This is a genomic window from Aestuariivita sp. (assembly GCF_049276915.1).
Taxonomy (GTDB): Bacteria; Pseudomonadota; Alphaproteobacteria; order Rhodobacterales; family Rhodobacteraceae; genus Aestuariivita.
Genome location: NZ_JBASXK010000158.1, coordinates 56,244 through 102,620, shown reverse-complemented (window position 1 = coordinate 102,620; position 46,377 = coordinate 56,244). Strand labels below are relative to the sequence as shown.

Annotated in this window: 44 protein-coding genes (1 of these 44 cut by a window edge); 22 read left to right on the top strand and 22 right to left on the bottom strand. The window is 60.3% G+C overall.

Annotated elements, in window-relative coordinates:
• A partial coding sequence (locus tag WAO69_RS16980) for a DM9 repeat-containing protein (protein ID WP_422181319.1) occupies window positions 1-1,047 on the bottom strand: 1,047 nt, incomplete at its 3' end.
• Between the two features lie 161 nt (window positions 1,048-1,208).
• Between WAO69_RS16980 and WAO69_RS16975 the strand changes: the two genes are divergently transcribed.
• The 6 genes from WAO69_RS16975 to WAO69_RS16950 all read left to right on the top strand — a co-directional run bounded on the left by WAO69_RS16975 (window position 1,209) and on the right by WAO69_RS16950 (window position 9,771).
• A complete protein-coding gene (locus tag WAO69_RS16975) occupies window positions 1,209-1,781 on the top strand; it encodes a helix-turn-helix domain-containing protein (protein ID WP_422181316.1) in 573 nt (190 codons plus the stop codon).
• Between the two features lie 174 nt (window positions 1,782-1,955).
• Entirely contained in the window at window positions 1,956-4,406 is a 2,451-nt protein-coding gene (locus tag WAO69_RS16970; RefSeq protein ID WP_422181314.1) for a GcvT family protein, read from the top strand.
• 126 nt (window positions 4,407-4,532) lie between these two features.
• Window positions 4,533-5,444 (top strand): homocysteine S-methyltransferase family protein, encoded by a 912-nt coding sequence (locus WAO69_RS16965; protein WP_422181312.1) that lies wholly within the window; start codon window positions 4,533-4,535, stop codon window positions 5,442-5,444.
• Between the two features lie 111 nt (window positions 5,445-5,555).
• Window positions 5,556-7,997 (top strand): GcvT family protein, encoded by a 2,442-nt coding sequence (locus WAO69_RS16960; protein WP_422181310.1) that lies wholly within the window; start codon window positions 5,556-5,558, stop codon window positions 7,995-7,997.
• A gap of 237 nt (window positions 7,998-8,234) precedes the next feature.
• Window positions 8,235-9,140: an EamA family transporter RarD gene (gene rarD, locus WAO69_RS16955; RefSeq protein WP_422181308.1), complete on the top strand. Its 906-nt coding sequence runs from the start codon at window positions 8,235-8,237 to the stop codon at window positions 9,138-9,140.
• Window positions 9,130-9,771 carry an RluA family pseudouridine synthase gene (locus WAO69_RS16950; protein ID WP_422181306.1) on the top strand — a complete coding sequence of 214 codons (642 nt, stop codon included), beginning with the start codon at window positions 9,130-9,132 and terminating at the stop codon, window positions 9,769-9,771. The genes rarD and WAO69_RS16950 overlap by 11 nt, the downstream gene beginning before the upstream one ends.
• Here WAO69_RS16950 and WAO69_RS16945 read toward each other — a convergent pair whose 3' ends face one another.
• Window positions 9,772-10,617 (bottom strand): alpha-1,2-fucosyltransferase, encoded by an 846-nt coding sequence (locus WAO69_RS16945; RefSeq protein WP_422181304.1) that lies wholly within the window; start codon window positions 10,615-10,617, stop codon window positions 9,772-9,774.
• A 114-nt stretch (window positions 10,618-10,731) separates the two neighbouring features.
• On the bottom strand, window positions 10,732-12,171 hold the full coding sequence (locus WAO69_RS16940) for an aldehyde dehydrogenase family protein (RefSeq protein WP_422181302.1): 1,440 nt from the start codon (window positions 12,169-12,171) through the stop codon (window positions 10,732-10,734).
• Window positions 12,172-12,328: 157 nt separating this feature from the next.
• On the opposite strand from WAO69_RS16940, the gene WAO69_RS16935 reads away from it, so the two are divergent.
• Complete coding sequence (locus WAO69_RS16935; RefSeq protein WP_422181300.1) at window positions 12,329-12,982, top strand: peroxiredoxin; 654 nt, start codon at window positions 12,329-12,331, stop codon at window positions 12,980-12,982.
• On the opposite strand, the gene WAO69_RS16930 is transcribed toward WAO69_RS16935, so the two are convergent.
• On the bottom strand, window positions 12,979-13,695 hold the full coding sequence (locus WAO69_RS16930) for a glycosyltransferase family 25 protein (protein ID WP_422181298.1): 717 nt from the start codon (window positions 13,693-13,695) through the stop codon (window positions 12,979-12,981). The two genes, WAO69_RS16935 and WAO69_RS16930, sit on opposite strands and share 4 nt — an antisense overlap.
• A 139-nt stretch (window positions 13,696-13,834) precedes the next feature.
• Window positions 13,835-15,979: a polyribonucleotide nucleotidyltransferase gene (pnp, locus tag WAO69_RS16925; RefSeq protein WP_422181296.1), complete on the bottom strand. Its 2,145-nt coding sequence runs from the start codon at window positions 15,977-15,979 to the stop codon at window positions 13,835-13,837.
• 445 nt (window positions 15,980-16,424) lie between these two features.
• Between pnp and WAO69_RS16920 the strand changes: the two genes are divergently transcribed.
• Window positions 16,425-17,111 carry an SGNH/GDSL hydrolase family protein gene (locus tag WAO69_RS16920; protein WP_422181294.1) on the top strand — a complete coding sequence of 229 codons (687 nt, stop codon included), beginning with the start codon at window positions 16,425-16,427 and terminating at the stop codon, window positions 17,109-17,111.
• A 78-nt stretch (window positions 17,112-17,189) separates the two neighbouring features.
• Here the strand turns inward: WAO69_RS16920 and rpsO are convergent, their stop codons facing one another.
• The 6 genes from rpsO to rbfA all read right to left on the bottom strand — a co-directional run bounded on the left by rpsO (window position 17,190) and on the right by rbfA (window position 21,350).
• Entirely contained in the window at window positions 17,190-17,459 is a 270-nt protein-coding gene (rpsO, locus tag WAO69_RS16915) for a 30S ribosomal protein S15 (protein ID WP_422181292.1), read from the bottom strand.
• Between the two features lie 175 nt (window positions 17,460-17,634).
• Window positions 17,635-18,630: a calcium-binding protein gene (locus tag WAO69_RS16910; RefSeq protein WP_422181290.1), complete on the bottom strand. Its 996-nt coding sequence runs from the start codon at window positions 18,628-18,630 to the stop codon at window positions 17,635-17,637.
• A gap of 108 nt (window positions 18,631-18,738) precedes the next feature.
• Entirely contained in the window at window positions 18,739-19,245 is a 507-nt protein-coding gene (locus tag WAO69_RS16905) for a DUF1643 domain-containing protein (protein ID WP_422181288.1), read from the bottom strand.
• Window positions 19,246-20,148 (bottom strand): tRNA pseudouridine(55) synthase TruB, encoded by a 903-nt coding sequence (gene truB / locus WAO69_RS16900; protein WP_422181286.1) that lies wholly within the window; start codon window positions 20,146-20,148, stop codon window positions 19,246-19,248.
• A gap of 63 nt (window positions 20,149-20,211) precedes the next feature.
• Entirely contained in the window at window positions 20,212-20,877 is a 666-nt protein-coding gene (locus tag WAO69_RS16895; protein ID WP_422181323.1) for a phosphodiester glycosidase family protein, read from the bottom strand.
• A gap of 77 nt (window positions 20,878-20,954) precedes the next feature.
• A complete protein-coding gene (gene rbfA, locus WAO69_RS16890) occupies window positions 20,955-21,350 on the bottom strand; it encodes a 30S ribosome-binding factor RbfA (RefSeq protein WP_422181284.1) in 396 nt (131 codons plus the stop codon).
• An 89-nt stretch (window positions 21,351-21,439) separates the two neighbouring features.
• On the opposite strand from rbfA, the gene dapB reads away from it, so the two are divergent.
• Both dapB and WAO69_RS16880 read left to right on the top strand, forming a co-directional pair.
• Window positions 21,440-22,249 (top strand): 4-hydroxy-tetrahydrodipicolinate reductase, encoded by an 810-nt coding sequence (dapB, locus tag WAO69_RS16885; RefSeq protein WP_422181282.1) that lies wholly within the window; start codon window positions 21,440-21,442, stop codon window positions 22,247-22,249.
• A 160-nt stretch (window positions 22,250-22,409) separates the two neighbouring features.
• Window positions 22,410-22,724 (top strand): dihydrodipicolinate reductase, encoded by a 315-nt coding sequence (locus tag WAO69_RS16880; RefSeq protein WP_422181280.1) that lies wholly within the window; start codon window positions 22,410-22,412, stop codon window positions 22,722-22,724.
• Window positions 22,725-22,844: 120 nt separating this feature from the next.
• Here WAO69_RS16880 and WAO69_RS16875 read toward each other — a convergent pair whose 3' ends face one another.
• Window positions 22,845-23,027, bottom strand: a complete 183-nt coding sequence (locus tag WAO69_RS16875; RefSeq protein WP_422181278.1) for a DUF1674 domain-containing protein — start codon at window positions 23,025-23,027, stop codon at window positions 22,845-22,847.
• 76 nt (window positions 23,028-23,103) lie between these two features.
• On the opposite strand from WAO69_RS16875, the gene WAO69_RS16870 reads away from it, so the two are divergent.
• The 8 genes from WAO69_RS16870 (at window position 23,104) to WAO69_RS16835 (ending at window position 33,407) form a co-directional block, all read left to right on the top strand.
• Window positions 23,104-24,372 carry an RsmB/NOP family class I SAM-dependent RNA methyltransferase gene (locus tag WAO69_RS16870; RefSeq protein ID WP_422181276.1) on the top strand — a complete coding sequence of 423 codons (1,269 nt, stop codon included), beginning with the start codon at window positions 23,104-23,106 and terminating at the stop codon, window positions 24,370-24,372.
• An 82-nt stretch (window positions 24,373-24,454) separates the two neighbouring features.
• Window positions 24,455-26,197, top strand: a complete 1,743-nt coding sequence (locus tag WAO69_RS16865; RefSeq protein WP_422181274.1) for a heparinase II/III family protein — start codon at window positions 24,455-24,457, stop codon at window positions 26,195-26,197.
• 20 nt (window positions 26,198-26,217) lie between these two features.
• On the top strand, window positions 26,218-27,807 hold the full coding sequence (purH, locus tag WAO69_RS16860) for a bifunctional phosphoribosylaminoimidazolecarboxamide formyltransferase/IMP cyclohydrolase (protein WP_422181272.1): 1,590 nt from the start codon (window positions 26,218-26,220) through the stop codon (window positions 27,805-27,807).
• A 10-nt stretch (window positions 27,808-27,817) separates the two neighbouring features.
• The gene (lspA, locus tag WAO69_RS16855) at window positions 27,818-28,297 is read left to right on the top strand and encodes a signal peptidase II (protein ID WP_422181270.1); all 480 of its coding nucleotides are present in this window, start codon (window positions 27,818-27,820) and stop codon (window positions 28,295-28,297) included.
• Window positions 28,298-28,348: 51 nt separating this feature from the next.
• On the top strand, window positions 28,349-28,861 hold the full coding sequence (locus WAO69_RS16850) for a DUF3035 domain-containing protein (protein ID WP_422181268.1): 513 nt from the start codon (window positions 28,349-28,351) through the stop codon (window positions 28,859-28,861).
• A gap of 82 nt (window positions 28,862-28,943) precedes the next feature.
• Window positions 28,944-30,287, top strand: a complete 1,344-nt coding sequence (locus WAO69_RS16845; protein WP_422181266.1) for a M16 family metallopeptidase — start codon at window positions 28,944-28,946, stop codon at window positions 30,285-30,287.
• Entirely contained in the window at window positions 30,284-31,597 is a 1,314-nt protein-coding gene (locus WAO69_RS16840) for a M16 family metallopeptidase (protein WP_422181264.1), read from the top strand. Before WAO69_RS16845 ends, WAO69_RS16840 begins: the two co-directional genes overlap by 4 nt.
• A 151-nt stretch (window positions 31,598-31,748) precedes the next feature.
• Window positions 31,749-33,407 carry a Y-family DNA polymerase gene (locus tag WAO69_RS16835; protein WP_422181262.1) on the top strand — a complete coding sequence of 553 codons (1,659 nt, stop codon included), beginning with the start codon at window positions 31,749-31,751 and terminating at the stop codon, window positions 33,405-33,407.
• Between the two features lie 49 nt (window positions 33,408-33,456).
• On the opposite strand, the gene WAO69_RS16830 is transcribed toward WAO69_RS16835, so the two are convergent.
• The 4 genes from WAO69_RS16830 to paaI are packed head-to-tail and all read right to left on the bottom strand — an operon-like array spanning window position 33,457 to window position 36,960.
• Complete coding sequence (locus tag WAO69_RS16830) at window positions 33,457-34,026, bottom strand: TetR/AcrR family transcriptional regulator (RefSeq protein ID WP_422181260.1); 570 nt, start codon at window positions 34,024-34,026, stop codon at window positions 33,457-33,459.
• A complete protein-coding gene (gene paaK / locus WAO69_RS16825) occupies window positions 34,026-35,336 on the bottom strand; it encodes a phenylacetate--CoA ligase PaaK (protein ID WP_422181259.1) in 1,311 nt (436 codons plus the stop codon). Before paaK ends, WAO69_RS16830 begins: the two co-directional genes overlap by 1 nt.
• Window positions 35,336-36,529, bottom strand: a complete 1,194-nt coding sequence (gene pcaF, locus WAO69_RS16820; protein ID WP_422181257.1) for a 3-oxoadipyl-CoA thiolase — start codon at window positions 36,527-36,529, stop codon at window positions 35,336-35,338. Before pcaF ends, paaK begins: the two co-directional genes overlap by 1 nt.
• A complete protein-coding gene (paaI, locus tag WAO69_RS16815) occupies window positions 36,526-36,960 on the bottom strand; it encodes a hydroxyphenylacetyl-CoA thioesterase PaaI (protein ID WP_422181255.1) in 435 nt (144 codons plus the stop codon). The genes pcaF and paaI overlap by 4 nt, the downstream gene beginning before the upstream one ends.
• A gap of 113 nt (window positions 36,961-37,073) precedes the next feature.
• On the opposite strand from paaI, the gene paaZ reads away from it, so the two are divergent.
• The 3 genes from paaZ (at window position 37,074) to WAO69_RS16800 (ending at window position 40,391) form a co-directional block, all read left to right on the top strand.
• Window positions 37,074-39,107: a phenylacetic acid degradation bifunctional protein PaaZ gene (gene paaZ / locus WAO69_RS16810; RefSeq protein ID WP_422181253.1), complete on the top strand. Its 2,034-nt coding sequence runs from the start codon at window positions 37,074-37,076 to the stop codon at window positions 39,105-39,107.
• A gap of 122 nt (window positions 39,108-39,229) precedes the next feature.
• Window positions 39,230-40,027, top strand: coding sequence for a PaaX family transcriptional regulator C-terminal domain-containing protein (locus WAO69_RS16805; RefSeq protein ID WP_422181251.1), 798 nt, complete (start codon window positions 39,230-39,232; stop codon window positions 40,025-40,027).
• A gap of 31 nt (window positions 40,028-40,058) precedes the next feature.
• A complete protein-coding gene (locus tag WAO69_RS16800; protein ID WP_422181249.1) occupies window positions 40,059-40,391 on the top strand; it encodes a DUF2794 domain-containing protein in 333 nt (110 codons plus the stop codon).
• Window positions 40,392-40,478: 87 nt separating this feature from the next.
• On the opposite strand, the gene WAO69_RS16795 is transcribed toward WAO69_RS16800, so the two are convergent.
• From WAO69_RS16795 to WAO69_RS16785, 3 genes are all read right to left on the bottom strand, one after another.
• Window positions 40,479-41,207 (bottom strand): C40 family peptidase, encoded by a 729-nt coding sequence (locus WAO69_RS16795; protein ID WP_422181247.1) that lies wholly within the window; start codon window positions 41,205-41,207, stop codon window positions 40,479-40,481.
• Window positions 41,208-41,215: 8 nt separating this feature from the next.
• The gene (locus WAO69_RS16790) at window positions 41,216-42,601 is read right to left on the bottom strand and encodes a leucyl aminopeptidase family protein (RefSeq protein ID WP_422181245.1); all 1,386 of its coding nucleotides are present in this window, start codon (window positions 42,599-42,601) and stop codon (window positions 41,216-41,218) included.
• 69 nt (window positions 42,602-42,670) lie between these two features.
• Window positions 42,671-43,051 (bottom strand): hypothetical protein, encoded by a 381-nt coding sequence (locus tag WAO69_RS16785; protein WP_422181243.1) that lies wholly within the window; start codon window positions 43,049-43,051, stop codon window positions 42,671-42,673.
• 175 nt (window positions 43,052-43,226) lie between these two features.
• Here WAO69_RS16785 and WAO69_RS16780 point away from each other — a divergent pair, with 175 nt between their 5' ends.
• Window positions 43,227-43,877 carry a carbonic anhydrase gene (locus tag WAO69_RS16780; protein ID WP_422181241.1) on the top strand — a complete coding sequence of 217 codons (651 nt, stop codon included), beginning with the start codon at window positions 43,227-43,229 and terminating at the stop codon, window positions 43,875-43,877.
• 5 nt (window positions 43,878-43,882) lie between these two features.
• On the opposite strand, the gene WAO69_RS16775 is transcribed toward WAO69_RS16780, so the two are convergent.
• The 3 genes from WAO69_RS16775 to WAO69_RS16765 form a co-directional block, all read right to left on the bottom strand.
• Window positions 43,883-44,212: a hypothetical protein gene (locus WAO69_RS16775; RefSeq protein WP_422181239.1), complete on the bottom strand. Its 330-nt coding sequence runs from the start codon at window positions 44,210-44,212 to the stop codon at window positions 43,883-43,885.
• A 245-nt stretch (window positions 44,213-44,457) separates the two neighbouring features.
• Window positions 44,458-45,480, bottom strand: coding sequence for an aspartate-semialdehyde dehydrogenase (locus WAO69_RS16770; RefSeq protein WP_422181237.1), 1,023 nt, complete (start codon window positions 45,478-45,480; stop codon window positions 44,458-44,460).
• A gap of 84 nt (window positions 45,481-45,564) precedes the next feature.
• A protein-coding gene (locus WAO69_RS16765; protein ID WP_422181235.1) for an MFS transporter crosses the window boundary here: on the bottom strand, window positions 45,565-46,377 show its 3' portion. 360 nt of this gene lie beyond the right edge of the window; 813 of the gene's 1,173 nt are visible here — the last part of the coding sequence; its start codon lies off the right edge, out of view — the gene reads right to left on this strand; its stop codon occupies window positions 45,565-45,567.

Sequence of the window (46,377 nt, the reverse complement as noted above, 5' to 3'; positions counted from 1 at the left end):
GATTTCCTTGCCGGCATAGCCGAACATGCAATGGTTGATCACGATCTTGCCGGGATGCATGCCGTCCTCGTGCTCGGCGCGGCACACCACCAACTGGCCATCATAGCGATCCGATCTGGATTCCTTGCCCGCGATGATCGCGGGGGACCGCGCCTTGGCGACATCGGCCTCGGTGTTGTCGTTTTCAAAGCGGTCCCGTGACACCCACTCATAGCTGCCCGAAGGCATCGACAGCACCTGAAAGCCACTGCCACGGATTTCGTCTCCGCCATATGAGAAATTGCACCGCTGCCCGATGATCTTGCCCGGATGCCATATGCCCTGATGCCGGGCACGGCACAGCTGCAGGTCTCGTCTCGCGTTGCTCGAGCCAATCGGCTCGGACCCCGACAGAACCCTCAGCGATGCAGGCACCTGCGACGGGTTCAGCCAGGCAACGCGCGGTGCCAGGTCGATGCGCGCATCGCCCGTGATCTCCAGATCGACCGAAAAGGGTTGGCCTTCGATCTTTTGCTCCAGCACCTGCATCTGCGTATCGGCATATTTCAAGGGTCCGATGACGGCGGTGTATCCATGACCGAATTCGATCTGTTCGGACGAGCCGTCCGTATGTCCCACGCTTGTCGACAAGGTGGCCGTCGCCGATGCCGAGGCCGATCCGAACGGCAAGTCAGCCGATACCTCGAATGTCGCGGCAACAGATTCTCCCCGTGTCACCGAAAAGCTCTGGCTCTCGGTGAATGTCAGGTTCATCGTGCCATCATAGCTGCGCACCCGGGACGGATCGCAATTGGTGTGCCGCTCGGTTTTCAGACCTTTCACCACCACGGCGATCTCGTTGGGGTTCTCGCCCCAGATCAATGGCCCCGGCACAACACCCCCGGTGCGGGTCAGTTTGACAGGGTCAAATCCCCGAGGGACGCGCGCGGTGAAAGCCGGGTTCTGCTTGAGCTTGTCCAGCAGGGTATCATCGAATGACCGGCCATCGGCCCGGGCGGACAGGGTCGTGGTAAATCCCACGATCAGGGAAACGGGCAACAGGCGCATGTGTTCTCCTTCAAGCCAGGTGACAAAAGCAATGGCCTGACCCTAGCATGACCCTGCGTCAACCGATCATTCGGGTATTCCATACCTTTTTCCTTGATTTTGCCGCTCAGACTCTCGCAAATGAAAAAACGGTGAAAAATTTCACGAAAGATTCTCGGCGCATGACAAATCAGCAACCAGTCCTGACAGGCTCCCTTGGGGCTGATCTGCGCGCGCTCCGCAAGGCGCGTGGGCTGACGCTGAGCGAGCTCTCCGAAACCCTTGGCCGCTCTGTCGGGTGGCTCAGCCAGGTTGAGCGTGATCTTTCCGATCTGTCGGTCAGCGATCTGCGGGAGATTGCCGTGGCGCTCGACGTGCCGGTGTCGATGTTCTTCAGCCATGCACCCGCACCCGCGGGCGAAGCCGGATACATCGTGCGCGCCCGCGCCCGCCGCCCCATCGGCACGTCCCAGGCCGGTCTGGTCGAGGAACTTCTCTCCCCGGATCTGACCGATGATTTCGAGATGGTGCATTCCACCTTCAAACCCGGTTGCGCCATCACCCGCCCCGTCAGCCGCCCGACTCAGGAGGTGGGCTATGTCGTCTCCGGCCAGCTTGACCTGACCATTGGCGGGCAGGGCTTCACCGTGGGCGAAGGGGACAGTTTCCGCATCCGGGGAGAGCCGTTCTGTTATGCCAATCCCTATGCGCAACCTGCCGTGGTGATCTGGGTGATCGCCCCGCCGGTCTATTGAAGGACGACACGATGAACACCGGCTCCGATCCCCGTCAAGAGCGACGATCACACCATCGCAAATGGCCCCAACTGCACCGGAACTGAGCCGCCGGGGGGTTACAAAACGGTCACCCCGCCCCCCGAAAGCGGTACAAAACGAACAAAACTCCGATCCAACAGAGAGACTGCACACATGAGCGAATTTCCAACAACAGCCCGCGTCGTGATCATCGGCGGCGGAGTCGTAGGTACCTCCAGCCTCTATCATCTGGCCAAGGCCGGGTGGACCGATTGCGTCCTGCTCGAGAAAAACGAACTCACCGCGGGTTCGACCTGGCACGCGGCCGGAAACTGCCCCAGTTTCTCGACCTCATGGGCCGTGATGAACATGCAGCGCTATTCTCTGGGCCTCTATGCCGGTCTCGCCCAAGAGGTTGATTATCCTATGAATTATCACGTCACCGGCTCTATCCGGCTGGGTCATTCCAAGGAGCGGATGATGGAGTTCGAACGCGCCCGCTCCATGGGGCGCTATCAGGGTCTTGATCTGGAAATGATGGAAATCAGCGACATCAAGGAGCGCTATCCCTTCATCGAAACCCATGATCTTGCCGGCGCACTCTGGGATCCCGACGACGGCGACATCGACCCCGCCCAGCTGACACAGGCCCTTGCCAAAGGTGCCCGCGACATGGGCGCACGCATCGAACGTTTCTGCCCCGCAACCGGCGTCAGCCGCGAGAATGGCGAATGGATCGTGCATACTCCCAAAGGCGACGTACGCTGCGAAAAGGTAGTAAATGCAGCAGGTTACTATGCGCAGCGCGTGGGCGAGTGGTTCAAGCCCTATGGCGGGCGCACGGTGCCGATGGCCACGATGAGCCACCAGTATTTCCTCACCGAAGAGATCCCCGAACTGGCTGCCTGGACCAAAGAGAACGGCCGCAAGGTTCCCCTCCTGCGCGACGTCGACAGCAGCTATTACCTGCGCCAGGACAAGCACGGCCTCAACCTCGGACCCTATGAGCGCAACTGCAAGGGCCACTGGATGACGCCGGATGATCCGATGCCCGAAGATTTCAGCTTTCAGCTTTATCCCGATGATCTGGAACGTCTCGAATGGTATATCGAAGACGCCATGGCGCGCGTCCCGATCCTTGGTACCGCAGGCGTCGGCCGGGTCATCAACGGTCCCATCCCCTATGCGCCCGATGGATTGCCACTGATCGGTCCCATGCCCGGCGTGCCCAATGCCTATGAGGCCTGCGTGTTTACCTTTGGCATCACCCAGGGCGGCGGGGCAGGCAAGGTGCTGGCCGAATGGGTCACCGAAGGGCAGACCGAATGGGACATGTGGTCTGTGGATCCGCGCCGCTATACCGATTACACCGATCAGGATTACTGCGATCAGAAAGCCATCGAAGTCTACGGCCACGAATACGCCATGCACTTCCCCTGGCATGAATGGCCTGCGGCGCGCGACAAGAAACTTTCTCCAAACCACAGTAAAATCAAGGATTTGGGCGGTCAGACCGGGGCCTATAACGGCTGGGAGAGGGCCAATTGGTTCGCCCAGCCGGGCGATGATACATCGCTGGAAGCCACCCACACATGGAACCGCGCAGGCCCTTGGGAGCCGCGCATCCGCGAGGAATGCGAAGCCGTGCGCGACGGCGTCGGCGTTCTCGATCTGCCCGGGTTTTCCCGTTTCAAGGTCTTCGGGGCGGGGGCGGATGAATGGCTGCGCGGCCAGATCACCGGTGCGCTTCCCAAGATCGGGCGCGTCGGTCTTGTCTATTTTGCCGACAGCCGGGGCCGCATCCTGACGGAAATGTCGGTGACGCGTGAGGCCGAGGATCATTTCATCCTCGTCACAGCGGCCACCGCGCAATGGCATGACCGCGACGTGATCCTGAACAATCTGCCCGCAGACGGCAGCCTGACCGTCGAGGACTGGACCACGCGCATGTCCACGCTCATCGTCACCGGCCCGAAATCGCGCGACCTGCTTTCGGGACTGACCAATGCCGATCTCACGCTGCCCTGGCTCAGTTTCCAGGAGACCGATGTGGCGGGCGAATGGGCCGCCCTGCTGCGCGTGTCCTTTGCCGGGGAACTCGGCTGGGAAATCCACGCCGAGAACCACAGCATCCCCGCGATCTACGACGCGGTGCTTGCAGCAGGCGCGAAACCCTTCGGCATGTGGGCGCTGAATTCCCTGCGCATCGAAAAGGGATATCGCGCCTGGAAAGGCGATCTGTCCACCGATTACACCCTGCTCGAAGGCGGGCTCGACCGGTTTGTCAAACTCGACAAACCACAGGATTTTCCAGGAAAGTCGGCGCTTTTGAACGAAAAACAGCAAGGTGTGAAAAAGCGGTTCGTCACCCTCACCGTCGACGCAGGCGAGGCCGACGCACCCTATATGTCCACCCTTTGGTACAAGGGCGATGTCGTGGGCGAGACCACCTCGGGGGCCTGGGGGTATCGCGTGGGATCCTCCATCGCGCTTGGCATGCTGCGTCCGGACCTTGCGGTGCCGGGAACCGAGCTCGAGGTCGAGATTTTCGGCCAGCGCTGTCGCGCGATCGTGCAACCGGATCAACCGCTCTGGGATCCCGAAAACGAACGTCTGCGCGCATGAGCCTCCGGATCGGCCTGATGTCTTCGGCTGCTCTGACGGCGATGTTTGCCACGGCATCTACAACTCCGCGCGATGCAGATCGCGCGGCCCAACCTCATCGCATCCTTCTGCAATAAAGGCGCAGCAATGACTGATATCACTCTTCTTGACGGCTCCATCGGACAAGAACTGGTCAAACGCACTCAGGATCGCCGCACGCCGCTGTGGTCCACCCAGGTGATGATCGACCATCCCGAACTGGTCGGCGCGGTGCATGCGGATTATTTCAAGGTCGGCGCAACGGTGGCGACGACCAACACCTATGCGGTCATGGCAGACCGGCTGGACCGCGTGAATCTCGTCGATATGATTCCCCAACTGCTGGATACGGCTCTTGGCGCGGTTACCACGGCGCGCGATGCTCATGGCTCGGGGCGTATCGCCGGGTCTCTGGGGCCGATCGGCGCGTCATACCGCCCCGATATCGTGGTCAGCACGGCACAATCTGGGGCCATGTATCATCCCACGATCAAACGGCTCGATGCCGGTGTCGACCTGTGGCTGATCGAAACCGCCTCATCGCTCAACCATGCGCAAACGGCGCTTGCCGCTGTCAAGGAGGTCACCGACAAGCCGGTCTGGCTTGCGGTATCCGTCGATGATTTTGACGGCACCAAGCTGCGCTCGGGCGAGCCTGTCCAGACCATCGTCGACCTCATCCTGGCGCTGCCCGAAACGGCGCGACCTGCGGCGGTGCTCATCAATTGTTCGCGCCCCGAAGTCGTTCAGGCAGGCCTTGATATCCTGGCAAATGCCGGCTTGCCGTTCGGGGCCTATGCCAACGGTTTCACTCATATCTCCGAAGGCTTTCTTACCGAGGCCCCGACCGTTGACGCGCTTCAACATCGTGTGGACCTGACGCCCGAAATCTATGCCGATATGGCCATGGGCTGGGTTGACCAGGGTGCCACGATCGTTGGCGGCTGCTGCGAAGTCGGCCCCGACCACATTCTGGAACTCGCCCATCGTCTCAAGGCACAAGGCCACACTCTTGTCTGACATGATCCCTTCTTCTTGCTGAAAATCCGGCGGGGGTTTGGGGGCAGCGCCCCCAACGGATCGGACGCGTCAGCGTCCGATCAGACCGCGCCCAAACCAAAAGGACGACCCATGACTGATCTTCCCTCCTCTGCCCGCGTCGTCATCATTGGCGGCGGAATCATCGGTTGCTCGGTGGCTTATCACCTGAGCAAACTCGGCTGGACCGATGTTGTCCTGCTCGAGCGCAAACAACTCACCTCCGGCACCACCTGGCATGCCGCTGGCCTGATTGCGCAGCTGCGTGCGACGGCCAACATGACCCGGCTCGCCAAATACAGCCAGGAACTCTATGGCAATCTCGAAGCCGAAACAGGCACGGCGACGGGCTTCAAACGGGTGGGTTCGATCACTGCGGCTCTCACCGACGAGCGCCTCGAAGAACTGCACCGCTCGGCCGCAATGGCGCGTGCCTTCGGAGTCGAGATCGAAGAGATCAGCCCGGCCGAGATCAAGGCCCGATACGAGCATCTCAACATCGACGGCGTGACCGGCGGTGTCTATCTGCCCAAGGACGGGCAGGGCGATCCTGCCAATATCGCGCTTGCGCTGGCCAAGGGGGCCCGTCAGGGCGGTGCCATCGTGCAAGAGCGCGTCAAGGCCACCGGTGCAACCCGGCAAGGGCGGCGGATCACCGGCATCGACTGGGCCGACGAAGCGGGCAACACCGGCCATATCGCCTGCGAGCACGTGGTAAACTGTGCCGGCATGTGGGGCCGTGACGTGGGCAAGATGCTTGGCACAAGCATCCCCCTGCAGGCCTGCGAGCATTTCTACATTGTCTCTGAACCCATCGCAGGTCTGACACAAATGCCAGTGCTGCGCGTGCCGGATGAATGCGCCTATTACAAGGAAGACGCTGGCAAGATGTTGCTTGGCGCATTCGAACCGCTGTCCAAACCCTGGGGTCCGATTCCCGACAGCTTCGAGTTTGATCAACTGCCTGAGGATTTTGATCACTTCGAGCCGATCCTGGAACATGCGGTCAATCGCATGCCCATGCTGGCCGAGGCGGGCATTCATACCTTCTTCAATGGCCCCGAGAGCTTTACGCCGGATGATGCCTACCACCTCGGGATTGCCCCCGAGATGGACAATGTCTGGGTCGCCGCCGGGTTCAACTCGGTCGGCATTCAATCGGCAGGCGGCGCGGGCATGGCGTTGGCGCAATGGATGCAGGATGGTGCCAAGCCTTTTGATCTGGGCGATGTGGACATCGCGCGGATGCAGCCGTTCCAGTCCAACAAGCACTATCTGATGGACCGCTCGACGGAAACGCTGGGCCTGCTTTATGCCGACCATTATCCCTATCGCCAGAAGGCGACGGCGCGCGGTGTGCGTCGCACGCCCTTCCACCATCATCTTTGCCAGCACGGAGCCGTCATGGGCGAACTGGCAGGCTGGGAGCGCGCCAACTGGTACGCGCGCGACGGTCAGACAGCCGAATATGAATACAGCTGGAAGCGCCAGAATTTCTTCGGCAACGTCGCCGATGAACTCAGATCCGTGCGCGAAAACGTTGGCATGTATGACATGTCTTCCTTCGGTAAACTTCGCGTCGAGGGGCCGGATGCCGAAAGCTTCCTCAACCGACTGTGCGGAGCGAACATGTCGGTGCCCACAGGCAAGATCGTCTATACGCAGTTCCTGAATGCCGGGGCAGGGATAGAAGCAGACGTGACTGTCACCCGGCTGTCCGAAACGGCCTATCTGGTTGTCACCCCGGCAGCGACGCGGCTGGCGGATGAAACCTGGATGCGCCGCCACCTGGGCGATGCACATGTCGTCATCACGGATGTCACCGCAGGCGAAGCGGTGCTGGCGGTAATGGGTCCCAATGCCCGCACTCTCATGCAGAAGATTTCGCCCAATGATTTCTCCAACGCCGTCAACCCATTCGGAACTGCACAGGAGATCGAGTTGGGCATGGGCCTCGCCCGTGTCCACCGGGTTTCATATGTTGGTGAGCTGGGTTGGGAGATCTACATCAGCGCTGACATGGCAGGCCACGGGTTCGAAACGATCTGGGACGCCGGGCGCGACATGGGTCTCAAACTCTGTGGCATGCATATGATGGATTGCGCGCGCATCGAAAAAGCCTTCAGACATTTTGGCCATGACATCACCTGCGAAGATCACGTGCTGGAAGCCGGTCTTGGCTTTGCCGTCGCCAAGGACAAAACCGATTTCATTGGCCGGGATGCGGTCGAGCGCAAGCGCGACGAGGGTCTCAAGACCCGCCTTGTCCAGTTCCGCCTGACCGATCCCGAACCTCTGCTCTATCACAACGAGCCAATTCTGCGGGACGGACAGATTGTCGGTTACCTGAGTTCTGGTGCCTATGGTCACCATCTTGGGGGGGCCATCGGCATGGGATATGTGCCATGCGCCGACGAAACATCAGATCAGGTTCTTGCATCGCGCTATGAGATCGACGTGGCCGGCACACGTGTCGTCGCCGAGGCATCACTGCGGCCCATGTATGATCCCAAATCCGAACGCGTGCGCGCCTGAACAGGGCGCGCCAGCAATCGCGCCCTGAGGAGCGGGCAGGTTCTGACGGTTGAGCCGGGCGTGCGCAGGGATGCGCCGCCGGCGCAAAACGGGTGTTTCGTTTCGGGCTTCGATCTTTTTGAGAACCTCGGTTCGGCGGAAACCTATCCTGTGACGTGGTCTCTTGATGCAGGCCCTTGCTAGCGGCACTTTCCAATCGGCAACCAGCAGGGTACCAGAGGCTGCGAAAGGCCCGACATGAGCGTCACCACACCCCCCCTTCAGGATCGCGACACAGCACAAGGCTTTGGCTTTGCGATCTTCGTTTATGTGCTCTGGGGGTTCCTGCCGCTCTATCTCAAGCTGATGGATCATATCTCCCCGGTCGAGATTGTGGCCCATCGTGTGATCTGGTCCATCCCCATCGCCGGCTTCGTGCTTATGGCACTTGGGCGAACAAAAGAGCTGCGCACGGCACTCTCTACCCCCTCCATGCTGGGTATGGCCTGCCTGACCGCGACACTCGTGTCGATCAACTGGGGCGTCTATGTCTGGGCGATCACCAGCGGCAATGCGGTCGAGGCAGCGCTTGGCTATTACATCAACCCGTTGTTCTCGGTCTTCCTCGGAGCGGTCCTGCTTGGCGAACGCCTCAGCCGCGCCCAGCTTGCCGCCATTGCACTTGCGGCCTGCGCGGTGTGCTTGCTGACATGGGAGGCCGGTACATTGCCCTGGGCCGCGCTGTGTCTGACATTCAGCTGGGGTTTTTATGCCTTCTTCAAGAAGCGCCTGCCCATCGGACCCAACCAGGGGTTCATGCTTGAAGTGATGATCCTGTCTCCCGTGGCGCTGGGTCTGATCGGGTACTTCGTGATGACAGGCCAGAGCCATTTCCTCAGCAATTCCAAGGATACCTGGCTCCTGATCGGAAGCGGTTTCGCGACAGCCGTGCCACTGATGCTTTATGCCAACGGGGCCAAGCGTCTGCGCCTGTCGACCATCGGCATCCTGCAATACATCACCCCCACGATGATCTTCCTCGTGGCGCTTTTCGTGTTCGGGGAAGAGTTCGCAGGAGCCCGGCTGATCGCGTTCCCGATGATCTGGCTGGCGCTGGTCATCTATACCACATCCATGATCCGTCAGATGCGCCATGACATATGAGCCGCCGCAAACCCCGTTGGATATCCTCTATGAAGATGCCCATATCATCGCGGTGAACAAACCGTCCGGACTGCTCTCGGTCCCGGGCAAGGGCGACGATCTGAGGGATTGCCTGCTCAGCCGGCTGCAAGCGGCTTTCCCGGATACGTTGCTTGTGCATCGCCTGGATCGCGACACCTCGGGCGTGATGGTCTTTGGACTGACCCCATATGCGCAGCGCACCCTCTCCAAAGCGTTCGAGCTGCGCAAAGCCAGGAAAAGCTACATCGCCCGTGTCTGGGGCCGCCTTCAGCCGAAAACCGGCCGGGTCGATCTGCCCCTGGGGGTGGATTGGCCCAACCGTCCCCGTCAGATGGTGGACCCCGAGAACGGTCGCCCCTCGGTCACCGACTGGCGGGTTGTCAAAGATGATGCCCACGAGACCCGGGTGCGCCTTTCTCCGCGCACCGGGCGCAGTCACCAGCTTCGCGTCCATATGCTGGCTCTGGGCCATCCAATCCTTGGAGATCCGCTCTATGCTGAAGGGGCAGCGGCTGACTATCCCCGCCTGATGCTTCACTCGGAAGAATTGCGCATCAATCACCCCGAATCCGGCAAAGGGCTGAAGTTCCGCGCCATGCCCGAGTTCTGATCAGGCGCTGATCTGTATCCAGTCTGCCGGCAGAATGTCGGGATTTGACAGCTTTGGATCACCAAACCAACGTGCAGGGCCGATCACGCGTTTGCCAGCATTGGCGTTCAGCCATGCGGCCCACCAGGAAAACGACGAATTCCCGATGATGTTGTGATCACAAAGCGACATCAGCCGCATATCCTCGAAATCCGTCTCCGGCCCGTTGAAATCCACAACCACTTTTTCGCAGGGCAGGTCCAGATTGTCGCGCGCCCAGACGGGATCATCGGAAAAAACAAAGACTGTCGGTGTGGCCTCCAGCCCATCCAGAACCCGCATCAAAGCAGCCTCGTAATAGGCTTGATCGCACAGAACATGCGCCTTGAGCGCCACATAATCTCCGCGACGTACATGCAGGGAAATGGCCAGGCTCTCGCCAATCCGCGCGGCCATCTCTGCGTTTTGCGCGTTCGAGACCTCCGGAAAGACATAATCCCGCCGGATCCGATCTTCTGCACCGTGAAAGTATCTCGCGCTTTGCCAATACCCGTGCAGGTAAACGTCATCCGGCAAAGCATCAAAGCTTGGGTTGAACGCCAACCCCTTCTCGCGCACGAAGCGCGGAGCGCCACCAAGATAGCGCCACAGCCCATAGCGCAAGATGCTTTCATCCCTGGCCGGCGGCAATGTCTCGGGCTTGGCCAGATCCAGATCAAACACGCGGGTCAGAACACCTTCACCGCGCCGCTTTGCCCCGCGCGCATCCAATGCGACAGCCACGCCATGGCGTTCAGCCAGCGCGCGCGCTGCCGCATATTGAAACATCTGGTTGCCCAGCCGGCCATGTAAACGCGCATAGATCATGGCGCGATCCTTACGCGAGGTAGCCAACTCCCGCTACCCCTGCTTCTTTCTGGTCAAAAATACCCAAAAAAGAGCCGCCCTTCAGGACGGCTCTTCATGCGCATTGAGGCGAGCTTACTCAGGTGTCCAGCCCGACACAGCCTTTACCTCAAGAAAATCCTCAATCCCGTAGACACCGCCTTCGCGGCCGTTTCCGGATTGCTTCATCCCTCCAAACGGTGAACCTGCGGCGCGGCTCTGGCCGTTCATCTCGACCATCCCCGAGCGCAACTGGCGTGCCAGACGATTGGCGCGCACGGGATCGGAGGTCTGAACATAGTTTGTCAGGCCATAAACCGTGTCATTTGCCATGGCGACCGCGTCCTCTTCGGTTTTGAACTTCATGATGGACAGAACCGGGCCAAAGATTTCCTCGCGCGCGATGGTCATGTCATTGGTCACATCGGCAAAAACCGTGGGGCGGACGTAATAGCCCTTGTTGAACCCCTCGGGTCGGCCGGGACCACCGGCAACCAGGGTCGCGCCTTCCGCGATTCCGGTCTCGATCAAGCCCTGGATCTTGTTCCACTGCAGTTCGTTCACGACGGGACCGATGTGACGACCTTCCTCATGCGCGTTGCCCACTGTGACCTTTTCAGCGGTTTCTTTCGCAATCTCGACCGCCTGATCATAGGCGCTGGCTTCGACCATCATCCGGCTGGGTGCGTTACAGCTCTGGCCGGTGTTGTTCATCATGTGCAGCACGCCGCGCTTGACGGCCTTTTCGTCGGCATCGGCAAAGATCAGGTTGGCACCTTTGCCACCCAGTTCCAGATGCACTTTCTTGAGCGTATCGGCAGCACTCTTGGAAATCGCGATGCCCGCGCGGGTCGATCCGGTAAAGCTGACCATATCCACATCCGGATGTGCGCTCAGCTGCGAGCCGACGCCAACGCCATCACCATTCACAAGGTTGAACACGCCAGCGGGAAAGCCGGCCTCGTGCATGCATTCGGCAAAGATCATGGCGTTCAGGGGGCTCTGCTCGGAGGGTTTGAGAACCATTGTGCAACCCGCGATCGCCGCTGCACCGACTTTCAACGTGATCTGGTTCTGTGGCCAGTTCCATGGGGTGATCAAAGCGGCGACACCCACCGCCTCATAGATGATCCGGTCATTGGGCGCATGATCGCCCAGGGGTTTGTCGAACTGGAACGCCTTGGCCGCGCGAATAAAGTTCTTCAGGTGCCAGGTGCCGGATGTCACCTGCTGCTGGCGTGCCATGTCAATCGGCGCACCCATCTCCATTGAAGTGGCCTGCGCCATGTCTTCTGCCCGTGCGGCAAATGTCTCAAGCAGCTTTTCAACCAATGCGATACGCTCTTCAGGCGGGGTCGCCATCCAGCCGGGCAGGGCAGCTTTTGCAGCGGCCACAGCCGCATCCGTATCGGCCTGACCACCCAGTGAGATGACAGCGCAGGGGTCTTCCGTTGACGGATCAATCACATGGAAATCATTGGCTTGAGCCGGGTCGACCCAGGCCCCGTTGATGTAAAACTGGCGCTTCTCGATCATTCTGACACTCCCAATCACGTGTTTCATGCCTGACCGCCCGGTCAGGGAATCGCCGGCACTCTGTCACTCTGTCCGGTCAGGGGCAAGACAAGGGGTTGTATCCCGGACCCTTAATCACAAGGTAGGAAGCAAGCGCGACTCGCAAAAGGAGACTACCATGGGACTTCGCATCAACGACACTATCCCCGATCTGACGGTCGAGACCGATCACGGGGCAATAAGCCTGCATGACTGGATCGGCGACAGTTGGGCGATCCTGTTCTCGCATCCCAAAGATTTCACCCCGGTCTGCACGACCGAATTCGGTGCGGTGGCGCAACTCGCCGATGAATGGGCCAAGCGCGGCACCAAGGTCATGGGCATCAGCGTCGACGGAGTCGAGGATCACAAGAAATGGAAGGGCGACATCGAAACGGCAGGGGGCGCAAAGCCCGGGTTTCCGATCATTGCCGACACCGATCTGGCGGTTTCCAAAGCTTTCGACATGCTGCCTTCCGAAGCCTATCTGCCCGACGGCCGCACGCCAAATGATACCGCCACCGTGCGGTCGGTCTTCATCATCGGGCCTGACAAGAAACTGAAGCTCAGCATGACCTATCCGATGAATGTGGGGCGCAACTTTGCCGAAGTGCTCCGCGCGCTGGACGGGTTGCAGACGGCCGCCAAGAACGGTGTCGCGACCCCTGCCAACTGGGAAGTGGGTCAGGACGTGGTCATCCCCACGGCTGTGTCGGATGCCGATGCCAAGGAAAAATTCGGTGAATTCAGAACGGTCCTGCCCTATCTGCGCATGACCAAACTTCCGGGTTAAGCCCTTTGTGGCTTGAACGCGATCTGCGCGCGATATGCCGCGCGCTTGACTTCCCGCGCCAGTTTCCCGCTGGCGCGGGTTTTTGTCTGGATGGTCGAGCCGCCGATCTCGCCTGCGATCTCGCGGTTGCCATTGGACAGCAACGCATGGATGGGCTGCCCGGTTGCCCAATGCATCTGCAACCATGTATCCACAGGCCGGTCGATCTCCTCACTGGCTCTCAGCAGGCGCTCAGCCGCCCGTGCGCCCACCGCCATGCAGATGCATTGCAGGCCAATCACTTTCGGCAGGATCAGCTGTAAATCCCCTTCACTGGCCAACACTTGGACCGGAAGCTCACGTGCCTTCACCGGCAGGCGGACAACCATCTCGGGTGTCATATGCGCATCCAGTATCTGCAGCGCACGGGCAAAGCGCTTGGGCTCCACGGCCAGATCATCCTCAACGACAAGCGCACGCTCCCACCCGCGATCCAGGATGGTCTGCCAGCACCGTCGATGGCTTTGAAACACCCCGATCTCAGCCGGGCGCAGGGCAAAGGGATACCGTGGCGCATACAGGTCACCCGCGTGGGTCTTCACGCCCGCCACCTGCGCCGGGTCGCGCCCATCCACGGCCTCGAGCAACTCTGCGTTTGGCAGATCCAGCAGCAACTGTTCCGCATTTGCGCGTCGGGCTGTGCTTTGAGACATATGGATGATCAGGCTGTGCATGGCTTCTGCATACCGCGCCCGCGCCTGTCTCGCCAGAGATCTAAACCGATGGCGCGAACATGCGCCTTCTGATGCAGCGAGCCCAAAGAAAAAGGCCCCCGGAGATCCGAGGGCCTTTCATCATTCAGGACGGACCGCGTTATTCCGCGTCTTCCTTTTTCTTTTCTTCTTGTGGGGCTTCCTGGCCGGTCTCCTGATCAACGACTTTCATCGACAGGCGAACCTTGCCGCGATCATCAAAGCCAAGCAGTTTCACCCAGACTTCCTGACCTTCCTTGAGCACATCCGAAGGATGGTTCAGGCGACGGTTTTCAATCTGGGAGACATGCACCAGGCCGTCACGCTTGCCAAAGAAGTTCACGAAGGCACCAAAGTCGACGATCTTGACGACCGTACCTTTGTAAATGCCGCCTTCTTCTGGCTCGGCCACGATCGAGTAGATCATGTCATAGGCCTTCTTGATCGAATCTGCGTTCGGCGAAGCGATCTTGATGATGCCTTCGTCGTTGATATCGACCTTGGCACCAGACACTTCGACGATCTCGCGGATCACTTTACCGCCCGATCCGATCACTTCACGGATTTTGTCGGTTGGGATCTGCATCGTCTCGATCCGCGGCGCGTGGACCGAGAAGTCACCCGCTTCGGTCATGGACTTGGCCATTTCGCCCAGAATGTGCAGGCGACCGTCCTTGGCTTGCGCCAGGGCTTTCTCCATGATCTCGGGCGTGATGCCTGCGACCTTGATATCCATCTGCAGCGACGTGATGCCGTTTTCCGTTCCCGCAACCTTGAAGTCCATATCGCCCAGGTGATCCTCGTCACCCAGAATGTCGGTCAGGATTGCATAGGATCCGTCATCTTCCAGGATCAGACCCATGGCCACACCGGCAACTGGTGCTTTCAGCGGAACGCCCGCATCCATCATCGACAAGGAGCCACCGCAGACTGACGCCATTGACGACGAGCCGTTGGATTCAGTGATCTCTGACACCAGACGAATGGTGTAAGGAAAGTCGGTCGAGGCAGGCAGAACCGCCTGCAGCGCACGCCATGCCAGTTTGCCATGTCCGATCTCACGGCGGCCCGGAGGGCCCACGCGACCGGCTTCGCCCACCGAATAGGGAGGGAAGTTGTAGTGCAGCAGGAAGTTCGATTTGAAATTCCCGTGCAGCGCGTCGATGAATTGCTCATCATCGCCGGTACCCAGCGTGGTGACGACCAGACCTTGTGTCTCGCCACGTGTAAACAGGGCCGAGCCATGTGTCCGTGGCAAAAGCCCGGTTTCACAAACGATCGGACGCACTGTCGTGGTGTCACGCCCGTCAATCCGCTTGCCGGTTTTCACGACATCGCCCCGCAGGATCGACGCCTCAAGCTTTTTGAGGGCCGAACCGAGGTTGGCATCTGCCAGTTGCTCTTCGCTCAGGCTGTCGGTGATCGCGGTCCGTGCGGCTGCAACGGCTGCGGTCCGTTCTTGCTTGTCTGTGATTGCGAATGCTGCGCGCATTTGCGTTTCACCGGCAGCTTTCACGGCGGCATAGAGATCCGAGTAATCCGGAGCCTGATAGTCAAACGGCTCTTTCGCGGCATCTTCGGCCAGATCGATGATCAGGTCGATGACCGGTTGGATCTGCTCATGTGCGAATTTCACCGCGCCCAGCATTTCCGCTTCGGTCAGCTCATAGGCTTCGGATTCCACCATCATCACCGCGTCCTTGGTCCCGGCAACCACCAGGTCCAGACGTTGTTCGGGGTTCATGCGCAGTTCGTGCATGTCATCCACAGTGGGGTTCAGAACGTATTCGCCGTCCGAAAAGCCCACGCGGCAGGCACCGATCGGACCCATGAACGGAACGCCCGAGATGGTCAGCGCCGCAGAGGTTGCAATCATTGCCACCATGTCAGGGTCATTGACCAGATCGTGCGAGAGCACGGTGCACATGACCAGCACTTCGTGCTTGAAGCCTGCTGCGAACAGCGGGCGGATCGGACGGTCGATCAGACGCGCTGTCAGCGTCTCTTTTTCCGTCGGGCGCGCCTCGCGCTTGAAGAAACCACCGGGCACTTTGCCGGCGGCATAGTATTTTTCCTGATAGTGAACGGTCAGCGGAAAGAAATCCTGACCGGGTTTGGGCGATTTGGCGAAGGTCACGTTAGCCATAACGCTGGTTTCACCCAATGTGGCAATGACCGAGCCATCTGCCTGACGGGCAATCTTGCCCGTTTCCAGTGTGAGCGTTTCTTCGCCCCACTGCATCGACTTCGTAGAAATGTTAAACATCATCGTTTCCTGTTTGGGAGCACTCCCAGGCGTATCCCGGGTCTCCCGTTTGACTGGCGGCCCCATTGCCGCCGACCCCAATCCTTGTTTGCGAACGCTGGGGTCCAAAGCGTTACGTCTCAGATAACCGGGGCCATACAGGAGTTTGCGCGGTTTGGAAAGCCGGGATGGTTTAGGGTGATTCAGCGCTTGGGATCGCTTGCCCCGATGATCAGAGCTTGCATGTCTCGGGCCTTTTGGATCTGCGCATGGCGCATATCCACAGTCTGCAAGCGCAGCTGGTGACCGGTTTTTGCTTTCTATGACCCGCCTTGGCGGTATGCTTACTTTATCGCGGTCAAATCATGGTCACACTGCGCCCGCGTCGATGCCATAATTCTCTTGTGTAGATAGGACTTTGAGCAGGGCAGTGATCTGCGATTGAAATGGTGTGTGTGGCAAGCTTATGAAGAACCGCGTTCTGTCTCTGATTGCTCTTTTGTTTGTGCTTGTCGCATGCGGAGAGCGTGAAAACCCCGATCAGCCGGCGCGCATCCTTGCCATGGGCGATTCACTGCTGGCATCGCATTCGGCGGCCAAGGCGTCGATCTCCTATCGGGTCGAGGCCTATCTGGGTGAACCTGTGATTGACCGCTCTGTCTCGGGGGCGCGGATGATCAACAATTTGCCTGTCAGCAGCGCGCTTGGCATGCGGATATCACAGCAGTTCATGCCGGGTGATTGGGATTGGATCATCTTGAATGGCGGTGGCAACGACCTTTGGATGGCCTGTGGATGTATCGCCTGCGACACGCGTATTGATCGGATGATCGCGCCTGATGGCAGCGACGGCAAGATCGCGGATCTGGTGTCTGAACTGCGCTCTACCGGGGCCAGGGTTATCTATGTCGGCTATTTGCGCAGCCCTGGTCGCGGCTCACCGATTGAGCATTGCCGGGATGAAGGCGACAAGCTGGAGGAGCGTATCGCCCGCATGGCAGAGGATCGGGACGGGGTGTATTTCCTGTCGCTGCGTGATTTGGTTCCATACGGAGACGGCTCGTACCACGCGGCTGACATGATCCATCCTTCGCAGAAGGCCAGCAATGCCATCGCTGCAAAGATTGCAAAGATCATAAGCGACGCCAGCTGAGTGTCAGCTTGGGTTGCCAAAATGAAAACGCCCGCTTGAAACAAGCGGGCGTTCGCAATTTCAGTGACCGTCTCTGGCTTAGCGGCGCAGGCCGAGGCGTTTGATCAGGTCTTGGTAACGGGCCGGGTCTGTGCCGTTGAGATAGTCCAGCAGCTTACGACGCTGGGCCACCATCTTCAGCAGGCCGCGGCGGCCGTGGTTGTCTTTTTTATGTGTCTTGAAATGCTCAGTCAGCGTCGCGATCCGCGAGCTGAGGATTGCAACCTGAACTTCGGGCGAACCGGTGTCGCCTTCTTTGGTTGCAAAGTCTTTCATGACCTGAGCTTTTACTTCTGCAGTAATCGACATCGGGGTCTCCTTACGGGGTTAAGGTGAATGGCGCAGGCCGGGATGTCGTCCAGCACAGGCCCTTGGAGAGCTCCATCCGCAACCTCCTTCAAAAGGCGATTCCGGATTGGATGGGCGCGTATAGGCGGAATTGACGAGGATAGCAAAGGCTTTGTGCCAGCCCCAAGTCAGGCGATCAGTTCAGCATCAGACCACGTGTCGCCGCCTCGGCGCGGGTGAGAAGGGCGATGTTATCTTCGCTCAGCGCGGCCCCGCCACGCAAGACGGCGATGATGTCTCCGTCCAGGACCAATTGAACTGTATCCGGGTCTTCAGCATTCGAAAGAAGCTCGATCTCGGGTTCTGCCCCGCCAACGCCATTCCAGATCATGATCAAGCGGTCCTCGGTCACGTTGAAATCGATCACCTCCACCGGGTGATCCGGACCAATCCAATCCCCAAGAAAGATCGTGTCAGCCCCGTCGCCCGTGTCCACGACATCGCCCGTACCTGGCGTGATCGCATCCGAGCCGCCACCTCCGTTCAGGAAGTCCACATCATCCGTATCGCTTCTTTCTGCGTTCAGGACCGTGCCCGACAGGATATCATCGCCCCATCCGCCAAATAGCGTATCGGACCCCAGATCACCGCGCAGGCTGTCATTGTCCAGCCCGCCATGCAGCGCGTCGTTTCCTGTGCCGCCAGCCAGGCTGTCATTCCCGGCAGAGCCGAACATCTGGTCGTCCCCGTCCTGACCATCAAGGCTGTCGTCATCATTCCCGCCATAGGCCGTGTCATTGCCGGTACCGCCAAACAGCCGATCTGCGCCGTCCTCGCCGTGCAATCTGTCATCATCCGCGCCGCCGAACAGCGTGTCGTCGCCGTCCGCGCCATGCAGGTCGTCCTGCCCCGACCCACCCTTGATCAGATCGGCACCGCCATATCCCGAGATCTCGTCATTGCCGGCACCGCCGCGGATCGTGTCATCACCATCGCCGCCGGACAGCGTGTCAGCCCCGTCCGAGCCGATGAGTTCAAGAAGATCCAACCCCCGGGGATCAGGATCCGGAGGAGGCGGCGCGTCATCAATGCCTTCGGCCGCGCCGGGGACATCGTCATCGGGATCCAGGAAACCGGCCATGCCAGCCGCACCAACGGCGATCATTCCCATCAAACCTGCCAACCACAGCATCACTGCCCCACATGAAACCAAAGAGAACCGCAGGCCGTGACCCTGACACGCCACGGGTCGCCCGGTCAAAGCCAAGCTGATCTCGTGGTTAACCGTTTCTTGCTGGTCTCAGACCCAAGGTTCGGGCTGCTGGGTGTATGAAATGTAAAGCGGGTGTTTGGGATGCCCCGCCTTGCTGAGCCCGAGATGAAACAGGGTATGTCCCGCCCCGCGCAAAAGCGCTTCGACTTTCGAGCCGCGCTTAAGATGCGCGCCATGGGTGCCCCATGCGGCGACGATCTGGTCAGCCCATTCGGCTCCCTGCAGGATGGCAGCATCATTGGCGTCACCGACGGGATCGCGAGCCGCGCGCATGTTACGGGGATCGGTGTCGCGCCATGCGAAAATGTTGGTCACCTGAAAGGCTCCGAACCCCAACGCCCGGGCGCGACGCTCGCAGCGTTCGACCGTAGGGTCATTCTGAACCTCTGTGGCTGTCGATGGGTTCAGCATCACGAACAAAGCCTTGCGCCCGTCCGGTTCCCAGACCCGGGTCAGGCTATACCGGTAGCGTTCGCAATCGGAATAGACCGCCGTCGAGGGCGCATCGCCCTTGATATGCGTCCGCGTGATCATCTAGTCCTGATTGAACACGCGTGACGGGTGCAATTCGCCCGATTTATAGATGCCGACCGCAATGGCCTTGCCATCCAGAGAGGCCCAGGCTTCGTCGCCGTATTCAACGTCTGATGCGATCACCATGCCGGGGTTGCCATTGCACAGACGCGTGGCCCCCTCAGCGGTGCAGCGCAGTTCGGGCAGATCATGCAGACCCACCTCAAGCGGCTTCAGATAAGCGTCAAGCTTGGGGTCGTGAGCCATCGCTTCGATCTGATCAAGGGTCAGCCCGTCTTTCGCCTCGAACGGACCTGACCAGATGCGACGCAGGGACACGACATGACCAAAGCAGCCCAGAGCCTCGCCCAGATCGCGTGCGATCGAGCGGACATATCCGCCCTTGCCGCAGATCATCTCCAACGAGACGTGATCGGCATCGGTGCGGTCGGTCATCACAAGTTCTTCCACCCAAAGGGGGCGGGCGGACAGTTCGACCTCTTCCCCGTCTCGGGCCATCTTGTAGGCGCGCTGCCCGTCGATCTTGACAGCGGAAAACTTGGGCGGCACCTGCATGATATCGCCGACAAATCCGCCAAGGGCCTGTTTTATCTGCTCATCCGTGGGGCGGATGTCACTGCTGGCAATCACTTCGCCTTCGGTGTCATCGGTATTGGTCGCCTGCCCCAACCGCACGATAAAGGAATAGGCTTTCAGAGCGTCGGTGATGTAGGGCACGGTTTTCGTGGCCTCTCCCAGAGCAATGGCCAGAACACCTGTGGCTTCGGGGTCCAGCGTGCCCGCGTGACCTGCCTTCTTCGCCTGAAGTGCCCAGCGAACCTTGTTGACCACGGCGGTCGAGGTGAGACCGGCGGGTTTGTCAACCACCAGCCATCCGGATATGTCGCGTCCCTTGCGTGCCAAAGCGCTGCCTTTTGTTTAGTGGTTGTTCGGAAAGATCGCCTTATACGCGGCTGCTCTTGAGGGTCAATCGGCCTGCCGTACCACGCCGATGATTGGTCCCATGCGAAAGCCTTTGTCATCCCGGTTCAGCGGTGGGGCGTAGATGCGCGAAATGTTGCCGTCCAGAAACAACGCATTGGGCAGTCCCAGATCGTCGCGAAAGAAGCGGCCGAATTCATGGAATGTCACCGGGATCCGCGAGATCACGAAGACGACGCGGCTGCCATCGGCGCTTGTCCCGACTCCGTTGCGGATAAAGCGCGAGGTGCTCTCGGGCAGAAACCGTGGATGCAATGCGCCGTCGATCACCAGCATCGGGCCGGATTGCGTGGCATGGATGCAGGCAGGCGGTGCGGCGGCAAAGCGTTCTGTTTCGATGACGTCTGCCCGGGTTTCACGGATGCAAAAGACACCGTTGGGCACAAGGCCGAAATTGCCCGGGCTTGCCCCCCGGATCAGGCGCATTTTCTCTTCGCCGTGTTCAATGTACAATCCGACCGGCGCGCGGTCTTCGTGATACATCCCGCCATTCATGCCGAAAGCCAGTGTTCTGCCTTCCGCCGCAAGCGTGTCCTTTACCGTGTCGAACTGGGCAAGCGGCGTTCCATCGTCGTCGTTCAGGAACAGTCTTATGTCTGCCTGCCGCGCGTCCACTTTACATACCGCATAGATATTGTTGCCTTGCGCCATCTCGCGGCAGTCGAGCGATTCAGCAAAGCTCACCGAGGCGCTGCCCAGAAAAATGCCAAGGGCGGCAGCGACTGGTTTCACTCGTCCACATCCCGCCGCACGACGTCCTGAGCCATTATGCGGCGCGTATCGTCCATACGATCAAAGGTCTCGTCCAACTGAAATCGCAGGTCAGGTGCATATTTCAAAGCGAGTTTCTTGCCGATGATGCGGCGCAGTTCGTGCTTGTTGCGCGCCAGCAGCTTGAGGACCTCGTCCGAGCCCTTGCCACCCAAGGGCAGCACGAAGGCCGTCGCGATCTTGAGATCGGATGAGGTGCGCACCTCGCCCACGGTGATGGACAGGCGATTCAGATCGGGGTCATGTATATCCCCGCGCGCCAGCACTTCGGCCAGCGTCCGTCGGATCAATTCGCCCACGCGCAGCTGTCGCTGCGACGGGCCCGATCCATCATGAAACTTGTTCTTTCCCATGGCTCTTCACTTAAGCGGTCGGCCAGCCTTTGCCAAGCAGGTCAGGCTTGGGTAAGAGGGCTGGGCAGAATGACAGGAGCAAGAGCCAGATGACACAGCTTCCCGGAATTGTGGTGACCGGAGCCTCCGGGCGGATGGGCCAGATGCTGGCTCAGGTGATCAGCAGCAGCGACAAGGCCCGACTGATCGGGGCCGTCGAGCGAACGGGCCATGCATGGGTTGGGCAGGATCTTGGCTCGGCGATGGGCGGGGCACCTTTGGGCGTCACGGTGACGGATGATCCGCTGGAGGCCTTTGCCCAAGCGCAGGCCGTTGTCGACTTTACTGCACCTGCTGCAACTCTGGAGTTCGCCAAGCTGGCGGCACAGGCGAGGCTGGTCCATGTCATCGGGACAACGGGCTTTACCGATGCGGAGATTGCAGCGCTTGAGCCATCCGCGCGTCATGCGGTGATCGTGCGGGCGGGCAACATGAGCCTTGGCGTGAATCTGCTGGTTCAGCTCACAAAGAAGGTGGCAGCGGCGCTGGATGAGGATTTCGACATCGAAGTGATCGAGGCGCATCACAATCAGAAGGTGGATGCTCCGTCCGGCACGGCCCTCATGCTGGGTGAAGCCGCCGCCGAAGGGCGTGGCGTGTCATTGGGCGATGTGTCTGACCGGGGGCGCGATGGGATCACGGGTGTCCGCGAGGCCGGTCGCATCGGGTTTTCCGCCATTCGTGGCGGCGATATCATCGGAGAGCATGACGTCATGTTCGCGGGCCCGGGCGAGCGAATCATTCTGCGCCATGTGGCCAGTGATCGCGCGCTTTTTGCCCGAGGGGCGCTGCGTGCTGCGCTTTGGGGGCAGGGAAAGCCGCCGGGTTCTTATGACATGATGGATGTTCTGGGCCTCTGATGCCCGTTCCAGTGCAGATTCGCGCGAATTGAGTGCATATTTTGCTCTGAAAAGTGATCCAAATCGGTTAGAAGCGCGTAATCAGTTTATATTCGTAATTCGGCGTTTCTTGAGGGTTTGTCCTGTGCGTACATATCTGCTCTCTGCTGCTTTCGCGTTCATGGCTGGTCCGGTCCTTGCCGACTTTGCCAAGATTGCTGATGAAAACCAATTCAAACAGGTGGTCGGTGGAAAGACACTGACCCGCCCTTTTGTCGAGCTTGAAGTCAGCCCGACGGGCGAGATATCGGGCATGGGTGCACGCTGGGAAGTGACCGGTAAATGGGCCTGGCAAGATGGCTATTTCTGCCGTGATCTGGATTGGGGTGGAACCGATCTGGGTTACAATTGCCAGGAAGTCCGGATCAATCAGGATCGCATCCGGTTCACGTCGGACCGTGGACAGGGCCAATCGGCGATTTTCCGTCTGCGCTGAGCTATCAGTGATGCTTTGAGATTGGGGCGTGGCAGATGTGCCGCGCCTTTTTTGTGCCCAGCGGGGATCGCATGCGCACTGCCCGGGTCACGTCAGCACGAGCAATCCGCAGGGCGCGCCTCAGAAGTCTATGGCAAGGCCCTTCTTTTCCCAGTCCCCGTATCGCACGGGCTCGGGACCATCGCGACCGCCAAGTTCTTTGGGAAGCGGTTCTTTTGCCTCGGCCTCTTTGCGGCGGGCTTCGGCTTCGGCCAGAGCGCGCTGGGCGGCAGGCGGCAGCTGGTCGCGGTCTGTGTCTGTCATGCCGGGTTCCTTTGTCTTCACAGCCTTGATATACGCCCGCTTCCGTCCGGGGCAAGGTCAGCAAAGCCGAGGTTTCATGAGCGACACAGGTGTACAGGCGCGACGCAGCGCCATTTATCTGCTGGATCAGATCCTCGGTGAGGGACGTCTGATGTCCGAGCTGCTTGCATCGGGTGCTCTGGATCGGCTCGACCCGCAGGATCGCGCCCGTGCGCAGCGGCTTGCCACGCAGACGTTGCGCGGCCTCGAGCGCGCTGACCGACTGTTGCAGAAGCATTTGCGCAAATATCCACCGCTTACCATCCGTAACACGCTGCGGCTTGGCACGGTCGAACTCTGTCAGGGCGAGGCGGCCCATGGGGTGGTGAATTCCATGGTCAGTATCGTGTCTCAAAGCAAACGCCATGGGCAGCTGAAAGGGCTGGTGAACGCGGTGCTGCGCAAGATCGCGGATCAAGGGCCTGCTGCATGGGATACGCTGCGTATTCCGCGCTTGCCCAAATGGCTGCGGGTTCCGTTGGTGACAGCCTGGGGGGCAGAGGCCGTAGCCGGGATGGAACGCGCACAATTTGCCGGCGCAGCGATGGATTTGTCACTTAAATCTGCAAACGACGGTCTGGTCGCCGAACTGGGGGCAGAAGTGTTGCCCACGGGCTCGCTGCGTCTGCGTGAGGCTGGTCAGGTCTCGACCTTGCCCGGGTTTGAAGAGGGAGCCTGGTGGGTGCAGGACGCGGCCGCGGCGATCCCGGTTCTGTGTCTTGACCCTCAGCCCGGCGAGCGGGTGATTGATTTATGCGCCGCACCGGGCGGAAAGACGCTGCAACTGGCCGCAGCAGGTGCCCGGGTCGTGGCGGTTGATACCTCCGAGTCGCGCATGGGACGGGTGCGCGAGAACCTGACTCGTACCGGTCTGAGCGCCGAGCTGCGTGTCGGCGATGCGCTTGAACAAACCGGCGAATATGACGCCGTCCTGCTTGATGCGCCCTGTTCGGCCACGGGTACGATCCGCCGTCATCCTGATCTGCCCTTTGCCAAGGACGGGTCGGAGTTCATGGCATTGTTCGAGTTGCAGAGCCGACTGCTGGATCATGCATGGACGCTTTTGCGGCCGGGTGGGCGGCTGGTCTATTGCACCTGCTCTCTCTTGCCTGATGAGGGGGAAGTCCAGATCACCGACGCGCTGGAACGTCTGAGCGGAGCCGTCGTCGAGCGCGAGGCCTTGAACAAACCGGGGCTGGATCCCGACTGGATCACGCCCGAAGGTGGTCTGCGTCTGCGTCCGGATTACTGGGCTGAACTGGGCGGAATGGACGGATTTTACATCGCCGTTCTGCGCAAAGAATAGATCACGCAATAAGCCCGGTGACTTGGGCGCGTCATAGAGCTATGATCTGGTGAAACGCCAGAGAGCGTATGAGGCAGAGCATATGTCATCCCAATCCCGGCTGTCGGAACAGCAGGCGCGACTACTAAATCGGCTTTATGCCCGGCTCAGCCGTCGGCAAACGGCAGCGCGTGGTTTCGTGTCCTCTCCCGAGCCCCGCACGATAGGGTCTTTCGCGCGCGGACGACAGCTTGTTGCCGGAAACCTGCTGTTCAGCGGATATCTGATCGAAGCGCAGGATACAGACCTCTGGGCCATCGAGCCACCTGACCTGACCTATGCAGAAGACATCAACGGTTTTGCCTGGCTGGATGACCTGGCCTCGGTTGGCGATGCACCGGCACGCGCGCTGGCGCAGAAATGGGTATGGGGCTGGATCGAGACCCATGGCGATGGTTCTGGCCCGGGATGGACGCCGGATCTGACCGGCAGGCGCGTCATTCGCTGGATCAACCATGCCCTTTTCTTGCTGCGCGGTCTGGAAAAACCGGAAAGCGAGGCTTTTTACGGCTCGCTGGCCCGTCAGACGTGGTTTCTGGCAAAGCGCTGGCAGGGCGCGGCACCGGGATTGCCCCGGTTTGAAGCGCTCACTGGCTTGATCTATGCGGGTCTTGCGCTGCAGGGCAAAGAGGCGCTGGCCACACCGGCGATCAACGCTCTGGCGCGGGAATGCAGCGCGCAGATTGACGATCAGGGTGGGCTGCCGACGCGCAATCCCGAAGAACTGCTGGATGTGTTCATGTTGCTGACCTGGGCTGCTGCTGCGCTGACGGATGCCGGGCACAAGGTACCGGACGCGCAGGTCGCTGCCATAGAACGGATTGCGCCAACTCTGCGGACCCTGCGGCATTCTGATGGAGGGCTGGCACGGTTTCATGGTGGCGGTCGTGGGTTGGAAGGGCGGCTGGATCACGCGCTTGCCGCCTCCGAGGTGAAAGAACGCCATCGCGATGGGCTTGCGATGGGCTATGCCCGTCTGTCGGGCGGGCGGACCAGCATCGTGATCGATGCCAGCGCGCCGCCAAAAGGACATGCCTCGCTCAACGCACATGCATCCACGCTTTCATTCGAGCTGACATCCGGGCGTCGCCCGCTGATCGTGAATTGCGGATCGGGGAAAAGCTTTGGCGCTGAATGGCGCCGTGCCGGCCGCGCGACTCCGTCCCATTCCGTGCTCTGCCTTGATGGGTTTTCCAGCGCGCGGCTGGGTGAGGTACCGCGCGGCAGTCAGACCGAACCTCTGGTCTCGGCACCAAAGGATGTGCCGTTCGAAATGTCTGAGCTGTCCGATGGCATTCGCTTTGAGGGTGGACATGACGGCTATGTCGCCTCGCATGGGCTGACCCACGCCCGTATTCTGGAGATGAGTTTTGATGGCCGCGGTCTGGCGGGTGAAGACATGCTGTTGGCGCTTCAGGATCCGCACAAGGTGCTGTTTGACAAGGTGCTTGATGCAACCAAGCTGAAGGGTGTGCCCTATGCCGTGCGGTTTCATCTGCACCCGGAAGTAGATGCGACAGTCGATCTGGGGGGCGCGGCGATCTCGATGGCGCTCAAGAGTGGCGAAATCTGGGTGTTCCGTCACGACAGCGGGGCAAGATTGTCTCTTGAACCCAGTGTTTTTCTTGAAAAAGGCAGGCTCAAGCCACGCGCGACAAAACAGATTGTTCTATCTGGGACAGCAATGGAGTATGCGACCCGCATCCGGTGGTCGCTGGCCAAGGCACAGGACACAGCCATAGGCGTGCGCGATCTCAACCGGGACGAGCTTGAATTCAACGACTGACCGATAAGGCTGCCTTTCCCATGACCGATCTTTCTCCCGTTCGCCGCGCGCTGCTTTCCGTATCCGACAAGACCGGATTGATTGAACTGGGCCGTGCGCTCTCGGATCGGGGGGTTGAACTGCTCAGCACGGGGGGGTCGGCCAAGGCGCTGCGCGAGGCCGGGCTGACGGTGCGTGATGTGGCCGAGATCACCGGATTTCCCGAGATGATGGATGGCCGGGTCAAGACGCTTCATCCGATGGTGCATGGCGGGCTGTTGGCGCTGCGCGATTCAGACAGCCACCTGGCGGCCATGAAACAGCACGGCATTGGCGCGATCGACCTGCTGGTGGTGAACCTCTACCCGTTTGAAGAGACGGTCGCCAAAGGCGCTGACTATGACACCTGCGTCGAGAATATCGACATCGGTGGTCCGGCGATGATCCGGGCTGCGGCCAAGAACCATGCCTTCGTCACTGTTGTGGTGGATGTTCAGGACTATGAGCCGCTTCTGGCCGAACTGGATGCCAATGACGGCGCAACCTCTTATGGGTTTCGTCAGCGTCTTGCCCAGATAGCCTATGCGCACACCGGAGCCTATGATGCGGCCGTGTCCACATGGATGGCAGGCGCGCTGGGCGAGACCGCGCCGCGCCGCCGCGTGATTGCCGGTGAACTGGCGCAGAGCTTGCGCTATGGCGAAAACCCCCATCAACAAGCTGCTTTCTATATCGATGGATCGGCGCGGCCGGGGGTTGCAACGGCTGTGCAGCACCAGGGTAAGGAGCTGAGCTATAACAACATCAACGACACGGATGCGGCTTTTGAACTGATCAGTGAGTTTGCGCCCCAGGATGGTCCGGCCTGTGTCATCATCAAGCACGCCAACCCCTGCGGCGCGGCGCGGGGGCGCACGCTGAAGGAGGCCTATCAAAAGGCGTTCGATTGCGATCGCACCAGCGCATTTGGCGGGATTGTCGCGCTGAACCAGCCTTTGGACGGTGAAACGGCGCAGGAGATCACCGGGATATTCACCGAGGTGGTGATCGCGCCCGGGGCTGATGATGAGGCAGTCCGTATTTTCAGCAAGAAGAAGAACCTCAGGTTGCTGACAACCGCAGGCCTTGCGGATCCGCGCAGCGCGGGTCTGGCCTTCAAGCAGGTGGCTGGCGGTTTGCTGGTGCAGGACAAAGACGCGGGGCATGTCGATCTTGCGGATATGAAGGTGGTTACAAAGCGCCAGCCAACCGATGCCGAGATGGCTGATCTGCTCTTTGCCTGGACGATCGCGAAACATGTGAAGTCCAACGCCATTGTCTATGTCAAGAACGGGGCCACTGTCGGCGTGGGTGCAGGCCAGATGAGCCGGTTGGACAGCGCGCTGATTGCGGCTAGGAAAGCCGAACGCATGGCTGAAGCCCTGGGCTTGCCGGCGTCATTGACCCAAGGATCGGCTGTGGCCTCGGATGCGTTCTTTCCTTTTGCGGATGGATTGATGGAGGCGGCGGCGGCAGGGGCCACGGCGGTCATCCAGCCGGGCGGATCCATGCGCGACGAAGCGGTGATCGCCGCTGCGGATGAGGCGGGGCTGGCCATGGTGCTGACCGGCATGCGCCATTTCCGCCACTAGGAGGCAGAGGATGCGATTGGTTTTCTGGGCCGGGTTCTGGGCCTTCCTTCTGGATCAGGCCAGCAAATATGTCATGTTGCATGTGCTCAGCCTCAGTCAGATTTCCGGTATCGACGTCTTTCCACCGCTGTTGCAGTTCCGTTACGGCGAGAACCGCGGCATAAACTTCGGCCTTTTCGGCGATGCGCCCGATGTGATGCGCTGGGTGCTTGTCGTATTTTCAATTCTTGTTGTTCTGGGTGTGCTCTGGTGGATACGCCGGTTTCAGGACAATCGCTGGATGACGATGTCGGCGGGTTTTCTGATCGGTGGTGCCCTGGGCAATGTGGTGGATCGGATCGCCTATGGATTTGTGGTGGATTTCCTGAACATGTCCTGCTGCGGGATCAACAATCCCTATGTGTTCAACATAGCGGATATCTTCATCTTTGCCGGAGCCATCGGTCTGATCTTGTTTGAAGGTCGCGACCGAGGTAAAAACGCTGCGTGACCTTGGAGTTCGGTTCCGCTAGATAGTCCCTGAACGGTCTGGAGGGTGGCAATGGCCTTGTCCCGATGTGCACTTTTGATAGCGGTTCTGGCAGTTGCCGGATGTTCGAACGCGGGTCTGCGTGATCTGCGCACCAATGGTGCGGGTCCTGATGAATTCCTGATCATGCCGGTCAAGCCTCTGACACAGCCTGCCAATTTTGCTGAACTGCCTGAACCGACGCCAGGTGGCACCAACCGCACCGACCCACAGCCCAATGTGGACGCCATTGTGGCGCTTGGCGGACGCGCCTCGGCGCTGGAAGATCAGGGGGTGCCGTCTTCGGATGGCGGGCTGGTCACCTACGCGAGCCGCAATGGCGTACCTGAGAACATCCGCCAGACTCTTGCGCAGGAAGATCAGGATTTCCGCAACCGTCGCGGGCGACTGACACAGTTCCGTCTGTTCCGGACAGATCGGTACAATCAGGTCTATAACCAACAGATGCTCAACCCCTTCGAGGTCGAGCGTCAGTTCCGCGGTGCCGGCATTGCGACCCCCTCGGCACCCCCCGAGTTTCAATGAGCCCTCACAAATCCGCCATGACCGCTTGAATGGCGCGAGACAAGACGTAGGTTCAGTTTCAACCTGACAGGAGGAACCGCCTATGTTGCGTGCCATCACGTTGGCTTTGGGTCTGAGCGTGGCCACTTCGCTCACGCATGCGCAAGAGATTGACGATGTTGTCACCAGCTTTGAGCTGGACAATGGTATGCAGGTGGTGGTGATCGAAGATCACCGCGTGCCGGTGGTGCAGCACATGGTCTGGTACCGGGCTGGATCGGCAGATGAACCAATCGGATCATCGGGTGTGGCGCATTTCCTTGAGCACTTGTTGTTCAAGGCAACGGATACGCTTGAATCCGGTGAACTTTCGGCCACCGTCGCGGCCAATGGGGGGCGCGACAATGCCTTTACCAGCTGGGATTACACGGCCTATTTCCAACGCGTTGCCGCGGACCGCCTGGATCTCATGATGCAGATGGAGGCCGATCGCATGGTCAACATCCGCCTTACCGAGCGTGACATCGTCACCGAGCGCCAGGTCATCCTGGAAGAGCGCAACCAGCGTGTGGAAAACAACCCGCGCGCCTTGTTCTCGGAACAGATGAACGCCGCGCAATATCTCAACCATCGCTATGGCGTGCCGATCATCGGCTGGCGTCATGAAATGGAGGCGCTGGATATGGAGGATGCAATATCCTTCTATGACATCCATTATTCGCCCAACAACGCGATCCTGATCGTGTCAGGGGATGTCGATCCTGAAGAGGTGCGCGCATTGGCCGAAATCCACTATGGCGTGATCCCTGCAAATCCCGCTCTGCCCGAGCGTATCCGCTCGCAAGAGCCGCCCCAGCGGGCCGAGCGGCGTGTGATCTATCGCGACGCACGCGTGGCACAGCCCTATGTGAGCCGGTCCTATATCGCACCTGAACGCGACAGCGGTGCACAGGAAAAGGCGGCTGCCTTGGTGTTCCTGGCGGAGATTCTGGGCGGGGGCACGACGTCCTACCTGGCGGAAAAGCTGCAGTTTGACAGCCAGGTCGCGGTCTTCACGGGCGCTTTTTACAGCGGGGTGTCACTGGATGATACCAGCTTTGATGTCATCGTTGTGCCGGCTCCGAATGTGACGTTGGAAGAGGCCGAAGCGGCAATGGATACTGCACTGGCCCAGTTCATCGAGGATGGTGTCGACGCAGAACAGCTTGACCGGATCAAGATGCAGTTGCGTGCCTCGGAAATCTATGCGCGCGACAATGCCGAAGGCATTGCCAACCGCTATGGTCGCGCGTTGACCTCGGGTCTGACAATTGCGGATGTTCAGGCCTGGCCGGATATTCTGCAGGCGGTTACGGCCGAGGACATCGTCGAGGCGGCGCGTGCCGTATTACGTCCGGAAGCGTCAGTCACGGGTTGGCTGATGCAGGCAGAGGAGGTTCTGCAATGATCCGCTTTCTTGCAGCTGTTTTCAGCGTCGTGCTGCTGTCACCCGCCTGGGCGGATGTGGACATAAAGGCCGTTGAAACCCCGGGCGGCATCACCGCCTGGCTGGTCGAAGATCACTCGATTCCCTTCATGGCGCTCGAGTTGAGGTTTCGTGGGGGAACGTCTCTGGATGATGTGAATGCGCAGGGCGCGACCAACCTGATGGCGGGACTTCTCGAAGAAGGGGCCGGTGATCTGGATGCACGTGAATTCGCGCGCTCGCTGGAATCGCTGGCGGCCTCGATCAGATTTGACTCCAGCGATGATGATGTCTCGATCTCGGCCCGCTTCCTGAGTGAAAACCGCGACGAAGCGGCGGCTCTGTTGAAGCTGGCGTTGACGCAGCCGCGCTTTGATGCAGACGCGATCGAGCGCGTGCGCCAACAGGTGCTTTCAGGCCTGCGGTCTGATGCGCAGGACCCCAATGACATTGCGGGCATCACATTCTCGGCGATGGCCTATGGCGATCACCCCTATGGACGTTCAGGCAAGGGGACGGTCGACAGTGTCGCCGCCCTCACACGCGAGGATCTGCAGGCGGCGCATCTTGGTGCCCTCGCGCGGGATCGGCTTTATGTCGGGGCCGTTGGCGATATCACCGCGGAAGAGCTGGGCGTCTTTCTGGACGATCTGCTTGGTGATCTGCCTGAAACCGGTGCTCCTATTCCCGGTCCGGCCCAGGTGACGCTGAGCGGGGGTGTGACGGTTGTTCCCTACGATACGCCGCAATCTGTTGCGCTGTTCGGCCATATCGGGATCGAACGGGATGATGAGGATTTCTTTGCGGCGTTCGTGATGAACCACATTCTGGGTGGGGGCGGTTTTGAAAGCCGTCTGATGACCGAGGTGCGTGAGAAACGCGGCCTGACCTATGGGGTGTATTCCTATCTGCTGCCCAAGGATCTGGCCGCGGTTTACATGGGCAGTGTGGCCTCGGCCAATAATCGGGTGGCGGAAGCGGTCGAGGTGATCAAGGCGGAATGGGCGCGCATGGCCACCGAGGGCGTCACGGCCGAAGAACTGGATGCGGCCAAGACCTATCTGACGGGAGCCTATCCACTGCGTTTTGACGGCCATGGGCAGATTGCAAGCATCATGACGGCAATGCAGATGCAGGGTCTGGGTTTGGATTACATCACGACCCGGAATGACAAAGTGAATGCGGTGACGCTTGAGGATATCTCGCGGGTGGCAGAGCGTGTTCTGCAGCCTGAGAACCTGCGCTTTGTCGTGGTTGGCCAGCCCGAAGGGCTGCCTGTCGCAACCGAATAGACGCAAGGGCCTGGCAAGGCGCTCCTTTTCAACAATCAAGCGCGGGGAAACAGGAATTTCCCCGCGCTTTCTGCTGGTGACTCGACTCAAGTCATCCTGCGCGCTAAATCGGACCATAACAGGAACATTTAGAACCTTGATATGATCCGCCATGCCCAACCGCCGCACCCTGTCTCTTTGGTTTCCCCGTCTTGGTGCAGAACGCCTGATGCGTATGGGCCATGGTCTGGACGACATCCCACTGGCCATCGTCGCCGAGGAGCGCAATGCACAGGTTATCTCGTCGCTCAATCAACAGGGTGAGGCGGCTGGCCTTTATATTGGCCAGCCCCTGCGGGATGCCCATGCGATGTGTGCGAATCTTCTGACGAAAAGTCGCAACATCCCTGCCGAGACTCAGTTCCTGATGGCGCTGAGGCGCTGGGCAGGCAAATTCTCACCCTGGGTGGCGCAAGAGGGGCAGGATGGCTTGATCGTCGATCTGACAGGCTGTGCGCATCTCTTTGGGGGAGAAAAGGCGCTGTGTGGCGTGGTGCAGACGGATTGTGCCGATCTGGGGCTGACGGTGCGTATTGGGCTGGCGGACAGCCGTGGCGCGGCTTGGGCTTTGGCGCGCTATGCCGGGCGCAGGCCGGGGGGGCAGCGCTCGGGCGATGCGATAGATCAGGAGGCGCGCGCGACGCGCTCGCGGGCGGTGCGCAGGAGACATTCGAACAAGGGCGGTACAGCGCCCGATGAGGTCAGGGCGGATACTGTGGATGTGGCCTCTATCGCGCCTCCGGGGCAGAGCTATGGGGCGCTGAGCCCCTTGCCTGTCGCAGCGTTGCGGCTGGACGCGGAAATGGTTGCACAATTGGGCCGTCTGGGCCTGCGACGCATCGGTGATCTGCTGGGTCAACCCCGTGCCGGGCTGGCGCGGCGGTTTGGCAAGGGGCTGGTGCTACGCCTGGATCAGGCCATGGGCAGTGCGCCGGAACCGGTCTCTCCGGCGCGCCCGCCGCTCCATTTCGCGATGCGGATGACAATGCCGGACCCCATTGGTCTGGAGGAAGATTTGCTGGCTGCGATTGACCGGATGTTGCCGCGTCTGTGCGAGAAACTGGAGGCGCAGGGCCGGGGTGCGCGCAGTATACGGCTGGAAGCGCATCGCACTGATCAAGCGGCCGAAGTGGTGACCGTGGGTCTGGCGCGCCCGGCTCATACGCCTGATCGCATCCGGCCTCTTCTGGCGCTCAAGCTTGGCGGTATCGACGCGGGCTTTGGCATCGACATGCTGCGGATCGAAGCGGTGGAGACAGAATTGCTGCAGGTCCGCACCACAGTCGGTCATGCCGATGCCGGGCGCGCGGTCACCATGCGGCTTGCAAGCAATACGGCCATGGATGATCTGATCGGCAAACTGGGTGCGCGCGTGGGTTTGGAGGCGATTACACGCCTGCATCCGGCCTCCAGCCATATCCCGGAAAAGACATCAAAGATCATGGCTGCGGCCTGGTCAGACCCGGCCCCGGATTGGCCGGTCCCACCGGTGCCGCGCCCCCTGTGCCTGTGGCACCCTGAACCGGTTCAGGCTTTGGATGTCCCGCAGCTTTCAGCGCAGTTTCGCTGGCGGGGGCGTGACTGGCAATTGCTTCAGGCCACGGGGCCGGAACGGATTGCGCCGGAATGGTGGCTGGATGATCCCAATTGGCGTTCGGGTGTACGGGATTACTGGGTCGTGACCACCGCGCAGGGCGAGCGGTTGTGGCTGTTTTACGGACATGGGGGGACGATGTCTTCGGGGTGGTTTTGTCAGGGAAGTTTCGCGTGAGCCTGACATCTGCCGTCAGCCTGATTTGGTTGACTGAAACCGCATCCGCTCAGGCTGCCGCAATCCCACCCCGGACAAACTCCGCCGCCAGATCGGCATAGGCCGCGCGGCTCAGGCCCTTGCCGGGGCGATGCCACATGTAAAACCAGTTGAGAATGCCGAAGACCGTCATCGTCACGGCGCGCAGACGGTCCGGGGGCAGGTCCGGGCGCTCTGACGTCACCGCATCGGACATGATCGCGACCAGCCGGCGTTGCAGGGTGATCAGGGGGGTCTGCATCTCGGGTGGCAGGGTCGCAAGCGCATCCAGCTGCAGTTTGTGTTCTGCATCCGCGTCCTCATAGGCGGCGAGGATCGCGCGGATCAGGCCCGGCAGGCCTTCGGATTTCGCATCATCCACCACATCCACCAATTCCGACAGATGGGTGTCGAGGATATCAAAGAGCAGGGCCTCCTTGCTGTCATAGTAGTGATAGATCAGCGCCTTGGAGACGCCGCAGTCCCGCGCCGCGCCAGTCATCGAGGCGCGGTCATAGCCATGGGTGGCAAAATATGCCGCTGCCCCCTTGCGCAGGGCCGCGCGTTTTTCATCGTGATCCTTTGCGATCCCGCGTGGCATCAGGTCTTGGGGCGCTTGTCCAGAATGCGGACGGCCTTCCCTTGCGAGCGTTCCACACCGCCGGGATCGGCCACATCGATCTTGACCGAAATACCGACTGAAGCCTTGATCTTATGCGCCAGATCGGCGGCTGCATGGGCGCGATCATCTTTGCCCGAAAAGCCTTCGGCTGCTTCGGTCAATACACGCATCTGATCCATCCGGTCAGGGCGCGAGAGTTCGATCTGGAAATGCGGGGCAAGGCCTTTGACAGTCATCAACTGTTCTTCGATCTGGGTGGGGAAGACATTGACACCGCGCAGGATGATCATGTCGTCGCTCCGCCCGGTGACCTTTTCCATCCGCCGCATCGATCGGGCCGTACCGGGCAAAAGTCGGGTCAGATCGCGGGTGCGATAGCGGATGATCGGAAAGGCTTCCTTGGAGAGCGAGGTAAAGACAAGTTCCCCGATCTCGCCATCGGCAACGACCTCGCCGGTCTCGGGGTTGATGATCTCGGGATAAAAATGGTCTTCCCAGATGTGAAGGCCGTCTTTGGTCTCCACGCATTCATTGGCGACACCGGGACCCATGACTTCGCTCAGCCCATAGATGTCGACCGCATGCATATCAAAGGCCTGCTCGATTTCCATGCGCATGGCATTGGTCCAGGGCTCTGCGCCAAAGATGCCGACTTCCAGGGAGCTTTCGCGCGGATCAAGGCCTTGAGCCGCGTATTCATCAAGTATCGACAGCGCGTAGGACGGCGTCACGGTGATGCCTTTGGGTTTGAAATCCTCGATGAGGCGGACCTGGCGCTGGGTCATGCCGCCCGAGATCGGAACTGTCGTGAGCCCCAGTGCATCTGCGCCCAGATGAATTCCCAGACCTCCGGTAAAGAGACCATAGCCATAAGCATTGTGAAGCAAGTCACCCGGTCTGAGGCCGGACGCGCGCAGGGACCGCGCGACCACTTCGCCCCAGACATCGAGGTCTTTCTGGGTATAGCCGACAACTGTCGGTTGGCCTGTGGTGCCAGAAGAGGCGTGGATACGCGCCACCTGATCGCGCGGGACAGCGAACATGCCAAACGGGTAATTGTCGCGCAGGTCTTTTTTGACGGTGAAGGGAAACCTTGCAAGGTCTTCCAGACTGGTCAGGTCATCGGGGTGAACACCTGCCGCATCAAAGCTTGCCTTGTAATGGGGGACGTTGTCATAGGCATGTTTCAGCGACCATTTCAGACGATCAAGCTGTAGCGCGGCGATCTCGTCGCGTGAGGCGATCTCGATCGGGTTCAGGTCTTCGCGGCGTGGGGTGAGATCTTTCATCAGGCTTTCTCCAGCAGCAGGGCGATGCCCTGTCCAACGCCAATGCACATCGTGCAGATGGCGCGATCGAGATCGTTCTGGGTCATGGTGATGGAGGCGGTGAGGGCCAGACGTGTGCCTGACATGCCCAGCGGGTGGCCAAGCGCGATTGCACCACCGTTCGGATTCACGTGATCGGCGTCATCGGGCAAGCCCAGCTGCCGCATTACCGCCAGACCTTGTGCGGCGAAAGCCTCGTTCAGTTCGATCAGGTCAATATCGGAAATGCTCAGACCGTTCATCGCCATCAGCTTCTCGGTGGCGGGCGCAGGACCGATCCCCATGATGCGGGGCGGAACACCGACGGTGGTCATCCCTGTGATGCGCGCGCGCGGTGTCAGGCCATATTTTTCTACGGCGGCCTGTGATGCAACAATCACCGCCGCCGCCCCGTCATTGACACCCGAGGCATTGCCAGCAGTCACCGAGCCACCCTCACGGAAGGGCGCAGGCAGGCTGGCCAGTTTTTCCAATGTGGTCTGGCGGGGGTGTTCATCCGTGTCGACGATCGTCGGATCGCCTTTGCGCTGGGGGATCGCGACAGGCGTGATTTCGCGCGCCAGGCGACCGTTGGCGATTGCTGCCAGAGCCCGTGTTTGCGAGCGCAGCGCGAAAGCATCCTGTGCGTCGCGGGTGATGTCATAGTCTGTCGCGACATTCTCGGCGGTCTCGGGCATGGAATCGGTGCCGTAGTGCTTGTGCATCTGGCGGTTCACAAAGCGCCAGCCGATGGTTGTGTCATAGATCTCGGCACGGCGAGAGAACGCGGCATCCGCCTTGGGCATGACCAGCGGAGCGCGCGACATCGATTCAACGCCGCAGGCGATCACCACATCGGCCTCGCCGGTGCGCACGGCGCGCGCGGCAGTCCCGACCGCATCAAGGCCCGAGCCGCAAAGCCGGTTGATCGTCCCTCCCGGAACCGTGTCGGGAAGTCCTGCCAGCAATGCCGCCATACGCGCCACGTTTCGATTGTCTTCGCCGGCCTGATTGGCGCAACCTGCCAGGACTTCGTCCACTGGCATGTTCGGGTGGGCCTTCATGACTTCGGCGATCACATGGGCAAGCATGTCATCGGGGCGCACACTGGACAGGGCACCGCCATAGCGGCCAATGGGCGTGCGCAGCCCGTCGCAAAGATAGGCGTGGGTCATGTCTGCTCCTCGTCGAAATGCTGGCCCTTGATGGTGCGCGACAGGCCGCGGAACACCGCGACCTTACGCCCATCCTGGCCGGTTACAGTGATGTCATAGACGCCCGAGCGCCCGGCTTTCGCGGTTTCCACGGCATGGGCGGTCAGGCGTTCGCCACCCTTTCCGGGAGACAGGTAAGTGATCTGGTTTTCCTGCGCTACGGTCAGCTGGTTATAGCTGTTGCAGGCAAAGGCAAAGGCGCTGTCGGCCAACGTAAAGATATAGCCGCCATGGCAGATGTAATGCCCGTTCAGGTGATGCGACTGAACCTCGAATGACAAGGTGGCGGTGCCGGGGCCGACTGCATCAAGGCGCATGCCAAGCCATTTGCTGGCGGCATCGTTCTCCCACATCACTGCAGCGCTTTTTTCAGCGCGGGCTTGTGGCGTCATGGCTGTGATCCTCCCATATGCGTCAACCTGCACAAAACCGACCATACGGTCAAGAGTGTTGATTTGTTGTTCAGAGCGAGGCATGGTGCCCCAGATCCGAGGGAGGAACCGACATGCTGAGACCAGCCAGTTACGCAATGGCCAAATGGGTGGAACCGGGGGCGGACGCCCGTGCGGTGATCGGACCTGTCACCGCAAAACAGATCGCGCTTGCAGGCGGGGCAGCACTGGATGTGCTGGGAATGCTGGACTGGGCCCGCTTGGTCGGCGGACCGGCCCTGCGCGCCATGACATTTCATGAGCGCGCCAAGATGATCAAGGCGCTTGCGGTCTATCTGGGTACCCGCAAGGAGGAACTCTATGCGCTCAATCCGCTGACCGGTGCCACGCGGCGCGATGGCGCGGTCGATATAGAGGGCGGCATCGGCACCATGATGGTCATTGCCTCCAAGGGGCGGCGCGAGATGCCCGATGGCCATATCTATGTCGATGGCGACCTTGAGGGTCTGTCGCGGTCAGGCGGTTTCGTGGGTCAGCACATCGCCGTGCCTTTGCAGGGCGTTGCAATTCATATCAACGCGTTCAACTTCCCGGTCTGGGGGATGCTGGAAAAGCTGGCACCGACTCTGCTTGCAGGCATGCCCGCCATTGTGAAACCGGCCACGCAGACATCCTACCTGACCGAAGCCTGTTTCCGCATGATCATCGAAAGCGGGATTCTGCCCGAGGGCGCGGTTCAACTGGTCGTTGGTGGGGTGGGCGACATGCTGGATCGCCTTGGCGCACAGGATGCGGTGGCGTTCACAGGCTCTGCTGACACGGCATTGATGTTGCGCCGCAACCCGCATCTGATGCGTCATTCCGTGCGGTTTCATTCCGAGCAGGACAGCCTGAACGCCACCATTCTGGGGCCGGATGTACAGCCAGGAACGGCGGCATTTGATCACTTCATCAAGGAAGTCGGACAGGAAATCACTGTAAAGGCAGGTCAGAAATGCACCGCGATCCGCCGGATCATCGTGCCGAACGCCGCAATGGCGGATGTCACCGAAGCGCTGATCGCGCGGCTTTCGGCTGTGTCGATCGGCGATCCCGCGCAGGACGGTGTGAGGATGGGAGCCCTCGCCTCGCTTGATCAAAAGGCGGATGTTCTGGCCAAGATACAGGCACTTGCCAACGAGACCGTGACATTGACCGGAAACCCGGAACCAGACGCGCTTGTCGGCGCAAGCGCCGAGGGGGCCTTTCTCAAGCCGATGCTCCTGCGTTGTGATGACCCGGATGGGGCAACCTCTGTGCATGAACTCGAGGCTTTCGGACCGGTCTCGACCCTCATGTCCTACCGCGATCTTGATCACGCCAGTGCGCTTGCCAATCGTGGTGGCGGCTCGCTCGTGGCCTCGCTGGTGACGGATGATCCGGCCGTGGCGCGCAGCGTGGCGCTGGGATCAGCGGCCTGGCACGGGCGGCTCTACATCACCGGGGCAAGCAACGCCAAAGAGGCAACCGGCCATGGTGCCCCTCTGCCGCATATGGTGCATGGCGGGCCGGGACGCGCAGGCGGAGGCGAAGAACTGGGCGGTGTGCGCGGCGTGCTGCATTACATGCAGCGTACCGCCATTCAGGGCAGCCCCGATGTGATCACCGCGATCACTGGACAATGGGTGCCGGGGGCCAGGGAAACCACAGGTCCCGATCATCCGTTCCAGCGCACCTTTGGTGAGATCGCGATTGGCGAGACGCTGCATACGGCACCCCGCGTCGTTACGCTGGAAGATATCGAACATTTTGCGCATTTCACGGGCGATACATTTTATGCCCACATGGACGAGGAAGCGGCAAAAGCGAACCCGTTCTTCCCGGGCCGCGTGGCGCATGGATATCTTCTGCTCAGCTTCGCCGCAGGTCTGTTTGTGCAACCCGATCCCGGACCTGTTCTGGCAAACACCGGTCTGAACGGTCTGAGCTTTCAGAAACCCGTCAGCCCCGGTGACAGCATCGCCGTGCGCCTGACCTGCAAACGCAAGACGCAGCGCACCGAAGCCTATGGCGAAGTTGCATGGAACGTCACGCTGACCAATCAGAACGGTGAGCAGGTTGCCCAGTATGAGCTGCTGACGATGGTCAGCTATGACCGGCCTGCCTAGAGGCCTGCGGCAGGTTTTGGCTCGAGGAATTGGTCTGCTGGTGTGAGGGGCTGGCCCGCCACGCCCGCCTGGATCACAAGCACCGTCTTTCCAAGCCCGGGCGCAGCCGGTAAACCCGACGGATGGACCCGCTCAGACCCCTTATCGATGCGCTGCACAGCGAAGGCCGCCTGCGGGTGTGGTCGCTGGTGATCACCGTTTTCGGCGATCTGGTGCAACACCGGGGGGGTGTGATTTCGACAGCCCGGCTGGGAGCCGTGATGTCGCGCATCGGCGTCGAGAAAGGTGCGTTGCGCACCGCCCTCTCTCGGCTGGGCCGGGATGGCTGGGTCGAGAGTGAACGCGTGGGGCGCACCAGTCTTTACAGGCTCAGCCCGCAAGGTCTGGAGCGGTTTGCACCGGCGACCAGCCTGATCTACGCGCCGCCACAAACGGGCGATGTCGAACATTGGTCGCTTTATGTGTATCTCAATGGCTCTTTGCCGTCGGTTGGTCTTGTGCCCGAAGGGCGCGCGCCGTTGGATGCGGATTGCGTGGTCACGGGGCGGCTTGCGGAGATGTCGCCAGCCTATCGCGCGCGTATTCTGGACGATGAGATGCGCGCCGCGCTTACGGCGCTGGCCGCAGATATCGCGGTGCTGGAACAGGCAGAACTGAGCGAACCGTTGGATGGGGCCGCCGCGCGGGTCATGCTGGTGCATCGCTGGCGCCGGCTGGTTCTGCGACATCCCGAACCGGTGCGCGAATTGATGCCCCAGGATGCCGCCCTGAGTGATCCGCGTGCCGCGACGGCAAGTGTATACGCCCGTGTTTCTCCCCTGGCTGAAGCCTGGCTGGATCAGGCGGAGGGCGGCCTGGCTGCAATGCCGGCACCAGATGCTGGGTTGAGTCAACGATTTGGTCTGTCAGAGGGCTCTTGATTTCGCCGCCGTTCGCGGCAAGGCTGGTCTTATGACATTTCAAAACCCAACGGGTGTCGCCCCCCCTCAGGTGGCGTTTGACCGACGCGAGCTTTCGGTTATCCTGGGGCTTTATGGCCGCATGGTCGCTGCAGGGGAATGGCGCGACTATGGGATTTCCAGCTTGCGCGAGTATGCCGTGTTTTCGGTTTTCAGGCGCACGGCGGAAAATCCGCTGTATCGGATCGAAAAACATCCCAAGATGCGTAACCGGCAGGGCATGTATTCTGTCGTGGGGATGGACGGTCGTATTCTGAAGCGCGGTGCAGATCTGAAATCTGTGTTGAGGGTTCTGGAACTCAAGCTCATCCGCGCGGTCGAGTAGTCTTCGGTCCCGCTTTGATCTGCGCTGTCGTCATGAGGGGGCCAGCCCCCTCAAGCTCCCCCGGGGTTTTTTGACCAGAAAGAAGTCTCAGAGTCTTTTGTGACTGGTCACAGGTCCGTCTCCGGCGGCCTTGATCCGTGCAATTGCTGTCTGCAGATCCTCGGTGGTCGTTGCCATGGCATGGGCATTGGCGTGAAGCAGCCGGGTTGGGGAGATCACCCAGGCGACATGGCCTTTCCAGAAGAGCAGGTCGCCGCGTTGGGGGGGCGTGTCTTTGGGCAGGCTGTGGCCAAGGTCGGCTTCCTGCGGGCCGCTGTCTGCGGGGCAGGGGATATCGCAGGCCAGGCAGGCGGCTTGCACGAGGCCCGAACAGTCAATACCCGAGCGGCTGTTTCCGCCCCACAGATAGGGCGTGCCCAGAAAGAGTTCCGCGACCTCTATCGGGTCAGCGCATGGGGTTTCGCGGGGTCGGAGGTGGATTGCGGGCACATATCCGCGATTGGTCCGCGCAAAGCCGTTTTGCTTGCCCGAGACCGTGAGGCCTGCGCCAAAGCTCAGCAGTTCGAGATCCGGGCTTTTGAGATCCGGTTCGTGATAAGCGTGGGTGGCGGCTGCGCACACAAAATGGGTCGGAGGGCTGCGTGGTGCCAGAACGCGGGCGGGCAGGTAACCGGTGTAGCCGTCCTTCAGCGCCTTGACGCGGACGGATTCGCTTTGTGTCTCGAGGACATCCACCGCATCACCCAGCAGCAGTTGCCGATCCCTTGGGCCCTGCGCCGTGCGACGCAGATCGACCAAAGGGACACCGATTTGCATGGGCGTGCTCACAGGTCGAGAAGCTGCGGCAGTGCGGCCAGGATGGCTCGTGCGCCCATGCCGACACCGCCTTTGGGCCGCGCGGGCGCGGGAGTGGGTTGCCAGCCGTAGATATCGAAATGCACATAGCGGGGTGTATCGGTCACAAAGCGGCGCAGAAACAGCGCGGCGGTGATGCATCCGGCGAATCCGCCACTGGGTGCATTGTCCAGATCGGCGATGCCCGGTTCGATCATCGTTTCATAAGGCTCGTGGAAGGGCAGGCGCCAGAGAGGATCAGCCATCTGCGCACCCGCGCTTGACAGATCTGTCGCATCCTTGTCGCTATCCGAGAAGAAGGGCGCGAGATCCGGGCCTACGGCTACGCGTGCGGCCCCTGTGAGGGTCGCCATCGACACAATCAGGTCAGGCGTGCTTTCATCTGCCAGCGCCAGTGCATCGGCCAGTATAAGCCGGCCCTCTGCGTCGGTGTTGTTGATCTCAACCGTCAGCCCCTTGCGTGAGGTGAGGATATCCTGCGGGCGGAAGGCGTTACCCGACACCGAGTTTTCCACCGCCGGGATCAGAACGCGCAGGCGTATCGGCAGATTGAGCGCCATGATCATATGTGCCAGACCAAGCACGGTCGCCGCGCCACCCATATCCTTCTTCATCAGACCCATCGAGGTACCGGGCTTGAGATTGAGTCCGCCGGTGTCAAAGCACACGCCTTTGCCCACAAGAACCAGTTGCGGACCGCTGTAACCCCAGCGCATGTCGATCAGCCGTGGTGCCGTGCAGGAGGCCCGCCCGACCGCATGAATCATCGGGAAATTGGCATCGAGCAATGCGTCGCCGGTTGTGACGTCGATCTGCGCCTTGAACTGATCGGCCAGGGCACGCGCTGCCCCTTCCAGCGCATCAGGGCCCATGTCGGAAGTTGGGGTGTTGATGAGGTCACGGGTGAGGGCTTCGCCAGCGGCCATGGCTTCGATACGGGTGGCATCAACGCCATCAGGGGCGACAAGGTCCGGGAATGTGTTGGGCGCTGCGTGATATCGCTGAAAGCTGTATCTTGCCAGAAGCCACCCGAGGCACTCGGTTTCGGCCGAATCCGTGGGCAGGCCCGAGGCAATGCGGTAGATACCTTTGGGCAGTTTGACGGCAGAGGCGGCCAGGGCGAAGCGACCGCGTCTGCGGGTCTTGGCTGTGCCGATTCCGGCAAGGGCCATCGCGATCTTTCCGTCTGCATCCGGCAGGGTCAGTGCGCTGCCAATGGCGGCGGTAAAGCCCTGAGCGGTGATCCAGGTGCGCGTGGCCTCCGGCTGCTCATCCAGCCAGTTCGGGAAGCTGTCCGCCTCCAGGATGACCAGAGGGACTGCGGTGCTGTCAGCGGGGGCGAAGGTCAAGCTCATTCAGGACAGGCCTTTTGTGTCAGAGTGATCTGACTGCAGCCTAACCGGACTGTGCCGGGCCGCAAGCGCTCAGATGGAGAGATCCTGCAAATCCCAGACAGCGGTAAGAGACCTTTCGCCCACGCGCAGCAACCGCGTCAGCGTGGCGGCGGCGGCAACGGCGTCATTGTTATCCAGTGCCGTGATGACATCACCTGCCACCCGCGACAGCTTGGACATGCCGACCTGCTTGGAGATTGCCACCAGAGAGCGCACGCTTTTGCGCAATGCGGCCCAGTCACCTTCGCGCCAGAGCCTTTCGCTTTGCGTCAGGCGCACGGCCAGTTCTTCAACCGCGCGGCAAATGACTTCGTCCGCGTTGGCCTCGCCCAACTGTCTGTAGAGCGCACCCAGACTGTCTGAATCCAGACGAACCTGTTCCGCCTGGACAAGTGTTGTTATGTCCGCCACGTTTACTCACCCTTATTTGTGCCCCCACGGCAAGGCCCACTATCGCGGGCGGTGGTTTGCAAAAGGTTGAGCCTGCGCTGTCTTATCGCTCGAATTTGGTGACAAATGCAGGTATCGCCGGGAAAACGGTTCGGTGAGCCGCGCAAACACTAAACAAAGAAATCGGATCCGGGACATGCAATTTGCCAAGCCGTTGCCGACCTACCTTTTGCAGCGCTATCAGGGTTGGAAGGCGACATCCTATTCAGAAAACAGTGCCTGGTACCGCCGATTGGCCAGCGAAGGTCAGCGACCGCGCGCCATGGTGATTTCCTGTTGTGACAGCCGGGTGCATGTGACGTCGATTTTCGGCGCGGATCAGGGTGAGTTCTTTATCCATCGCAATATCGCCAATCTTGTGCCTCCCTATGAGCCGGATGGCGATCACCATGGCACCAGTGCGGCTGTGGAATATGCGGTGCAGCACCTCAAGGTGGCGCATCTGATCGTGCTGGGGCATTCCAGCTGCGGCGGAGTTCAGAGCTGTATCGAGATGTGCGAGGGTCGGGCACCCGAGTTGGAGGAAAAGGCCAGCTTCATTGGTCGCTGGATGGATATCCTCAAACCTCGCTATGACGAGGTCGCCGATGTTGGCGACAAACAGGCCCAGCTGCGCGAGCTTGAGCATCTTGCGGTGCTTACCTCGCTCGACAACCTGATGACGTTCCCCTTCGTGGCCGAGGCTGTCGCGTCAGGGGCGCTTACACTGCACGGTTTGTGGACCGATATCGGTGAAGGCGGGCTGGATTGCTTTGATCCCGCGTCAGGCAAGTTCATCCCGGTCTGAGGCGTTCAGACCATCAGTGATCCGGTGTGGCCGTCAGAATGTGCGCGGACACAGGGGCGGCCCAGTTTCTTGACCAGATCGCGAAGCGGTGTGCCCAGTACACGCCCGGTGCAGACTTCCTGCCCGTCTTCGAGTCGCTTGAAGATCAGCCGACCGTCGCGAAAGCCGACGGCAAAGCCCTTGCGCTCAAGCGCGCTGTTGAGATCGCTCCAGTTCAGCGCTGCATCAATCGCAGGAACCATGAAACTGCGCAGCAAACACGCGGTTTCGCTGTCGATTGCATCGCGCGGATCTGTGCTATCCGTGGGAAAGTGTGAACGGTGTTCGTCCAGCATGTGGGTCTCCTGTCCGGTATGAAAGACTGCCTCGGGTTTTTGTTATTCGAAAAGTAAGACAGGAGATTGTGTCTGAAATCAGGACAGTAACTTCAGCATGCAAAAAATTGTTGCAAGAAAACCGCTGTTAGCGCCTGACCTGAGCAGGTGTTGGTGCACGCAGGCTGAAAACAGGGTTTGCTTGAGCCAGCCCTGCCTGAAAAAAGGGCACCACCGGGGTGCCCTTTGTGCGAGGATTTTTGAGATCAGCCCTTCTTGAGGACTTCACGGCCCAAAAGTTCGGCGATCTGCACAGCGTTGAGGGCCGCGCCCTTGCGCAGGTTGTCGCTGACGCACCACAGATTCAAACCGTTGTCGATCGTGCTGTCCTGACGGATGCGGCTGATGAAGGTGGCGTAATCGCCCGCACATTCCACCGGCGTGACGTAGCCTCCGTCTTCTCGCTTGTCGATCACCATGATGCCCGGAGCTTCGCGCAGAATATCGCGGGCTTCGTGTTCATCCAGAAAGTCTTCGGTTTCGATGTTGATCGCTTCGGAATGACCGACAAAGACCGGCACACGCACGCAGGTGGCCGTGACCTTGATCTTCTTGTCCAGGATCTTTTTCGTCTCGGCGACCATCTTCCATTCTTCCTTGGTGGAACCATCATCAAGAAAGACGTCGATATGAGGAATCACGTTGAACGCGATTTGCTTGGTGAACTTGCTGGGAGGCACTTCGGAGGTCGGATTGTAGATCGCTTTGGTCTGGTCCCAAAGCTCATCCATGCCTTCCTTGCCCGCACCCGAGACGGATTGATAGGTCGAGACCACCACCCGTTTGATCGTCGCGCGGTCATGCAGCGGTTTCAGGGCTACGACCATCTGTGCGGTTGAACAGTTGGGGTTGGCGATGATGTTTTTCTTGGAATAGTCGTGGATCGCCTCAGGGTTCACTTCGGGAACGATCAGCGGCACATCCGCGTCATAGCGATAGAGCGACGAGTTATCGATCACCACGCAGCCCGCTTTGGCGGCTTTGGGCGCGTGGATCTTTGTTGCGTCCGAGCCAATGGCGAACAGAGCCATGTCCCAGCCTGCCCAGTCGAATTGCTCGATATCCTGTGTATTGAGGGTCTTGTCGCCAAACGAAACTTCGGTGCCCAGCGAACGGCGCGAAGCCAGCGCGGCAAGCTCATCCACAGGGAACTGGCGCTCGGCCAGGATGTTCAGCATTTCGCGGCCCACATTCCCAGTGGCACCCACGACGACGACTTTGTAACCCATTTTGTTTTCTCCAATGTGGCGGAGGTGATCCACCGGTCAGCGCGGGCCTGATATACCCTGTATGCGGATTGCGAAAGGGGCTTGTCAGTCAACAGAGTCGCGCGAAAACGCGTAAATCAGAACACCCAGCAAAAGACTGATGCCAAAGAACGCAAAGATCACCTGATAGGGCAAAGCCGCGCTCTCGCCTGAATAGGCACCATGCAGGCGTCCTGAAAGGAATTGCATGATGCCGATGCCTCCCATCCCGAAAAGGTTCATCAGCGTCACACCACGACCCGTCAGATGCGCGGGGAAAAACGCGCGGGCATGGGCGATAATCACCGGATATGTCGCTCCGGTAAAACCAGCCAGAGCCATCAGGGCCGCGACGGCCAGAACGCTAGCCTCAACATACAAGGCAAGGATCAGCACCGTCAGCGCGCAGGCCAGGTTGCCAGCCAGTACCACCCATTTGCGGCTTCCGAATATGCGATCCAGAGGCCCGAATGCCAATGTGCCAAGGATCATCGCAACACCCATGGCAAGTGTGGCCTGCCCGATCTGCGTGGGGCTCAGACCATAGACATCGCTGAGATAAGGGCCGATCCACAGCCCTCGAATCGCACCTGACGGGGCATAGTTCACAAGCATCAGGGCCAAAATCGGCCAGACAACCGGGAGCTTCAGAATATCCAGAACCGAACCTTTGTGGTCTGAAACCAATTGTTCAGGGTCTCGGACTTTCAGGAAAATACCAGCCGCGACAGCAAAGCCCATCAGCGAGAGTGCTCCGAGAGTGGCGCGCCAACCAATGACTTCGCTTGCCCAGGCTGTGGGATATGACGCCACCAGGTTGCCCAGCGAGCCGACCCCCAGCATGAGGGCGGCCAGTGTGGCGAATTTCGCCGGCGGATA

What these genes read in the sequence shown, in the direction of transcription:
- WAO69_RS16975 (WP_422181316.1), top strand. Translation starts at nt 1,209, where the DNA reads ATGACAAATCAGCAACCAGTCCTGACAGGCTCCCTTGGGGCTGATCTG.
- WAO69_RS16970 (WP_422181314.1), top strand. Translation starts at nt 1,956, where the DNA reads ATGAGCGAATTTCCAACAACAGCCCGCGTCGTGATCATCGGCGGCGGA.
- WAO69_RS16965 (WP_422181312.1), top strand. Translation starts at nt 4,533, where the DNA reads ATGACTGATATCACTCTTCTTGACGGCTCCATCGGACAAGAACTGGTC.
- WAO69_RS16960 (WP_422181310.1), top strand. Translation starts at nt 5,556, where the DNA reads ATGACTGATCTTCCCTCCTCTGCCCGCGTCGTCATCATTGGCGGCGGA.
- rarD (WP_422181308.1), top strand. Translation starts at nt 8,235, where the DNA reads ATGAGCGTCACCACACCCCCCCTTCAGGATCGCGACACAGCACAAGGC.
- WAO69_RS16950 (WP_422181306.1), top strand. Translation starts at nt 9,130, where the DNA reads ATGACATATGAGCCGCCGCAAACCCCGTTGGATATCCTCTATGAAGAT.
- WAO69_RS16945 (WP_422181304.1), bottom strand. Translation starts at nt 10,617, where the DNA reads ATGATCTATGCGCGTTTACATGGCCGGCTGGGCAACCAGATGTTTCAA.
- WAO69_RS16940 (WP_422181302.1), bottom strand. Translation starts at nt 12,171, where the DNA reads ATGATCGAGAAGCGCCAGTTTTACATCAACGGGGCCTGGGTCGACCCG.
- WAO69_RS16935 (WP_422181300.1), top strand. Translation starts at nt 12,329, where the DNA reads ATGGGACTTCGCATCAACGACACTATCCCCGATCTGACGGTCGAGACC.
- WAO69_RS16930 (WP_422181298.1), bottom strand. Translation starts at nt 13,695, where the DNA reads ATGCACAGCCTGATCATCCATATGTCTCAAAGCACAGCCCGACGCGCA.
- pnp (WP_422181296.1), bottom strand. Translation starts at nt 15,979, where the DNA reads ATGTTTAACATTTCTACGAAGTCGATGCAGTGGGGCGAAGAAACGCTC.
- WAO69_RS16920 (WP_422181294.1), top strand. Translation starts at nt 16,425, where the DNA reads ATGAAGAACCGCGTTCTGTCTCTGATTGCTCTTTTGTTTGTGCTTGTC.
- rpsO (WP_422181292.1), bottom strand. Translation starts at nt 17,459, where the DNA reads ATGTCGATTACTGCAGAAGTAAAAGCTCAGGTCATGAAAGACTTTGCA.
- WAO69_RS16910 (WP_422181290.1), bottom strand. Translation starts at nt 18,630, where the DNA reads ATGCTGTGGTTGGCAGGTTTGATGGGAATGATCGCCGTTGGTGCGGCT.
- WAO69_RS16905 (WP_422181288.1), bottom strand. Translation starts at nt 19,245, where the DNA reads ATGATCACGCGGACGCATATCAAGGGCGATGCGCCCTCGACGGCGGTC.
- WAO69_RS16895 (WP_422181323.1), bottom strand. Translation starts at nt 20,877, where the DNA reads ATGGCGCAAGGCAACAATATCTATGCGGTATGTAAAGTGGACGCGCGG.
- rbfA (WP_422181284.1), bottom strand. Translation starts at nt 21,350, where the DNA reads ATGGGAAAGAACAAGTTTCATGATGGATCGGGCCCGTCGCAGCGACAG.
- dapB (WP_422181282.1), top strand. Translation starts at nt 21,440, where the DNA reads ATGACACAGCTTCCCGGAATTGTGGTGACCGGAGCCTCCGGGCGGATG.
- WAO69_RS16880 (WP_422181280.1), top strand. Translation starts at nt 22,410, where the DNA reads ATGGCTGGTCCGGTCCTTGCCGACTTTGCCAAGATTGCTGATGAAAAC.
- WAO69_RS16875 (WP_422181278.1), bottom strand. Translation starts at nt 23,027, where the DNA reads ATGACAGACACAGACCGCGACCAGCTGCCGCCTGCCGCCCAGCGCGCT.
- WAO69_RS16870 (WP_422181276.1), top strand. Translation starts at nt 23,104, where the DNA reads ATGAGCGACACAGGTGTACAGGCGCGACGCAGCGCCATTTATCTGCTG.
- WAO69_RS16865 (WP_422181274.1), top strand. Translation starts at nt 24,455, where the DNA reads ATGTCATCCCAATCCCGGCTGTCGGAACAGCAGGCGCGACTACTAAAT.
- purH (WP_422181272.1), top strand. Translation starts at nt 26,218, where the DNA reads ATGACCGATCTTTCTCCCGTTCGCCGCGCGCTGCTTTCCGTATCCGAC.
- lspA (WP_422181270.1), top strand. Translation starts at nt 27,818, where the DNA reads ATGCGATTGGTTTTCTGGGCCGGGTTCTGGGCCTTCCTTCTGGATCAG.
- WAO69_RS16850 (WP_422181268.1), top strand. Translation starts at nt 28,349, where the DNA reads ATGGCCTTGTCCCGATGTGCACTTTTGATAGCGGTTCTGGCAGTTGCC.
- WAO69_RS16845 (WP_422181266.1), top strand. Translation starts at nt 28,944, where the DNA reads ATGTTGCGTGCCATCACGTTGGCTTTGGGTCTGAGCGTGGCCACTTCG.
- WAO69_RS16840 (WP_422181264.1), top strand. Translation starts at nt 30,284, where the DNA reads ATGATCCGCTTTCTTGCAGCTGTTTTCAGCGTCGTGCTGCTGTCACCC.
- WAO69_RS16835 (WP_422181262.1), top strand. Translation starts at nt 31,749, where the DNA reads ATGCCCAACCGCCGCACCCTGTCTCTTTGGTTTCCCCGTCTTGGTGCA.
- WAO69_RS16830 (WP_422181260.1), bottom strand. Translation starts at nt 34,026, where the DNA reads ATGCCACGCGGGATCGCAAAGGATCACGATGAAAAACGCGCGGCCCTG.
- paaK (WP_422181259.1), bottom strand. Translation starts at nt 35,336, where the DNA reads ATGAAAGATCTCACCCCACGCCGCGAAGACCTGAACCCGATCGAGATC.
- pcaF (WP_422181257.1), bottom strand. Translation starts at nt 36,529, where the DNA reads ATGACCCACGCCTATCTTTGCGACGGGCTGCGCACGCCCATTGGCCGC.
- paaI (WP_422181255.1), bottom strand. Translation starts at nt 36,960, where the DNA reads ATGACGCCACAAGCCCGCGCTGAAAAAAGCGCTGCAGTGATGTGGGAG.
- paaZ (WP_422181253.1), top strand. Translation starts at nt 37,074, where the DNA reads ATGCTGAGACCAGCCAGTTACGCAATGGCCAAATGGGTGGAACCGGGG.
- WAO69_RS16805 (WP_422181251.1), top strand. Translation starts at nt 39,230, where the DNA reads ATGGACCCGCTCAGACCCCTTATCGATGCGCTGCACAGCGAAGGCCGC.
- WAO69_RS16800 (WP_422181249.1), top strand. Translation starts at nt 40,059, where the DNA reads ATGACATTTCAAAACCCAACGGGTGTCGCCCCCCCTCAGGTGGCGTTT.
- WAO69_RS16795 (WP_422181247.1), bottom strand. Translation starts at nt 41,207, where the DNA reads ATGCAAATCGGTGTCCCTTTGGTCGATCTGCGTCGCACGGCGCAGGGC.
- WAO69_RS16790 (WP_422181245.1), bottom strand. Translation starts at nt 42,601, where the DNA reads ATGAGCTTGACCTTCGCCCCCGCTGACAGCACCGCAGTCCCTCTGGTC.
- WAO69_RS16780 (WP_422181241.1), top strand. Translation starts at nt 43,227, where the DNA reads ATGCAATTTGCCAAGCCGTTGCCGACCTACCTTTTGCAGCGCTATCAG.
- WAO69_RS16775 (WP_422181239.1), bottom strand. Translation starts at nt 44,212, where the DNA reads ATGCTGGACGAACACCGTTCACACTTTCCCACGGATAGCACAGATCCG.
- WAO69_RS16770 (WP_422181237.1), bottom strand. Translation starts at nt 45,480, where the DNA reads ATGGGTTACAAAGTCGTCGTCGTGGGTGCCACTGGGAATGTGGGCCGC.